Here is a 55,689-nt window from a genome sequence, read left to right as displayed (position 1 = left end):
GCGTCCTTCAGGATCGCGCGGGCAATCGCCAAGCGCTGGCGCTGGCCGCCCGACAGGGTCACGCCGCGCTCGCCGATCATCGTCTGGTAACCTTCCGGCAGGGCCTGGATGAAGCCGTCGGCGGAGGCGAGTTCGGCGGCGTGCAGGACCTCGGCCTCCGTGGCGTCGGGGCGCCCGTAGCGGATGTTGTCGAGGACGGAGGCCGCAAAGATCGTCGGCTCCTGCGGCACGAGGGCCGTGCGGACGCGCAGTGCGGCAGGGTCGGCCTCCTGGACCGCGACCCCGTCGACCCGGATCGTGCCGCTCTGCGGATCGTAGAAGCGCAGCAGCAATTGCAGGATTGTGCTCTTGCCTGCCCCCGAGGGTCCAACGATGGCGACCCGCTCGCCGGATCTGACCGCAAAGCTCAGGCCGTGGATCGCGCGCTGGTCGGCGCGGGTCGGATAAGCGAAGTGCACGTCCTCGAACGCCACCGTCCCGAGCGGCGGCTCCGGCAGGGCCTTGGGATTCTGCGGCCGCTCGACGGCGGGCTTCGCCGCCAGGATTTCGCCGAGGCGCTCCGCCGCGCCGGCCGCCTGGGCAAGCTCGCCGTAGACTTCCGAGAGCTGGCCGAGGGAGCTTGCAGCGAAGACCGCGTAGAGCACGAACTGCGACAGGCGCCCGCCCGTCATCTGCCCGGCCAGCACGTCCTGCGCGCCGTACCAGAGCACGCCGACCACGCTCGCCGACACCAGGAAGATGCCCGCGCCGGTCAGGAAGGCCCGCATGGTGGTGGAGAGCCGGGCCGCATCGAAGGCCTCCTCGGCGGCGGCCGTGAAGCGTGCGGCCGTAAGGCTTTCCATGCCGAAGGCCTGCATGGTCCGCACGGCCCCGATGGCCTCCGCCGCATAGGCCGAGGCATCGGCGAGCCGGTCCTGCGCCGCCCGGGAGCGCCGCCGAACGGCACGGCCGGAGAAGACCAGGGGAAGGACGATGACCGGGATGGCGAGCAGCACGAGCGCCGAGAGCTTCGGGCTCGTGATGATCATGAGGACGGTCGCGCCGAGAAACAGAAAGAGGTTGCGCAGGGCAATCGAGATGCTGACCCCGAAGGCGGCCTTGACCTGGGTGGTGTCGGCCGTGAGCCGGGAGACGATCTCGCCGCTCTTGGTCTGGTCGAAGAAGGCGGGATCGAGGGAGGTCAGGTGCCGGAACACGGCGGAGCGCAGATCCGCCACCACCCGCTCGCCGAGGGTGATGACGCAGTAATAGCGAAGGGCGCTGGCGAGCGCGAGAACGCCCACCACCACGACCAGAAGGGCGAAATAGGCGCTGATATAAGCCCGCCCCTCCTCCGAAAAGCCGAAATCGATGACGCGCCTCACGGCGATCGGCATGACGAGCGTGGCGCCGGAGGCCACGGCGAGCGCCGCCAGCGCGGCCGCGATCCGCCCCTTGTAGGCTAGGCCGTAGGGGACGAGCGGCTTCAGGGCGCTGAGCGCAGCCTTGGGGCGGGTCTGCCCTTGGGAATGATCGGCCATGACACCTTGCGTCTTACGGAATCGCCACAAGGGGCGGTTTAGCACCTTTGCCCCGGCTTGTTTCAAGGTCTTAAGTGAGGTATAGGCGCGCATTCATCAATTCAGGCTCGATCTCAACATTGCGGGCTGACCAGATCTGGCTGGCCGCAAGAAGGACTATGGCAATGGCGCGCAAAGAAACCGATCACCCCGATTACCACTTCATCAAGGTGGTCATGACCAACGGCACCGAGTACACGACCCGCTCGACCTACGGCAAAGAGGGCGACACTCTCAACCTCGACATCGACCCGAACACCCACCCGGCCTGGACCGGCGGTACGCAGCAGCTCCTCGACCGCGGCGGCCGCGTGTCGCGCTTCAACTCGAAGTTCGGCGGCCTGGGCCTCGGCGCCAAGAAGTAATCCGCGTCCTTCGGACCGGAATCAAAAAAGCCCCGCTTCGGCGGGGCTTTTTCTTTGGCGGTTGTGTCCGGATCCCCCTCAGGCAGCCTCCCTGACGGTAGGCTCGTCGGGAGCCTTCAGGGTGCGGATCTCGCGGAGAAGCTCCCGGTTCAGGAGTTCCAGCGAGCGCAGACGCTCTTCCATCTCGTCGATGGTGCGGTTGCCGGTATTCTGCAGCAGGAACACCATCAGGAAGGTGCAGATCGTGGTGCCGGTGTTGATCACGAGCTGCCACGTGTCGGAGAATTGGAAGACGGGACCGGAGATGGCCCAAACGGCCACGAGCAGGCTGGCCGCCATGAACGCATAGGGGCTGCCCAGGTTGTCGGAAATCCATTCGGACAGGATTTCGAAACGATTGGTGATGAACTTTTTCATGGAACTCTCCTCGCGACCAGCCGCCACGGGCCCGATCGCAGGAGAGCCGAGCGATCAGCCTTCTGCGCGAACCTGAGGCGGCATGGTCTTTCGACTGTCGCTTGACATGGGTTGCATATCCTTCGATTGACGGCACAAGAGCGGCCGACAGGTTAGGTTTAGCCCTTCAGACAGGGGTTTCAACCCTTCGCGGGGGAGTTACGGCCGGGTGCGGCATCATGGCCGCTGCCCTGGTTATTCCATCGTGCCGAAGGCCCTCTGTAGCATCCCGAGCTGGGTCGCAACCGGGTTGGGGACTGGGGCCCGAGGAGCCTCCTCGGCCTCCGTGATGAGGCGTTCGAGATGCAGGATCCGGGCGTGAAGCCGGGTCGCGAGGCCCATCAGTTCCCGCAGGCGCGCGGGGAGCCCCTCGTATTCCGCGATGGTGGTCGCGGTGTCCTGCGAGTTCAGGCGCACGCGGTTCTTTTCCAGCTGCGCCTGATCGGCCGTGATCTCCCCTTCCGCCACGGCCCGCTGCAGCAGCAGCCATGAGGCGACCTGCATCAGGCGGGTGGTGAGGCGCATGCTCTCGCTGGCATAGACGAGGCTCGCCTGACGCGGCAGGTGGCGGGATTCCTCCCGGCCCGGGCCGTCGAGATACGCGGCCGTTTCCTCGATGAGCTCCATGCCCTCCTGGAAGAGCGCCTTGAAGGCCTCGGAACCCACGAAGCTCTGCCCGAACCGGACAGGATCGACGTCGAGCTGGATCACGTCGGGTTCGTTCACGCACATCTCCCAAAAATCTGCCCTCCGCGCCTCGCGGGCGGCGGGTACGAACTGTTGAGATGAGTATAGGACGGAAGGATCGGGCTTGCCTCGGTAACCTCTTCTTAAGGTTAAGGCAGCACCCCGGCAGGACAAGGGGACCCGGTTTCCCGCGCAGGGCACCGGAAGCCGAGGCCGGGCCCATAAAAATCGAGCCGCGCGAGGCGGCTCTTGAAGTCTAACAGGGAAGCGTCAAACAGAGTGGGCTTCGAAGCCACTCGGCATCCAGGGAGAAGCCCGGATGTCTTCCGGTCTATCCGGGAATGGTTAATGCACCGTTAAGAACGTTTCTTTGTGACAGAAACGTCAGCCCTGGCCGAGCTTGAAGAAGGCGCTCGCGGCCGCGCGGGAGTTTTCCTTTCGAGCCCTCGCCTCCTTGATGCGGGCGATCTCCTGCTCCAGCATCTCGACGCGCTCGTCGAGTTCGTCGATGGAGAGCATCGAGAGGTCCTGGCCGATCTCGTGCCCGCTCATGATCGGGCGCGGCTCGTCGGCGAAGGGATCGAGGGCCATGGCATTCTCCTCTTCAACGGTTGGTCATTCAGTCAATCTGGCATGTATTCCTTGGCAGCGAAGCCTATATCCCGGGAGAGTGTTGACCAAAGGAGGGAAAAATGGGGCAGATCCCTGAGATGATGCGGGCCGTGATCGCCGAGGGAAGCGGCGGACCGGAGGTTCTCAAGGTGGTCCAGCGCCCCGTTCCCAGGCCCAAGGAGGGCGAGATCCTGGTGCGGGTGAGGGCCGCGGGCGTGAACCGCCCCGACGTGATCCAGCGGCAGGGTGGCTATCCGCCTCCTCCCGGCGCTCCCGATATCCTCGGGCTCGAGATCGCCGGCGAGGTGGCGGCCACGGGTCCGAACGCCGCGCGCTTTTCAATCGGCGAACCCGTCATGGCTCTGGTGCCGGGCGGCGGCTATGCGGACTACGCGGTCGTCCACGAGAGCAATGCGCTGCCCATTCCCGCCGGCCTCTCCTTCGCGGAAGCGGGCGCCGTTCCGGAAACCTATTTCACCGTCTGGACCAACGTGTTCGACCGAGGCCGCCTGCAATCGGGCGAGACGCTCCTCGTCCATGGGGGAACCTCCGGTATCGGCACCACGGCGATCCAGCTCGCCAAGGCCTTCGGCGCCACCGTCATCGCCACGGCCGGCAGCCAGGACAAATGCGACGCCTGCCTGCGGCTCGGCGCCGACGTGGCGATCAACTACCGGAGCCAGGACTTCGTCGCAGTCGCCAAGGAGGCCACGGGCGGGCGGGGCGTGGACGTGATCCTCGACATGGTCGGCGGCGATTACATCTCCCGCAACTACGAGGCCGCCGCCCAGGATGGCCGGATCGTGCAGATCGCCTTCCTGCAGGGACCCAAGGCCGAGGTCGATTTCCGCCGCCTGATGGTCAAGCGGCTGACCCATACGGGTTCGACCCTGCGCCCGCGCTCACCGGCCGAGAAGGCCGACATCGCCGAGGCCCTGGAGGAGAAGGTCTGGCCGCTTCTGGCGCAGGGGCGGTGCAGGCCGGTGATGGATTCGACCTTCGGCTTCGAGGACGTGGCAAAGGCCCATGCGCGGATGGACGGGGGCGAGCATATCGGGAAGATCGTTCTCACCCTTTAAAATTTGCAACATACCGGCACGATCCCTATAATCATCTCGTTTCCCTCACATCGTGAGACGAGATGCTCCGGTCCGGACCGGTTCGGAGCGCGAGAGAGTTTTGCCGTGCGGCGCCGATGATCCGGCGCCCGGCCTGAAGGAGGTTCACGTAGATGTCCCAGGGACCGTTGATGCCGAAGGCGACAGCCGTCTGGCTCGTCGAGAATACATCGCTGTCGTTCGACCAGATCGCCGATTTCTGCAAGCTGCACCCGCTCGAGGTGAAGGGCATCGCGGACGGCGAGGTCGCGGCCGGCATCAAGGGCCTCGACCCGGTGACCACGGGGCAGCTGACCCGTGAGGAGATCGAGAAGGCCCAGAAGGACCCGACCCATCACCTCCGCCTCGCCGAGTCGCGCGTGAAGCTGCCGGAGCAGAAGCGGGTCAAGAAGGGTCCGCGCTACACTCCCGTGTCCCGCCGACACGACCGCCCGAACGCGATCCTCTGGCTGGTGCGCAACCATCCCGAGCTGAAGGACGCGCAGATCATGCGTCTGGTGGGCACCACCAAGACGACGATCCAGCAGGTCCGTGAGCGTACCCACTGGAACTCTGCCAGCCTCTCGCCCATGGACCCGGTCACCCTCGGCCTGTGCTCGCAGATCGACCTCGACTTCGAGGTACAGCGCGCCGCCAAGGACCGTCCGCATGTGGAGGCTCAGGACCATGGCGGCACCCTGATGCCGGCCGAGGTCTCCACGGCCCCCGAGCGGGTCGACCCCTTCGCCGACATGAGCCGCCCGAAGCCGGCCCAGGAAGAGAACATCGACGTCAACTCGGTCTTCGCCAAGCTCAAGCAGCTCAAGCGCGACGACGAGGACGAAGACGAGGAATAAGCGTCCTCACGCACAAAGGCCCGGATCGCTCCGGGCCTTTTTCGTTTTCAGCCTCTTATCCTTGACGTTTCGGCCGCCTTCGCGGTGGCTTTGCCGGCCGGTCGCGGTTGCGTTCGAAGCTTGTCTTCGCCCCCACGGCATCCGCTCGCGCAGTTTGGCGGAAATCCTTGGCCGCTCGATGAGCCAGCGCCTTTTCATCATCCCCAAGGACTTGCGCCAGCAAAGCTTCGAAACGGCCCTGCGCGTCCTCTTCCTCGTCCGGCATCCGTAGAGCCTCCCTACCCGGCAAGCCCCCTCGCCCTCAGCGCATCGCCGATCTCAGACAGGATCATGGGATCGTCGATGGTGGCGGGCGTCGACCAGGTGTCGCCGTCGGCGATCTTCTTCATCGTGCCGCGCAGAATTTTGCCGGAGCGGGTCTTGGGCAGGCGCGCCACGGTGATCGCGAGCTTGAAGGCGGCCACGGGGCCGATCTTGTCGCGCACCAGAGCCACGAGTTCGGCCTCGATGGCTTCGGGCGGCCGGTCGATGCCGGATTTGAGCACCACGAAGCCGCACGGCACCTCGCCCTTGAGCGAATCCTTCACGCCGATCACGGCACATTCCGCGACCGCCGGGTGGGAGGCCAGCACTTCCTCCATGCCGCCCGTGGACAGGCGATGGCCCGCGACGTTGATGATGTCGTCGGTGCGGCCCATGACCCAGATATAGCCGTCCTGGTCGAGATAGCCCGCGTCCGAGGTGTTGTAGTAGCCGGGATAGACCGAGAGGTAGGCTTCTCGGAACCGCTCGTCCGCCTGCCACAGGGTCGGCAGGGCGCCGGGCGGCAGGGGCAGCCTGATGACGATGGCTCCCATCGTGTTGGGGCCGACCGGCCTGCCGCCTTCGTCGAGCACTTCGAGAATGTATCCCGGCATCGGCACCGTGGGCGAGCCATGCTTCACGGGCAGCGCACCCAGGCCCAGCGGATTGCCGGCGACCGGCCAGCCGGTCTCCGTCTGCCACCAATGATCGATGACCGGCACCCGCAGGATGTCCTCGGCCCATTGGACCGTGTCGGGATCGGCCCGCTCGCCCGCCAGGAACAGGGCACGGAACGAGGAGAGGTCGTATTGTTTCAGGAGTTCCGCCTTCGGATCCTCCTTCTTGATGGCGCGGAAGGCCGTGGGCGCCGTGAAGAGGGTCACGACCCCATGGTCGGAGATCACGCGCCAATAGGCGCCCGCGTCGGGCGTTCCCACCGGCTTGCCCTCGTAGAGGATGGCCGTGCAGCCGTGGAGCAGCGGCCCGTAGACGATGTAGGAATGGCCGACCACCCAGCCCACGTCGGACGCGGCCCAGAACACCTCGCCGGGCTTCACGCCGAAGAAATGCTCCATGGACCATTTGAGAGCGACCATGTGGCCGCCGTTGTCACGCACCACGCCCTTGGGGATGCCGGTGGTTCCGGAAGTGTAGAGCACGTAGAGCGGGTCGGTCGCCGCCACGGGCACGCATTCGGCTTGGCGGCCCTTCGCCTTCGCATCAGCGACGGCGCCCGCCCAATCCCGGTCGCGACCCTCGATCAGGTCGCAGGCGAGCTGCGGCCGCTGGAAGACGAGGCAGGCCTGCGGCTTGGACGAGGACAGCGCGATCGCCTCGTCCAGCAGCGGCTTGTAGGGAATGACGCGACTGCCCTCGATCCCGCAGGACGCGGAGAGGATGACCTTTGGCTTCGCATCGTCGATACGGGTCGCCAGCTCCTTGGCGGCGAAACCGCCGAAGACCACAGAATGGATCGCCCCGATGCGGGCGCAGGCCAGCATGGCGAAACTCGTCTCCGGGATCATCGGCATGTAGATGACGACGCGGTCGCCCTTCGCGACGCCCATGTCCTGCAGCACGGCCGCAAGCGTCGCGACCTCGTCCCGCAGCTCGGCATAGGTGATGCTGCGCTTCGTGCCTGTGACAGGGCTGTCGTAGATGATCGCCGCTTGGCCGCCCCGGGTCGCCGCATGGCGGTCGACGGCGTTGTAGCAGGTGTTGCACTCGGCCCCGAGGAACCAGCGGCCATAGACGCCGGCTTCGCGGTCGAACACCGTCTCGGCCGGTTTGATCCAGTCGATCTCCCGCGCCGCCTGCTCCCAGAAGCCGACCGGATCGGCTTTCCAGTCGGCATAGACCTCATGATAGCGGCTCTGGGCGGATGGCATGGCGTTCCCCCTTGCGTTCTCTGCATGAGACTTCAAGCGCCTGCTGTGGTAGCAGGCCATCAAGCCGTGGTCAGGGGCGACTTTCGGTGAGTCGACTTTCGGCGAGTGCTGTCGTGATTACCGATCCCCTCTTCTATGCCGCCGCCATTCCCGCGGTGATCCTGCTCGGACTGGCCAAGGGCGGCTTCTCGGGGCTCGGCGCCCTCTCGCTGCCCCTGATGGCCCTGGTGGTGTCGCCCGTGCAGGCGGCCGCCATTACCCTGCCGATCCTGATCGTGCAGGACGTGGTGTCGGTCTGGGCCTACCGGCGCACCTGGGACCGGCGCAACGTGGTGATCATGCTCCTGGGCGGCATCTCGGGCATCGTGACGGGCTATCTCCTGGCCGCCCAGGTGTCCGACGCCGCCGTCAAGCTGGCCGTCGGGATCATTTCCGTGGCTTTCGCCATCCGCCGCATGGTGGTGGAACGCCGCGCGAGCCCGCCGAAGGCCGCGCCGGCCGACGTGCCGCGCGGCATCTTCTGGGGCTGGGTCACGGGCTTCACCAGCATGGTCGCCCACGCGGGCGGGCCGCCCTTCCAGATCTACGTCATGCCCCAGCGGCTGCCGCGGGACATCTTCGTCGGCACCGGAGCCGTGCTCTTCGCGATGATCAACTGGATCAAGGTGCCGCCTTATCTGGCGCTCGGGCAGTTCACGGCCGAGAACATGGCCACCGCGGGCGCCCTGTTCCCGGTTGCCATTGCGTCGACCTGGGCCGGCGTGCTGCTGGTGCGGCGGGTTTCGGGCCAGGCCTTCTACACGGCCGTCTACGTCCTGCTGATCCTCGTCGGCGCCAAGCTCATCTATGACGGCGCGGTGACCTATCTGTAGGATCTCCACGAAAAAGCCGTCGCTCCTTGAGTAAAGCGACGGCTTCTTCAGTTGGAAAAATGCGAGGGTTCGGGTGGCTAGTGCACCACCGAATCGGACGTTCTCAGTCTCGTAATCTCGTCCTTGAGCTGAAGCTTCTTCCGCTTGAGCTCTGCCAGCCTCATGTCATCTGCCGACGGTCTGTTGAGAGTATCCTGGATTTCGCGCTCGAGGGCGCGATGCTTCCGTTCCAGCTCCGTCAGGTGATTCTGCAGCGGCATGTCAGTTCCTCCTATTCGATCTACTGACGGGGAACATTGTGGCAGATAGAGTGTGGCGAGTCGAAGGCGAAATTCAAAGATTCGAGAGTAGAAGATGCTCCGGCTCTCTTGCTCTCCACAGGGCCCGAGAGCATACTTCCGCCCCATTGTGGCCCGGCCGCTGAAAGCGGTCTGGCATCTCGCGCATCGTGCGGAAAAGAGGGCCCGGTTTCCGCAGCCTGCGATGCGCCGCTTAAGGGATTGAGCATCGGATCGATCCCAAAAGTGGAATCCACTTTTGGGCCTGAGGCTCTAGGTATTTTCAATGACAGAATTGGCTGAACTGGAAGCGGAATTGGCCCGTCTGAAGCAGGAGCACCGTGATCTCGACATGGCCATCGACGCCCTGGAGAGCATGGTCGCCGGGGACCAGCTCCAGGTTCAGCGCCTCAAGAAGCGCAAGCTCGCCCTCAAGGACCAGATCATCCGCCTCGAAGATCAGCTGACCCCCGACATCATCGCCTGAGAATCACTGCCCTTTTCGGGAACGCCCTTGCCTGCCCGAAGCGGCTTCGCTATTCCCGCTGGACAGTTAAGGCCCTGAATCCGGAGCCACACCATGGCGCGTCCCCCTATTGCCATCATCATGGGCAGCCAGTCCGACTGGGCCACCATGCGCCACGCGGCCGAGACGCTCGATGCCCTGGGCGTGGCCTATGATACCCGCATCGTCTCCGCGCACCGCACGCCGGACCGGCTGGTGGCCTTCGCCAAGGGGGCCCGGGCGGACGGCTTTCAGGTCATCATCGCGGGCGCCGGCGGGGCCGCGCACCTGCCCGGCATGACCGCCGCCATGACCCCCCTGCCCGTCTTCGGCGTGCCGGTGGAATCGAAGGCGCTCTCGGGCCAGGACAGCCTGCTCTCCATCGTGCAGATGCCCGCTGGCATTCCGGTCGGCACCCTGGCCATCGGGCGCGCGGGCGCGGTGAATGCGGCCCTGCTCGCGGCCGCCGTGCTGGCCCTGCACGATCCCGCCCTGAGCCAGCGCCTCGACGAATGGCGGCAGCGCCAGAGCGAGAGCGTGGCCGAGCGCCCCTCCAACGAAGGCTAGAGAAACCCATGATCCGTCCCGGCTGCATCCTCGGCATTCTCGGCGGCGGCCAGCTCGGCCGCATGATCGCCATGGCGGCGGCGCAGCTCGGCCTGAGGACGCATATCTACGCGCCGGAGGAGAACAGCCCGGCTTTCGAGGTGGCGACGGAATACACCATCGCTCCTTACGAGGACGAGGCGAACCTGGTGCGCTTCGCCAAGGCCGTGGACGTGGTGACCTACGAGTTCGAGAACGTGCCGAGCGAGACGGCCGCGATCCTGAGCGCCCACGCGCCGCTTGCCCCCAATGCGCAGGCCCTGGCCGTGTCGCAGGACCGGTTTCTCGAGAAGAGCTTCATCGCGGGCCTCGGCATCGCGGTCGCGCCCTTCGCGCCCGTGTCGAACGAGGCCGAACTGGCCGAGGCCGTGGAGCGCATCGGCCGGCCCGCCGTGCTCAAGACCCGCCGCTTCGGCTATGACGGCAAGGGACAGGTGAAGATCACGCCTGAGACCGATCCCGTCGCTGCCTGGGAGGAGATCGGACGCGCAGCCTCCATCCTGGAGGGCTTCGTGCCTTTCGAGCGGGAGGTCTCCGTGGTGGCCGCCCGCACGGCCGCGGGCGCCTTCGCGGCCTATGACCTGTGCGCCAACGAGCATCGCAACCACATCCTGGACACCACCCAGGTCCCGGCCGGCGTCTCCCCTGAGACGGAGGAGCAGGCCTTCCGCATCGCCCGTTCCATCGCGGAGGCGCTGGACTATGTGGGCGTGCTCGCGGTCGAGCTGTTTCTCGTGACCGGAAACGGATCCGAGCACCTCGTGGTGAACGAGATCGCCCCGCGGGTGCACAATTCAGGCCACTGGACGCTCGGCGGTGCCACGACTTCGCAGTTCGAGCAGCATGTGAGGGCGGTCTGCGGCTGGCCCCTGGGCGGCACCGCCCGCCTCGGCCGGGTCGAGATGAAGAACCTGATCGGGCACGATGCGGATGCCTGGGAGGAAATCCTGGCCGAGCCGGGAGCGCAACTGCATCTCTACGGCAAGACGGAAGCCCGGGCGGGCCGCAAGATGGGTCATGTCACCCGCGTTTCTCCGGAACGGAACTGAACCTTTCCCTTACGGAACAGTTGGCCTTCCGGACCGGCGCTTTTCTTGAGAAGCAACCCTGGACAGGCAAGGCTTCTTCTGATATCGACGCCGACCAGATAGAGGTGCGCATGACGCGCCTCATTGCTTTTTTGTCACAATCGAAACGGTTCAAAAACGAGGAATTCGCGTGCAGGTTCTTGTCCGGGATAACAACGTCGATCAGGCGCTCCGCGCTCTCAAGAAGAAGATGCAGCGTGAGGGCATCTTCCGCGAGATGAAGCTTCGCGGCCACTACGAGAAGCCGTCCGAGAAGAAGGCCCGCGAGAAGGCTGAGGCCGTTCGCCGCGCTCGCAAGCTGATCCGCAAGCGCATGCAGCGTGAAGGCCTGCTGCCTTCGAAGCCCCGTCCGACCCGCTAAGCTCTCCGAGCGGGCCTGAAAGGCCTAGCCGATCGGTTGTGAACCAGCGCCCTTCGCGAAAGCGGGGCGCTGTTTGCATGTCTGGACCTTGCTTCACGGGCCGCGACGGAACTAAGTTGCAATTCCTATTGCCTTCGCGCCTTTTTGATGCCTTGTTTCGCGGCTGTTAAGGAATTCCCGCCAGAGTGCCGCTTCCTGGTACCGTGAGTAAAAAAGCTGGAGACGAAGGTGTTCGCCCCATCGATTCGCCGTTTTGCCCCCCTGAGCCTGACCCTCGTCGCCCTCGGCCTTTCAGCCTGCAGCACCGTGGGCGGAGGCCCCACCCAGCGGATCGCCGTAGTGGAAGAAGACACGCAGGGCACGAGCACGGTCAACATCTCCTCCCTGTCGGATGTGATCCAGCGCAACCCGAACGATCCGAGCGCCTACAACACCCGTGGCGCCGCCTATGCCCGCGTGGGCAACTACAGCAGCGCCATGGCGGATTTCACCAAGGCGGTGCAGCTCGATCCGAATTATGCGCCTGCCTATACCAACCGCGCGCTGGCGCTGCGGCAGACGAACCGTAACGATCAGGCGCTTTCCGACTTCACGCGCTCGATCCAGGCGGATCCCAATTACGGCCCGGCCTATATCGGCCGCGCCAATCTGTACCGCGCCCAGAACCAGTATCAGGAGGCCCTGGCCGACCTGAACATGGCCACCCGCCTGCTGCCCGAATCGGCCGAGGCGCTCCACTCCCGCGGCCTGCTTTACCAGCGCCAGGGCATGCACCAGCAGGCGATCCTCGACTTCGACGCCACCATCGACCGCAATCCCTTCGTGGGTGCCCCCTACGCGGCCCGCGGCCAGAGCTTCGTGGCGACGAACCAGTACGACAAGGCCATCGAGGACTTCAACGCGGCCCTGAACGTCGATAGCAAGGACGCCAATTCCTGGGCGTGGCGCGGCGTGGCCCTCGAGCGCAAGGGCGACAAGAGCCAGGCTCTCGAGAGCTATTCGCGCGCACTGGCCCTCGACAACAGCAACAGCGTCGCCCGGCAGGGCAGCTCCCGCCTACAAGGCGGCATGGCAGGCCTGTTCCGCTCGTAAAGCCTCTCGGAGTGCGGCGGCATGAACCCCGCCCCTCCCCTGCGCGGCTTCGCCGATATCGCACACCTCCTCGAAGCGCATGCGGACCTGCATGCGCTTCTTTTACATGTGGAGAGCCTCAGGCTTCCCGATGGCTGGATCGGCGCTGGATTCATCCGCAACACTGTCTGGGACGTCCTGCATGGGCGCACCTTGGACGCTTCCCGTCTTAATGACGTGGACGTGATCTTTTTCGACCCGGGCGACACGGGAAGAGAACGGGAAAGCGACCTGGAGCACCGCCTCCGCGCTCTTGCGCCCGGCACGATCTGGTCCGTGAAGAACCAGGCCCGCATGCATCTTCGCAATGGCGACAGGCCTTATCGCGACACCTTTGATGCCGTCGCGCATTGGTCCGAAACCGCCACCGCCATCGCGGCGCGATCAATCGACGGCAAAGTCGACGTGATGGCGCCCCATGGCGTTCAGGATCTTCTCGACCTGATCGTGAGACCGACGCCGGCTTTCGCACACAAGATGGACGTCTATCGCGAGCGGGTTGCGAGCAAGGACTGGCCCGCCCGCTGGCCCAGGCTGACGGTGCTCACGGCCTGGGACGAAGCCTATCCGGCCCCTTGAGCATCGTGCGGCCCCGAACGATGTTCAAGCCAGGACGAAAAGCATCGGAATTGATCCCAAAACCGGGACCACTTTTGGGTCCGAGGCCGTCAGAGTTCCTTCGACAGGATCGAAACGTAAGGCTCGAAGCCGAAGGCGCGATAGGTGCGCTCGGCCCTCTCATTGGCCGCGAGGACGCCGATGACGAGGCGTTTCAGGCCGGCCTCGCGGGTGAGGCGCTCGGCCTCCGTCAGGAGCGCCTGGCCGATGCCCTGCCCGCGCCGGTCGGCGTGCACGATCAGGTCCGTCACCGTGCCGTGATGACGCACGTCCTCGACCACATAGGCAGCGTCCTGGTCGACCGAGAAGCCCATGGCGCCGACCACCACCCTCTCTGTCACCGCCAGGACGATGCGGCCGTTGCGCCGGGACAGGCGCTGCATCAGCTCGTCGTAATATTCCGCCGCCGACCGATAGTCCCGCCGTCGGTCGCCCACGAGGTCGGCCTCGAACACGTTGAGCTGGTGGATCAGCTCGATGACGGCTTCCCGGTCGGCCGGGAGGGCAGTACGGAGGGTGATCTGGGACATGCTCGTTCTCTGAAAACTACTTTTCTTTCCTATCAGGAAATGGAACCAAGCACATAACGGCGCTGAGAGTCGTCTCTCGAAAAGAGCCTGATCGGATCAGCACTTTGCGGTCATACGGCAACGGGCGAGGTAGTAAGTCTCCGATATGAGAAATGGCACCCACGTCGACAAGCTTTCAAAGCGGCTCGTCGGAGTGGGCGATGGCGCGGCCTCTATCCCAAGGCGCCTCGCTATTGCCATGGCTCGGCGCATGTGCAGTGGATCGCTGACAAGCAGAACATGCTTGACTCCATGCTGGCGCAGAAGCGGCAGAGCGAAAGCCAAATTTTCCTGCGTCGTGTGCGATCGAGTTTCCATAATGATGGCATTGATCGGCACCCCTTGCGCAAGGCTCCAACGCTGAGCGGCCTCTGCCTCTGTCACCTTGTCTCCGGGGCCCAATCCGCCGGTCGCAATCAGCATCCGAACTCGGCCTGCCTTATAGAGCGCAACCGCATGACGAATCCGCTCTTCGAAAACAGGCGACGGCCTGTCCTCCGCAACGGCCGCGCCCAGAATGATTGCAGCATCTGCAGGCCTGTCATCAGAGAACGAGGCATAGACCGCGACCTCGGCTAAAGCGCCCGCCACGAGCACTGGCGGCACCAGAAGAAGACACCATCCGAGAAGAAGGACGGTGCGCCGTTTCCGCAGCATGCTCATCTTCTCCGCTGGCCGACCGCCATGAGGAGCGCAATGCTAATGTTGTCAGAGATTCTTCAGGATCTCATCCACGACCTTCTTGGCGTCGCCGAAGAGCATCATGGTGTTGTCGCGGAAGAACAGCTCGTTCTCGACGCCGGCATAGCCGGAGCCCATGCCGCGCTTGATGAACAGCACGGTCTTGGCGCGCTCCACGTCGAGGATCGGCATGCCGAAGATCGGCGAGGACGGGTCGGTCTTCGCGGCCGGGTTCGTCACGTCGTTGGCGCCGATGACGAAGGCGACGTCGGCCTGCGCGAACTCGCCGTTGATGTCCTCGAGTTCGAAGACCTCGTCGTAGGGCACGTTGGCTTCCGCCAGCAGCACGTTCATGTGGCCGGGCATACGGCCCGCCACCGGATGGATGGCGTACTTCACCTCGACACCCTCGGCCTTCAGCTGGTCAGCCATCTCGCGCAGCGCGTGCTGCGCCTGGGCGACCGCCATGCCGTAGCCCGGCACGATGATGACCTTGGCGGCGTTCTTCATGATGAAGGCGGCATCGTCCGCCGAGCCCTGCTTGACCGGCCGGGTCTCGACCGCACCGCCCGCGGCGACGACTGTCTCGCCACCGAAGCCGCCGAGGATCACCGAGATGAAGGAGCGATTCATGCCCTTGCACATGATGTAGGACAGGATCGCGCCCGAGGAGCCGACCAATGCGCCGGTGATGATGAGCGCGAGGTTGCCCAGCGTGAAGCCGATGCCCGCCGCCGCCCAGCCGGAATAGGAGTTCAGCATCGACACCACCACCGGCATGTCGGCGCCGCCGATGGGAATGATCAGCGTCACGCCGAGCACGAAGGAGACCAGCACGATCAGCCAGAAGGCCGCATGGCTCTCGGTACGGATGAAAACGACGAGCAGCACCAGCAGCAGGACAGCGAGGGCGATGTTGATCAGGTGCCGGCTCGGCAGCAGGATCGGCTTGCCGGACATCCGCCCATCGAGCTTCAGGAACGCGATGACGGAACCGGTGAAGGTGATGGCACCGATGGCGACGCCCAGCGCCATTTCGAACAGCGAGCCGCCATGGATGGTGCCCTCCGAGCCGATGCCGAAGGCCTGCGGCGCGTAGAGGGCGCCCGCCGCCACCAGCACGGCCGCGAGGCCCACCAGGGAGTGGAAGGCGGCGACCAGCTGCGGCATGGCCGTCATCGGCACTCGCCGGGCGACCACGGCGCCGATGCCGCCGCCGATGGCGAGGCCGAGGATCACCAGGGCCCAGCCGCCGAACCCGCTCGGCGGGGAGACGAACAAAGTGGTGAGGATGGCGATCCCCATGCCCACCATGCCGTAGAGGTTGCCCTGCCGGGAGGTAGTAGGATGGGACAGGCCGCGCAGCGCCAGGATGAACAGGACGCCGGAGACGAGATAGAGGATCGAGGCTAGATTGGCCGACATCGCCTCACCCCTTCTTGCGGTACATGGCGAGCATGCGCTGGGTCACCAGGAAGCCGCCGAAGATGTTGATGCTGGCGAGGACGAGGCCGATGAAGCCGAGCGCCCGGGCCCAGATCGGTCCGTCACCGAGGCTAGGGGCCACATTGACGCCCACCGCCAGCAGCGCACCGACCACGATCACCGACGAGATGGCGTTGGTGACCGACATGAGCGGCGTATGCAGCGCCGGGGTCACCGACCAGACCACGTAGTAGCCGACGAAGATCGCCAGCACGAAGATCGCGAGACGAAACACGGTCGGGTCGACGGCCCCGTGGGTCACGACGGCGGCGGCGTTGCCGGCGGCTTCTGCCACCTGGTCGGCGATGGTCTGGGCTGCCTCGGCCGAGCGGCGGGCAGCCTCTGCCGCCGCTCGGGCCTGTTCGACGGCCTGTTCGGGCGTAAGCGTTGCCATGGTGTCCTCCCCTGGACGGTTTAAGCGGTCGGCTGGAAGGCGGTGTGGACGATGGCGCCGTCGCGAGTCAGGCAGGTGGCCTTGACCAGCTCGTCGTCCCACTTCACGGCCAGAGCCTTGGTTTCCTTGTCCACCAGCGTCTCGACGAAGGCGTAGAGGTTCTTCGCGTAGAGGCTGGAGGCGCTGGCGGCGAGGCGTCCGGGCACGTTGAGGTGGCCCACGATCTTCACGCCGTTATGCTCCACCACCTGGCCTGCCTGGGCCAGCTCGCAATTGCCGCCGCGCTCCACCGCCAGATCGACGACGACCGAGCCGGGCTTCATGGATTCGACCATGGCGCGGGAGACGAGCTTCGGCGCCGGGCGGCCGGGAATGAGCGCCGTGGTGATGACGATGTCCTGCTTGGCGATGTGGGAGGCGACCAGCTCGGCCTGCTTGGCCTTGTAGGCGTCCGACATTTCCTTGGCGTAGCCGCCAGCGGTCTCGGCCTGCTTGAACTCGTCGTCCTCGACGGCGATGAACTTGGCGCCCAGGCTTTCAACCTGTTCCTTGGCGGCGGGGCGCACATCGGTGGCGGTCACGACCGCACCGAGACGGCGGGCGGTGGCGATGGCCTGGAGACCGGCGACGCCCGCCCCCATGACGAAGACGCGGGCCGCCGGCACGGTGCCGGCCGCCGTCATCATCATCGGCATGGCGCGGCCGTATTCGGCGGAACCGTCGATGACGGCCCGGTAGCCGGCGAGATTGGCCTGGGAGGACAGAACGTCCATGACCTGCGCGCGGGTGATGCGGGGCATCAGTTCCATGGCGAAGGCGGAAACGTGAGCATCGGCCAGGGCCTTGAGGGCGGCGTCCTGGCCGTAGGGATCCATGATGGCGATGACGAGGGCGCCGGGCTTGACGCCCGTCAGCTCGCCCTCGGCGGGACGGCGGACCTTGAGGACGACATCGGCATCCTTCAGGGCGTCTTGGGCCGACTTGGCGACCGAAGCGCCCGCGGCCTCGAATTCGGCATCGGGAATGCCGGCCTTGGCGCCCGCCCCGGCTTGGACGACCACGTCCGCGCCGAGGCTTTTGTATTTTTTGACCGTTTCAGGGGTGGCGGAAACGCGAGTCTCCGCTCCATCGGTTTCGGAGAGAACGGCGATCCGCATGTAGGCCCCCCTGGATGTGGTCAACGGCTTGAAATCAAGCTCTTATCTCGTGTCTGTTTCTCGAAAGGCTCACGACCGCTCAGTAGAGGATGAGCGCCAGGACGAGGAGGATTCCGACGGCTGCCGGAGCCCGCACTCCCACGGAGGGAGCCATCGCGCCGATGCCGCCCGCGACGAGCGAGAGGATCACACCGAAGATCGCCGTGAGCCAAGCATGCTTGATGCCGCCGACGGCCAGCGCCAGCACGTGGCAGATGATCACTGCGGTGGCGATTTCGGCAAACTGGACAAATCCGTGATAGGTCGCCTCATGAGCGCGGCCGTCCATATCCGGACTGTAGCCCCCGTGCGGCGCATGTTTTGTATCGGCCATGATTCAAAGCCCTGTTCAGCGTCACTAGTTAACTGCTGCGTTTAGCGCATGCCGTAAGGAGCCGCAATCTTTCGAATGGCTCCAAACGAAAACTTTATGAATGTTTTGCCGGGTCATTGGATCCCCAGGAACTCGCGCCAGCGAGGCAGGCTGACCGTCTCGTAATCATACTTCGAAACGGCGATCCGGCGGGCCTCCGCGGCCATGGCGGCGGACTTTTCCTGGTCGGCCAGGGTCTCGCGCACCCGCTCGGCCAGGGCCTTCTCGTCGAAGAAGGGGAAAAGCCGTCCGTTGACCCCGTCCTGGATGATCTCGCGGACCGGTTCCGTGTCCGAGGCCACGATCCGGCATTCCAGCGCCATGGCCTCGATGGAGGACCAGGAGAGCACGAAGGGATAGGTCATGTAGACATGGGCTGAGGAGACCTGCAGGACCCTCACGAATTGGTCGTAGGGCAGGTTTCCGACGAAATGGACCCGGGACCAGTCCACCGGCCGCTCGATTCGGGACTTGAAGACGTCGAACCAGGTCTGCCCCTTCGGCGCCGACCCGGAATAGCTCGTCCCCCGGCCGCCGATGATCACGACCTGAAGCTCGGGATCGATGTCGAGCAGATAAGGCAGGCTCTTGAAGACCACGTGGGCGCCGCGCATGGGCTCGATGTTGCGGGTCACATACGTGACGACGGGCTTGTCGCGGGTGAGATGCGGTCCGTTCTCGCCGAGCTGGATCCTGACCTTCGGGTCCGGCTGAAGCCTCTCGGTGTCAATCCCGTCATGGATGATCGCGAGCCGATCCCGCAGATAGGCCGGGAACGTGTCCCGCTGGTAGCGGGTCGGGGCAACGGCCACGTCGGCGGCATCGAGGGCGCCGAGCTGCATGGAGTTCTTCACGCGCAGGCGCCAGATCACCTCCTCGTTGGTGACCGGGAACTCGGGGTCGAAATCGAGGTCCTGCCCCTTGGCGTGGTAGTAATATTCGAAATAGGCCACGTGGCGGGCCTTGGGCCAGACGTCCTTGAGGAAGAGGTTCTCGCCCCAGCCCGTATTGACCACCACCACGTCCGGCTCGAATCCCTCTTGCGCCAGGGCCCTGGCCCGGTGGGCAACGCCATAGGCCCGGCGCAGCCGCGGGATGACCGGTGAGTAGCGGTTCTGATAGGGCGCATCCTCCGGACCGGGGACTGCGTCGTAGGAGAAGTACTTCACGCCCGGGATGGAGCATTGCTTGACCATTCCCAGACCCACGACCTCATGCCCCTCGGCCACGAAGGTCCTGGCCAGACGCAGGAATTGGCCGGGAAAGTTCTGGTGAACGAAAGCGATTTTCATGGGCTGCCTCTAACGTACCGTCATGCGTAAGGCTTAACGGCAAAAGATGCAACCTCATTACATAGGATTTGGTAAACCGGAAGCGGCCAGAGCCTCTTTCTGTTTCTGCTCGAGGTTCTCCAGCGAAAAGCGCTCGATCTCGTTCTCGAACAGCCGGTGGTAGTTCAGCTCGGCCTTCAGGTGCAGGAAAACCGCGCCCAGGCCCACGGCCGCCCGGTCCATGAACACGAACTCGCGCGGGACGGTGACCGGCCCCTTCTCCTTCAGAGCCTTGTGAACCTCGAAGGCCTGGCGGCGGCCGTATTCACCGGGCTTCACGCCGTCGGCCACGGTGCGGATCCGGTCGTCCAGGAGCGGGGCATAGATGAAGCGCGCCCAGATGTTGAGGATGTCGATCAGCTCGTTCGAGAGGTTCTTGAACCCCCAGGTCTCGTAGGCATGGACCACGCGGGCGCGATCGTCGGTCTGGAGCCCCCGGTAGAGATCGACCACGCCGCCGACGAAGCGGGGATGGAAGATGCGGATGCAGCCGTAATCGAGAAGGTTGATCCCCCTCGCCTCCCCGCCTTCGGAAAAGACCGTGTAATTGCCGAGATGCGGATCGCCGTGGATGACGGCCGCATGGCTGAAGGGGTGCCACCAGGCCTTGAACATGGCGACCGCCAGCCGGTTGCGGATCTCGACCGGCGATTCGGTGAAGCCGAGGATCTTCTCGCCCTCGAGCCATTCGAGGGACAGGAGCCGCCGGGTGGACAGGTCAGGATGGACCCGCGGCACCCGGACCTCCTCCACGTCGGCGAGGGTCCGGGCATAGAGCGCCGCGTGCTTTGCCTCGCGCTCGTAATCGAGCTCCTCGCGCACCCGCTCGCCGATCTCCTTCGAGATCTCGCGGGTATCGATGGCGGGGTCCATGCGGCGGTGAAGGGCGAAGACGAGTTCGAGCTGGCTCAGGTCCGCCTCCACGGCGGATTGCATGTCGGGGTATTGAAGCTTGCAGGCGAGCTTCTCGCCCTCCTTCGTGGTCGCCCGATGGACCTGGCCGAGGGAAGCGGCCGCCGCCGGGTTCAGGTCGAAGGAGCCGAACCGGCCCTGCCATTGCGGACCCAGCTCCGCCTGCATGCGCCGCTTCACGAAAGCCGCCCCCATGGGCGGCGCCTCGCTCTGGAGCTTCTGCAGTTCCGCGGCGTATTCGGGCGGGATGAGGTCCGGAATGGTGGCGAGGAGCTGCGCCACCTTCATGATCGGCCCCTTGAGCCCACCGAGCGCCTGGGCCAGCACCGCCGCGTTGGACGCGTCGCGCGCATCGCCCCCGAACAGCCGCGAACCGGCCATGCGGGCCGCGACCCCGCCCATATTGGCGCCCACCCGGGCGTAACGGGCGGCGCGCGCGGAGAAGCGATTCGCTTCGCGGTCGGAATCGGACATCAGGCTGCCTGCTCCATGGCTTCGAGCTCGCCGATCAGCCGTTCGATCATCGAGAGGCCGATCTGCCAGAAGGCCGGATCGCCGGCGTTGAGGCCGAACGGGGCCAGCAGCTCCGAATAATGCTTGGTGCCGCCGGCCGACAGCAGCGCGAAGTACCGATCCACGAAGCCCTCGCTGGAGCGCTCGTACACGCCGTAGAGCGAGTTCACGAGGCAGTCGCCGAAGGCATAGGCATAGACGTAGAACGGCGAGTGGATGAAGTGGGGGATATAGGTCCAGAAGCTCTCGTAACCCGGACCCAGGCGGATCGCCGGGCCGAGGGATTCGTCCTGCACCGACATCCAGAGATCGCACAGCTGGTCGGCCGTGAGCTCGCCGTTGCGGCGCTCCAGATGGACCTTGCGCTCGAAGGAGTAGAACGCGATCTGGCGCACCACCGTGTTGAGCATGTCCTCGACCTTGGCGGCCAGCATCGCCTTGCGCTGCACCGGGTCGGTCGTCTGGTCGAGCAGGCGACGGAAGGTCAGCATCTCGCCGAACACGGAGGCCGTCTCGGCGAGCGTCAGAGGAGTCGGGGCCATCAGCGCGCCGTTGGGGCCGGCCATGACCTGATGCACCCCGTGGCCCAGCTCGTGGGCGAGCGTCATCACGTCCCGTGGCTTACCCTGGTAGTTCAGCAGAACGTAAGGGTGGGCCGAGGGCACAGTCGGGTGGGCGAAGGCCCCGGGAGCCTTGCCGGGCCGGGTCGGCGCGTCGATCCATTCCTCATCGAAGAAACGCCGGGCTATGTCGGCCATGCGTGGGGAGAAATCGGAATAGGCCGAGAGGACCGTGTCTTTGGCCTCGTTCCAGGAAATGGTGCGTTGCTCGACCTTCGGCAGGGGCGCATTACGGTCCCAATGGTCGAGCTTGTCCTTGCCGAACCACTTGGCCTTCAGGACATAATAGCGGTGGGACAGGCGCGGATACGCCTCGCGCACGGCCGAAACCATCGCCTCCACGACCTCACGCTCGACCCGGTTGGCCAGATGGCGCGAATCCGCCACGTCCTGGAAGCCGCGCCAACGGTCCGAGATTTCCTTGTCCTTGGCGAGCGTGTTGGTGATGAGCGTGAAGGTGCGAAGATTGGCCTTGAAGGTCTTGGCCAGGGCATCGGACGCATCCTTGCGCACGGTCTCGTCCGGATCCTGCAGCTTGTTCAGGGTCGGCTCGATGGGCAGCTCCTCGCCGCGCACCGTGAAGCGCAAGGACGCGATGGTCTCGTCGAACAGCCGGTTCCAGGCCGAGCGGCCGGTCACGGACTTCTCGTGGAAGAGCTGCTCGATCTTGTCGTCGAGCTGATAGGGCTTGTCCTTGCGCAGGTCCTCGATCCAGGGCTTGTAATGGGCGAGCGGCGGCTCGCTCATGGCCCGGTCGAGAATCGCGTCCTCGATGCGGTTGAGCTCGAGCGCGAAGAAGAGCAGCTCCGTCGAGGCGGTCGTCAGGCGTTCCTGCGTATCGCCGTAGAACTTCGCCCGGATCGGGTCCGTGGTGTCGCCGGAATAGACGAGGCCCGCATAGGACATCAGGCGGCCGAGAAGATCTTCGAGCGCCTCGTAGCGCCTCACAACCTCGTTCAACCGCTCGGATGCGTTCTCGCCCCGGACCATCGCATCGAGCTTGCCGCGATAGGCTTCGGCAAAGGCCTTGCACTCCGTTTCCGCCTTGGCGAGATCCCGCTTGAACGCCTCGCTGTCCATGCCGGGATAGAGATGGGACAGGTTCCATTCAGGCAGCGGCCCCAGATCGGCCTGCGCGGCGCCGGCGGAGAATGGATGATGCGAGGGGGAGATTGTCTGAAAGGTCACGGGCGACTGCCTGCTTGCGAGCACTCTGGAAGGGTCTGCACACATATTGGCTGCCGTGCTCCCCGGATCAACCCATGGCGGCAGAAGGCCGGCTTGCGCTCCTGTCCCGTTAAGCGGCGGTTTACGCCTTCTCGTTCAGGATGGCCGCATGTTCCTCCATATCATTTCATCGCCCGATGCCCTTTTGCCTCCGCGCCCTGAGGGGCGAGGCTCTTTACAGAAAATTGAACCAACTTGACCTAGACGATGAAGCCGCTTGGCGTTTCATGCGTTAAGCGTAACAGGACGTGTGCGGGAACACCGACGGTATTCACCCGATGGAGGACTTTTTCACGCCTCCACTTTCAACTGCGATGAGGAGCATGATCATGCGTGACGTGCGCAAGACGGCACTGTGGCTTGGTCTCATTGGATCCGTTTCCGTCTTCCCGTTGTCTGCCCTTGCGGAAGATGCGGACCATGCGCAGGCCGAGGTGGTTCGGACCGTTCCGGCGGAGCCCTCCTTCCACGACGTCGCCGGCGCGGAATCCTCCGCGTCGAAGGATGCGGCCGCTCAGGCGATTCCGCTGCCGGAGCCGGCCCCGGTCACCATCGAGACGACCAATCTCAAGGCCGCTCCTACCATCGACATCCCCCTGCCCGACGCGACTCCGGTGACGGCTCTGATGCAGACGGATCTCGTTCGCATGGCCATGGAAGGATTGCTCGCGGACGATGCCGCCATGCGTGAGATGCGCGTGAGCACTAAGGACCGGGAAGCCCTGCAGGCCTACTACGCGCAGGCCGAGCGCCCGCTGGTCTGGGCGCGGGACGGCGTCTGGTTGCCTGCCGCTCTGGGCGTGATGGAACGCCTGAAGGCCGCCGACGAGGACGGTCTCGACCCGGCCGATTACGCGCTGCCCGACAGGGGCCTGCGCAAGGATGCGAATCCGACGCAATGGGCCCAGGCCGATTTGCGGCTCTCCCTGTCGGTGATCCGCTATGCCCGCGACGCCCGCGGGGCGCGCATCGACCTCGCCCGTCTTTCCCCGATGGTGACCCCGAAGCTCGCCCTGCCGGCCGTCGACGAGGTGCTGGGCAAGGTATCCTCCGCCGGCGATGCGGGTGGGGCGCTCGAGGCCTACAACCCGCCGCATGCCGGCTACAGGGTCCTCAAGGACAGGTTGGCAAAACTGCGCGAGAGCCATCCCTCGCAGCCGAGCGTGCGCCTGCCACGCGGGCCGATCCTTCGCGTGGGCATGAAGGACCCGCGTGTGCCCCTGATCCGGGCGCGGTTCAACCTCACGAAGGACGCGAACAACCAGACGGTCTACGACGAGCGCGTGGCTTCCGCCGTGGCGGCCTTCCAGAAGGAAAAGGGCCTGCCGGACACGGGCGTCCTGAACGCCCAGACGGTGGCGGCCCTCTCCGGCCCCTCGGTGGCGCAACGGCAATCCGACCTGATCGCCAACATGGAGCGCTGGCGCTGGCTGCCGGCCGATCTGGGGCAGCGGCACATCATGGTGAACGTGCCCGAATTCCGCCTGCAGATGGTCGAGGGCCGCAACACGGTCTACCAGACGCGGGTCATCGTCGGCAAAGAGCAGTCGCAGACGCCGATCTTCTCCGAGAACATGAAGTATCTCGTGGTCAATCCGTCCTGGACGATCCCGCCGTCGATCATGAAGAAGGAGATCCTGCCAGGACTGGCCAACGATCCCGACTACGCGGCGAAGAGAGGCTACAAGGTCATCCGCCGCGGCGATCGGATCATGGTTCAGCAGCCGCCGGGCGAGCGCAATGCGCTGGGCTTCCTGAAATTCATGTTCCCCAACCAGCACGCGGTCTATCTTCACGACACGCCCAACCGCAATCTCTTCTCAGCGAGCAAGCGCGCCTTCAGCCATGGCTGCGTGCGCGTGGACAAGCCGTTCCAGCTCGCGGAAGAGATCATGGGCAAGGAGGGCAAGTGGACTGAAGAGAAGCTGCGCGGGCTCATCGGCAAGGGCGAGCGGACCGTGCACCTGTCCAACCCGCTGCCCGTGCACCTGGCCTACTTCACCCTCGCGGTCGACGAGAAGGGGGAGCTGAAGCGCTTCGAGGATCTCTATGGCCTCGACCGCAAGGTCAAGGCCGCCCTGAGCCTGTCCGAGTAGCCGCGTCTTTCATCCCGGTTTCGACCAATTTCCTGCTCTCACTTAACGGGACTGTAACCGTCTTCGGCAAAGATCCTTTCACCATAAGGATTGCTGCATCCCCGGATGCGGACCAGTAAAGACGAGTACCACAGTGAGAGTATTGCGTACGGACCGCCTCGCGCATCGCGCGAGCCTTGGTCTTGTGGCCTTTCTGGCCGTCATGGTGGGCGGGGTGCGCGGCACGCAGGATGCCGTGGCCAACGGCGATACCCGCACGCTGAGCCTTTACAACAACAACACCAAGGAAAGCCTCACCGTTACGTTCAGGCGCAACGGCCAGTACGATTCGGGCGCTCTTCAGCAGCTCAACTGGTTCCTGCGCGACTGGCGTCGCGACGAGCCGACCCGCATGGATCCGCGCCTGTTCGATACGGTGTGGGAGGTCTATCGCGAGGTCGGGTCCAGCGCGCCCGTGCATGTGAACTCGGGCTTCCGCTCGCCTCAGACCAACTCGATGCTCCGGCGGCGCTCGAGCGTGGTGGCCAAGAACAGCCAGCACATGCAGGGCAAGGCCATGGACTTCTACCTGCCGGACGTGTCCGCCGCGCGCCTGCGCGCCATCGGCATGCGGCTGCAGAACGGCGGTGTCGGCTACTACCCCAATGCCTACACGCCTTTCGTCCATCTCGACGTGGGCAGCGTGCGCGCCTGGCCGCGCATGACCCGCTCGCAGCTCGCCAGCATCTTCCCCGACGGCAAGACCGTGCATATCCCGTCGGACGGCAAGCCCCTGCCGGGCTATGACGAGGCCCGCGCCGAGGTGCTCGCGAAGGGTGGCACCGTCGCCGGCTACACCGCCTACGCGGATGCCGAGGAAGCCGTCGCCAACCAGCCACGCCGCAAGAGCTTCTGGGCGACGCTGTTCGGTCTCGACGAGGACGAGAACGAGGACGCGGAGGAAATCAGGGTCGCGTCGCGACCGGGACGAGCCATCGTGGCCTCCCGATCGCCCCAACCGGCCCAGAACTATTACGCCAGCGATTCCAACACCTCGGTCTATGCGGCGCTCCAGCCCAGCCAGGCTCCCGAGCCCGCCCGCCGGGCGCCCGTGGCGATCCAGCCGCGACCCGAGCCGCCCGCTCCCGCGGTCATGGCCGCCATGGCTCCAGCCTTGCGTGAGGACCTGTCGCCGCCGGCCTCCGCGCCGCTGCCGCCGACCCGGATCAACGGGGCGCCCGGCACGGTCCAGACCGCATCGGGACCCGTCCTGGCATGGCAGCAGGGTCCGGAATCGCAATCCGAGATGTCGATCCCCAAGGGCATGGCCTTCGCGCCGATGCCGCCCCGCCGGCCGGACGCGGACGACACGGGCATAGAACCGGTCGCCGGGACCGTCGCCCTCGCCTACGCGCCGCTTCCGCCCGCCCGGCCCGGGTCGCTTGCGGCCACGAACCCGATCCCCGGCCTGCCGGAGCCGCGCGGCGCGACCGAAATGGCGGCGCTCCAGCACCCGCTGCCGCCCCGCCGGCCGGACCTGCGCCCCATCGTTGTCGCCTCCGCAAGCCCGGTCGACATTCCGGTAACGGGCTCCACGCCCAAGGCGCCGCCGAAGGCCGAGAAGGCGAAACCCGAGAAGGCGATCCCCGTGGCGGCTCCCCAGGCCAAGGCGCCTGCGTCGGCGAAGAAGCCCCAGACGGCCCTGAGCACCCTCATGTCGGCGGAGCCCAGCCTGCATATGGGCTTCTCGAGCAAGCCCGTCGGCGATCTGGCGACAAACAAGTTCACGGGCCCGGCGGTCAAGCCGCTGCCGGTGGTGCGATAAGGAAAAGGGCCCCACGAGGGGCCCTTTTCGTTTGAGCTGCAGGATTTCTCACTCCCCGTGCTGGCGCCCATAGGCGTTGGGCGCCGGAGAGGTCCAGCCCTGCGGCGGCGCCTTGGGACGATAGACTTCCACCAGGAGCGGATGGCAGGCCGCCGTATCGCTCGAATGCTCCGCGCTGCAATCCCCACCGGGACAGGCGGAGAGCGCGCCCAGCAGGTCGATCTCGGCGAAGAACTCCAGGTAATCGCCCGGCCGCACGGGGCTCGCCTTCATGAAGTACTGCCCGGTGTCGCGCGTGAAGCCGGTGCACATGAAGACGTTGAGCACGTCGTGCACCGCCGGCTCGACCTCGTCCTTGGGCCGCTCCAACCGATGGGCGAGCGCCCGGGTCAGGTTGGAATGGCAGCAATGGTGATAATCCTGTCCCGAGAGCAGGCGATGGGTGTAGGGATCGCAGCGCGTGCCGATCACGTCGTGCACCGAGCCGCCGAACTCGTCGAAGCCGTACCAGTCGAGGGTGTCGTGGGTGATCGTCGCCATCGGGCGCAGATACGGCAGGGACGACCAGAGCTGGTCGCCGGTCGACACATGCGTGCCGTTGAGGGCCCTGGTCTTGCCGGAGAAGAAGCGCTCGTTCAGATCGTGTGCCGACCAGAGATTGAGATCGCCCACCTGGGGCCCCTCGATGCTGACGATCCGGAAGAAGCAGCCGGCCGGCACGGTGAAGCAGCGCGCGTCCCGGGGCGGCACCACGACCTCGTCGATCTTCTCCCAGCCTTCGCGAGCGGCCTGGTAGGCGGCGAGATCGGGCCGCGGCAGGGTCTCGACCGGATAGCAGATGACGGGAGCGATGTTCCGGCGCGCCTGCGCGTCGAGAGGTTCCGACACTTGGTCCCGGGCGAGCTTCATGCGTTTCTCCAGCTTTCGTGGTTAGTTCCTTATAGGCAACCAGAGCCCGGCGCGCGAGCGGGAAGGATGCATGGCTGATCGGCCGGGGGAACGTTCCCTGTACCCTCATCCTCGAAGTCCGCTATGAGCAGGCGCTGAACTGAGCCCTCATCCTGAGGAGCAGCGCAGCTGCGCTGCTCCTCAGGATGAGGTGAGAGGGTGATGAGCCAGCTCCTTGAAACAAGAAAAGCCCCGTGGATCGATCCACGGGGCTTTTGAAAAGACGGAACGGCGGGACGGCCTTAGACCATCCCCAGGGCCTGCATGTAGAGTTCGAGGATCGCCTCCTCCTCCTGGCGCTCGGCGTAGTCCTTCTTCCGAATTGAAACGATCTTGCGCAGGACCTTGGTGTCGAAGCCGTTGCCCTTGGCCTCGGCATAGACGTCCTTGATGTCGCCGGCGATGCCGGCCTTTTCCTCTTCGAGGCGCTCGATGCGCTCGATGAAGGCCTTCAGCTGGTCGGCTGCGACGGATTCGGTGTTGAAAGCTGCGTCATCCATGAGGGAAGCCCCTTAATTGTGGTGTTGGTGCCAGTGTTATGGCCATTTGGTTGAAGCGGTTTTAATGCCCGGGCTTCGTTTTCTCAAAATCGGTAATCTGGGCGGAAGAGGCCTCGCGCTGGTGGCGCTCCTTCCACTCCTCGTAGGGCATGCCGTAGACATGGGTTCGGCTCTCCTCCTTGGAGAGGGCGAGGCCTCTCTCGTCGGCAGCCTCCTTCAGCCAATTGGACAGGCAGTTCCGGCAGAACCCCGCCAGATTCATGAGATCGATGTTCTGGACGTCGGTCCGCTCCCGCAGGTGCTCGACGAGCCTGCGGAAGGCCGCGGCCTCTAGTTCCATCTGGGTTTTCGCGTCGATATCCTTCATGGCCTTACCCTCCGTGCTGGCGCAGACGGTCGCGCGTGCGGGTCCCGAAGATTTTTGGCGCCCGCAGTTCCGGCCGGCCGGCGAGCGGCTTGAGCAGCCGGGCGAAGCGCCCGGCCCATTCCTCGGCGCCCTCGTCCGACGCGATCAGGTCCTGCCGGATCTCGATGAGCGCGTTGGCGAGGCCCCGGATCGTGGCGTGCCGGTCGACCGTGTCGCCCGCCAGCGCTCCATCATAAGGCTCGTTGTCGCCGACGACGAGTCCGTCCTCGGCCGTGAGTCCCTCGAGGAGCGGCCTGGCGAAGCGATCGTCCGCGTCCCACAGGATGCCCACGTGCCAGGGACGGGCCCAGCCGCGCCAGATCGGCGTGAAGCTGTGGACCGTCACCACCACCGGCGGATGGCCCGCCGCCATGGCCCTGTGGATCGCATCCGCGATGGCATGATCATAGGGATCGTAGAAACGGGCGATGCGCCGCTGGACCTCGGCCTCGTCGACCCGGGCGTTGCCCGGCACCACCGCGCCGTCCGACAGGCGCATGACCAGGGTCGGATCGTCCCGGCCCCGGTTGGGGTCGATGATGAGGCGCGAGAACTGCGTCAGGATCGCCGGAGCGCCCAAATGCCCGGCCAGGGAGCGGGTCACGGCGGCAGCCCCGATGTCGTAGGCGATGTGGCGCTCGAACTCGGATTCCGGCAGCCCCAGATCGCCCAGATCCGGCGGGACTGTATTAGAGGCGTGGTCACACAGGATCAGGATTCCCGATTCGATGGAGCCGGGGACGATCTCCACGGGATGGGGTTCACGGGACGGATCGTCGAGCGCGAGAGCGGCGGAAGCGGACATGGCGGAGGATGGATTTCGACAGGATGGATTGAACGGCAGACGAAAAGCCTTAACGTGCGCCCCCGACCCTGACAACGCGGCGATCCGCGCAACACACTTTCACGACGCTTATGCCCTCTACATCCACAACGGCCCGGCTCGAGCCGGGCTTGACCTCCGCCTTTGCCGCGCTGTGTCTCGGCGCCGTCGCCATGGGGATTTCCCCGATCTTCGTGCGTTTCGCCTCCGCCAGCATGGACGGGGCGCCGGCGGATGTGGGGCCCTTCGCCAGTGCCTTCTGGCGCGTCTCGCTCTGCCTGCCCCTGCTCTATGCCTGGATGCGAATCGAGGAGAAGCGCGCGCCCGCCGGGACGCCGATAATCCGGTTTTCCAAGGCGAGCATCCTCGGGGGCATCGTCTTCGCCGGTGACCTCTTCTTCTGGCACTTGGCGATCCTCAAGACGACGGTGGCGAACGCCACCTTCTTCGCCACCATGGCGCCGCTCTTCGTCGTGCTGACCGTCTGGCTCGTGTTCAGGCAGCGAGTCTCTCGGGGGACCTTCATGGGCCTTGGCCTTTGTCTTCTTGGCGGCGCGGCCTTGATCGGGCAGAGCCTCAAGGCAGATCCCGCCCGGATCGAAGGCGATCTTTACGGCCTCGCCACGGCCTTCTTCTTCGGCATGTATTTTCTGGCCGCCAGCCGGGCGCGCAAGACGGCCGGTGCCGCGCGGGTGACGTTCGAGGCTGGGCTCATCACCTCGGCGATCCTTCTGGTCATCGCGCTTCTCTTCGACACGCGGGTGATCCCGCAGACCGCTCAAGGCATCGCGGCGCTTCTCGCCATGTCCTATGTCAGCCATGCGGGCGGACAAGGGCTTCTCGCCATCGCGCTCGGGCGGCTGCCGGCGGTGTTCTCTTCGCTGGTGATTTTCCTGGAAGCGATTGCCGCAGCGCTATTCGGCTGGGCGATTCTCGGCGAGGAGCTGACGCTGGTGCAGAGCGTCGGCGGCGCCTTGATCCTGTTCGGCATCTGGATCGCGCGGCCCAAGGCCGATGCACCGGCCGGTTAGCCCTATCCCTATGGAGGGGAAATGGAGAGCAATGCCCATTCCAAAGTGGCCCCGGAGTGTTGTAAAGGCGATGCGGTCTGCAAAAACTGCAACGCGCCTGCTGTAAAGTCTTGCTCCGGCTACACTTCTGGCAGACAACGATTCGACATAGTTCTCACCGCATTGTGCGATTTCATTCCTTTCGATTCGATCATACCGCATCCATGAAGGCCGCTCTCCTCACATCGTCTCCTCGCTGGCGGCGAAGCCTTGCACTCGCAGCGTTCCTCGCCAGCGGGTGCCTTCTGGCCGCATCGCCCGCGAAGGCGGACCTTCGCCTGTGCAACATGACGTCGAGCCGGGTCGGGATCGCGCTCGGGTACCGGGACGCGCAAGGGTGGGTGACTGAAGGCTGGTGGAATCTCACCTCGCGCGCCTGCGAGACACTGCTCAAGGGGCAGCTCGGCGGACGCTTCTATTATATCTATGCCATCGATTACGACCGGGGCGGCGAATGGAGCGGACGCTCCTTCATGTGCACCCGGGAGCGCGAGTTCACGATTCGCGGAACGGAGGATTGCCTCGCCAGAGGCTTTGATCGCAGCGGCTTCTTCGAAGTCGACACAGGTGAACAGAAGAGCTGGACGATCCAGCTCACCGAAACGAACCGGCCAGGGGGGCCATGACGATGAGACGCGACAGGCGCACGAAGATCCTAGCAACCTTGGGCCCGGCTTCCGAGAATCCGGAGATGATCGCCAAGCTGTTCGAGGCCGGCGCCGACGTCTTCCGCCTCAACATGAGCCACCTGCCCCGCGAGAAGCTTAAGGAGCGGGTCGAGATGATCCGCTCCGTCGAGGCCCGGTTCAAGCGTCCTATCGCCATCCTCGCCGACCTGCAGGGTCCGAAGCTGCGCGTGGGGGCCTTCGAGGGCGACAGCGCCATGCTGGTGCAGGGCCAGAGCTTCACGCTCGATGCCGACAAGACGCCGGGCACCAAGAGCCGCGTGCATCTGCCCCATCCGGAGATCCTGTCATCCCTCGAGCCCGGCCACACGGTGCTGATCGACGACGGCAAGCTGCGGCTGCGCGTGAAGAGCGTGAAGCAGGGCTCGGCCACAACGACGGTGGAAGTCGCCGGTAAGATCTCGAACCGCAAGGGCGTCAGCCTGCCCGACACGACGATTCCCGTCGCGGCCATGACCGAGAAGGACCGCTCGGATCTCGAAGCGGCCCTCGATGCCGGCGTGGACTGGATCGCCCTGTCCTTCGTGCAGCGTCCCGAGGACGTGGCCGAGGTGAAAAAGGTCGCCCGCGGCCGCGCGCTCGTGATGTCGAAGCTCGAGAAGCCCCAGGCCATCACCCGCCTCGACGAGATCATGGAGATCTCCGACGCGGTCATGGTCGCGCGCGGCGATCTCGGCGTGGAGATGCCGCTGGAGAAGGTGCCGGGCATCCAGAAGCGCATCGTCCGCACGGCCCGCAAGCTGGGCAAGCCCGTGGTGGTGGCGACCCAGATGCTGGAATCCATGATCACCTCGCCGGTCCCGACCCGCGCGGAAGTCTCCGACGTGGCGACCGCCGTCTATGACGGCGCGGACGCGGTGATGCTCTCGGCTGAGAGCGCCTCGGGCCAGTACCCGGTCGACGCGGTGGCCACCATGAGCCGGATCGCCGAAGAGGTGGAGCAGGACCAGAACTACTGGTCGATCATGCGCACCCTGAACGCGGAGCCGGAAGCCACCGGATCGGACGCCATCGCGGCGGCCTCGCACCAGATCGCCGATACGCTCAACATCAAGACGGTGGCGGCCTGGACCTTCTCGGGCTCGACGGCGTTCCGCATCGCCCGCGAGCGGCCGAACTCAACGGTCGTCGCGCTGACGCCGAGCGTGAACACCGCCCGGCGCCTCGCGCTGGTCTGGGGCGTGCACTCGATCCGCACCAAGGACGCCAGCGACATCGACGACATGGCGTTCCGCGCCTGCAAGTTCGCCGTGCGCGAAGGCTACTCGGCCATCGGCGAGCGTATCATCATCGTGGCCGGCATGCCCTTCGGCACCCCCGGCGCCACCAACATGGTACGCATCGCTTTCGTCAATCAGGAGCACGCCGCTCAGGCCTGACGTGCGCGTCCGGCTTTCCGCACCACCAGTGTCATTCCCGGCCGGAGCGTAGCGGAGGGGAAGGGAATCCATAGCGCCGAGCGTGATCGTGGATCTACTTCCCTCGCCTTAGGCTCGCCGGGGACGACAATGACGCGCCTGGCTCAAGGCCAGCCGTCACGGGAAGGTCTCACCCGGTCACGCCGCTCCTCCCCTCGATGGGCACGGAATCAGCTGACGAACCCCCCCGTTCGGCCAGAGCCTCGATGGCCGCGAGGACCGTCGCCTGGTCCGCATATTGCGGCATGTGGCCGATGCCGGGCATGAGGATCAGCTCCGCACCCGGCACCGCCCGGGCGAAGGAGAGGCTGTGGAGATCGCTCCAGACGATCTCGTCCCGGTCGCCGGCCACGACCGTCACGGGCATCAGGATCTCCCCATAGCGCGCGCTCTGCCGCAGGACAGCATCGTACATGACGGCGAAATCCTGCATGTTGGCCTCATAGGCATGGGGCCGGAAAGCCAAGGGGATGAAGCCCTCCCTGACGATGCCGGGCGGGGCCGGCTGCGGCCGGAAGGTCTTGCTCTTCATCCAAGGCCGCAGGACGAGCAGAACCGGCACGGCCAGGGTGCGCATCATCAGCCACCCGGCTCGGGAATCGATCAGGCGCCGGTACCAGCCGATATAGCCCCCGGGCCAGGGAGACGTGATCCCGGACAGGACGAAGATCGCGCCGGTGACGTCCGTATGGTCGAGGGCGAAATGGGGCACGATCGTCCCCGACCAGGAATGGCCCACCACCACCGCGTCCCGGACGCCCATCTGCCGCAGCGCGCCAGCGATCAGCGCCGCCTGACGGGCGGGCTCGGCCTCACCCAGGCCCGGTCCTCGCGTGCTCCAGCCATGGCCGGGACGGTCGAAGGCGAGGACCCGGTAGCGCCGCGACAGCGCCCGGCCCAGGCCCAGCATGGATTCGACCAGGTTGGACGATGCCCCGTGCAGGAGCACGATCGTCCCGCGGGCCGCCCCGTCGCGAGGCCCCTCCTCCCGGTAATGCAGCCTCGAACCCTCGACCGTGACGAACCGGCCGGTCGGCGGAAAGCGCCGCTCGATGGACCACGCATAGATATAGGTGAACGCCGCTCCCAGGGTCAGGAGCGAGAGCGGAACGGCGAGAACGAGGAGCAGGGACATCCCTGCAACGTGGATTTAGAGATCCTGCCCGTCAACCTCCGGGCCGAGGCGGTTCACGATGGTCTTCACGTCGGACATCTGCGGGTTGATCGCGAGCACCCGGCGATAGGCCTGGAGCGCGTGCACCTTGTCGTCGGAGGCCATGAGGATGTGGCCAAGCCCGGTCCAGGCATTGAAGTGACGGGGCTCGATCCTGATCGCCCGGTTGAGGTCGGCCATGGCGCCCACCGGATCGTCGAGCTGGTAGAACACCGTCGCCCGCTTGTACCAGGCTTCCGCCCAGTTGGGCTGGAGCACAAGGACCCGGTCGATCAGCTCGATGGCGAGGGGAAAGTCCTTCTTTCCGTAAGCCTCGCCCGCGCGCCTGAGGAGAAGGTCGGCCGTATCGGAGCCGGAGCGGGAGAAGCGCCGCTCGATCAGGGACGAGATGCCCTCCGCCTCGCGCTCGGACTGTGCTTTGCCCAGGCGCTCGAACAGCTCGTCCAGGGTGGACGCGCGGGGGCGCGGCCGGGGCGGCTGGGCCTGTTCCTTGGAATCCTTGGGACGCACGGGCTCCTGCGCGCTCGAGGGGAGCGCGGCGGAGACGAGCACGAGGGTCAGCAGGCACGCGAAAAAACGCATGCCGGGATTTTAGGGTCCCGGCATGCGTGGTCAATTCAGATTATCGTGTGCGGCGATGCCGCACGCGCCGACTTAGCCCTGACGAGCCTTGTAGCGCTTCTGGGTCTTGTTGATGATGTAGACGCGACCCTTGCGACGAACCAGCTGGTTGTCGCGGTGACGGCCGCGGATCGACTTCAACGAGTTACGGATCTTCATATCCGGTCTCCTGCGGCCCTTCGGGAAGGCCGGAAAAAGAAAATGGTGGGCGCGGCTGGGATCGAACCAGCGACCCCTACGATGTCAACGTAGTGCTCTCCCGCTGAGCTACGCGCCCGGGAAACGGTGATTTTTAGGTCCCGCTTCGGCTGTGGGGGCGATATACCCACAAGCGGGCTCTGGCGCAAGCCTGAAGACCAGCCTTTTTTAGGCCGCCATCATTTTATCGACTTCGCTCACCAGATCGCGCAGGTGGAACGGCTTCGACAGGACCTTCGCGTCGCGCGGGGCCTGGGAATCCGGGTTGAGGGCGACGGCCGCGAAGCCGGTGATGAACATCACCTTGATCTCCGGGTCGAGCTCGGTGGCCTTGCGGGCCAGCTCGATGCCGTCCATCTCCGGCATGACGATGTCCGTCAGGAGGAGCTCGAAGGGCTCTTCCCGCAGGCGGTTATAGGCCGAGAGGCCGTTGTCGAACGAGGCGACGTCGTAGCCTGCGTTCTCCAGCGCCTTCACGAGGAAGCGGCGCATGTCGTTATCGTCTTCGGCAAGAAGAATCTTCATCGGTTGCCAGTCCCGAATCGTGGCGGATTTACTCGCTCCTTCATGACGGACGGATGGTAAACAAGCCGTGAAAGTACGACGCAGCGTCAATACGATATTGTCATGGACAGGCGGCGGGGCTGCCTTACACTAGCGCAAACACCTGCTCCTTTTCCAATAAAGCCAAGATTTCTGATGCGGCCCACCATCGTTGATGAGTTCGATCCCCCCTTCACGATCACCGAACCTTCGGCGCAGACGATTCCGTTCGTCTACAACGTGCCGCATGCGGGTGCCGTCTACCCGGCGTCCTTCCTGGCCGCGTCCCGGCTTGATGCCGTCGCCCTGAGGCGCTCCGAGGACGCCTTCGTGGACGAGCTCTTCAGCGCGATGCCGGATCTCGGCGCGCCCCTCATGACCGCGCGCTTCCCCCGGGCCTTCCTCGACCTGAACCGGGAGCCCTACGAACTCGATTCCCGCATGTTCGACGGCCGCCTGCCGCCGTTCACCAATACCCGCTCCATGCGGGTGGCTGGGGGCCTCGGCACCATCCCGCGCATCGTGGCCGACGGACAGGAAATCTATCGCGGGCGTCTCCATGTGGATGAGGCCCTCCACCGGATCGAATGGCTCTACAAGCCCTACCACCGGACCCTGCGCCATCTCGTGCGCCGCACCGCCCAGCATTTCGGGCACGCCATCCTGATCGATTGCCACTCCATGCCCTCCTCCAGCGTCAGTCGCGAGGACGGAGCCAAGGCCGACATCGTGCTCGGTGACCGCTATGGCACGAGCTGCGCCACCCTGCTGATCGACCTTGTGGAAGCGGCCTTGAGAGGACGCGGCTATACGGTGATCCGCAACAAGCCCTATGCGGGCGGCTTCATCACCGAGCATTACGGCGAGCCCGCCCTGGGGCGGCACGCGCTCCAGATCGAGATCAACCGGGCGCTCTACATGGACGAGCGCACCATGCAGAAGAAGCCGGGCTTCGCCGTGCTGACGGACGACCTGACCCAGGCCTTCAGCCAGGTGATCGCGGATATCGAGGGCGAGCTGACGATCCGGTCGATCGCGGCGGAGTAAACCTCGACGCCGCAGACCCTTCGGACAAGAAAAAAGGCCACTGTTGCCAGCGGCCCGAAGTTTAGGGAGGAAACGCCCAAGAAGGGCTACGATACGGCGACGCCATCGCCATATCGCACTGCAATAATTACGCCGCATTGCACAAATTGCAACTAAAATTTCGCTATTGGTTATGCCTTCATTGCATATCTGCTCGGATGCGGATCGATGGCTTTAACATAGAAGGCCAGGCTGAGGAGCAGCCAGCCGGCGAGAGCCGCGAAGACGAGACGATAACCTTCCGGCCGGTAGAGACCCTGGTCGGAGCGGCCCATGAGGTCGATCAGCACCCCCGTCACGCTCTGGGACAGGAAGGCCCCGCCCATCGTCCCGATATTCATGAGCGTGATGCCTCGCCCCGTCAGGCCTGACGGAAACAGCGATTTTCCGTGGCTGGTGAGGATGGGCGTATAGGCGACGCAGAGGCCGAAGAACGGGAACCAGATCGCCACCGACGTGCGGTCGAGAGGCACGAAAACGAGCACGAGAAGCAGGAGAATCGTCGCCGTGCTGCCGATGAGAACGGGCTTCTTGTAGCTGCCCCAGAACCGGTCCATGGCGCCCCAGAGCAGCATGCCGCAGATCTGCGCCGTCGCGCCAAAGAGCAGGATGTTGCCCCTCATGGCGAGATCGGCCCCGTGCACATCCGACAGCCAGGGTCCGCCCCAGAGGCCGATCACCGAGGCGAAGCATCCATAGGTGGTCAGGTGCATGAAGAAGACCGGCCAGAAGGACGGCACCTTCAGGGCCGCGGCCACACCCCGGAAAGCCTCGCTCCAGGTTTCCTTCGGCCGGTCCGAATGAGCATCCCGGGGGACGATCCACAGGATGGCGAGCCAGATGACGACGGTCAGGGCGGCCACCGCGAGGAAGGAGGCGCGCCAGCCGAAGGCGGCGGCGGACGCCGCCAGCGGGGCTGTCGCCGTGAGGGTGCCAATATTGGCGAGCCCCATCTGCAGACTCGTCAGCCCGGCGAAGCGCTGCGGCGGGAAGCGCCGGGCATAGATCACCAGGGGGGCCATGAAGAAGGTGGAGCAGCCGAGCCCCATGAGCGCCCGCGCGGCGATGAGCAGGGGCGCCGAGGGCGCAAGGGCGAAGAGCACAGTGCCCGCGACCGTCAGCACGGCCGTCGCCAGCATGACCCGCTTGGGGCCGTAACGGTCGATGAGGATGCCGATCGGGATCTGGACCGCCGCGAAGGCGAAGAAGAAGGCGCTGGAGAGAAGGCCCGTCTGGGTGGCCGTGAGATGCAGCTCGCGAGCGAGATCGTTGGCGATGACGCCGATGGAGTTGCGCAGGAACTGGCTGACCGCATAGAGCGCGGCGAGCACCCCGATCAGGACGATGGCCGATTCGAAGCGGGTCGTGCCGGTTTTGGGCGCGAACGTCTTGGGCGCAACATTCATGGCAGGCGAAATCCTTCGACGCGAGAGCATCGGATCCGATGCTTGTTTCTTCGGTGAGCCATCGTGAGGGAAACCGGGTCCACTTTTCCGCACGATGCTCCTTCTCTTGGCTGCTGCATCGTTCGGAGCAGAAAACCGGGTCCACTTTTCCGCACGATGCGCTACCGTTCTCTTGCCGCGCGCCGAGTGCTTGATAAAAGCTGATCGCAGGCGGGCCAAGGCCGCCCGCATTGTTCTTTAAGGGGATACGCCAAGTCATGGGGCTCATCGACTTCACGCATTTCGTCAACGAGCTCGCAACCCAATCGGGCCAGGCGATCCTGCCCTTCTTCCGCACCGCCATCGCCACCGAGGACAAGTCCCGCGGCGGGGCTTTCGATCCGGTGACGGAGGCCGACCGGGCGAGCGAGTCGATCATGCGCCACCTCATCAAGCGCAGCTTCCCCACCCACGGCATCGTCGGCGAGGAATTCGGCGCCGAGCGTGAGGATGCGGATTACGTGTGGGTGCTCGATCCCATCGACGGAACAAGGGCCTTCATCGCCGGCCTTCCCACCTGGGGCACCCTGATCGGCCTGACCTACAAGCGCCGGCCGGTCTTCGGCATGATGCACCAGCCCTTCACGGGCGAGCGCTTCTTCGGCGACGGCGGCAGCGCGACCTATCGGGGGCCGGGCGGCGACCGCAAACTGATGGCGCGTCGCTGCGCCTCCCTGAAGGATGCGGTCATCTCCACCACGAGCCCGCGCCTTTTCGCCGGCGAGGAGCTGCGCGCCTATGACCGGGTGGAGAGCGTGGCGCGCCTCGCCCGCTACGGCTGCGATTGTTACGCGTATTGCATGCTGGCCGCCGGGCATATCGACCTCGTGGTCGAATCCGGCCTGAAGCCCTACGACATCGCCGCCCTGGTGCCGATCATCGAGGGCGCAGGTGGCGTCGTGACCACCTGGGATGGCGGCTCAGCCGCCGAGGGCGGGCGCATCGTCGCTGCGGGCGACCGCCGGGTCCACGCCGCCGCCGTCGAGCTGCTCAGCCGATAGGCTCGCCGATCCGACATCCTGCCTTGCTCCGACCTGAGGGTCCGGCGTGCCCGGGATGAAGGCGTCGAAGGCGGCCCAGAACTGCTCGCGGATCGAGTCCCGCTCCATCAGGATCTCGTGCCGGGCGCCCGGGATCACGATGGCGGAGCCGGCCTTGAGCCGGGCAGCGAAGCGCTCGATAGCCGGCGTGGCGCAGACCGGGTCCGCGCCGGCCGCCACGATCAGGGTCGGCACCCGGATCTTCACCGCATAGGCCGGATCGGCGAAGCGCTTCATGAAGCGGAAGGCGCTGTCGAGCCAGGCCACGGTCGGCGCCCCGATGGCCCCCGCTCCGATGGCATGGGCCGCGTTGGCGTTGCGGGCATAGCGGGCGGGGTCGCTCGTCAGGCGGTTGCCGTTGAACGGCAGGGTCGAGATCGACGTCTCGCCGCCGCCGGGCACGAAGGTCGCGCCCATTCCGACGAGCCGCAGGAACCGCGCCAGGAGCGCGGCGGATGCAGTGCGCTTGATGATGCACAGGGCGATCATCGGCGTCGTGGTCACGAGACGGCGGAAGGGCAGCCAGCTCTCGTAGGCCGCGTCGAGCGCGATGGCGCCGCCCATGGAATGGGCCAAGCCGAAATGCGGCTCCGGCATGTGCGGCACCAGGACCTGGTCGCGGATCGCCTCCAGGTCGCGCCGGTAATCGGAAAAGCGCCGGACATGGCCTTTGCGGGGATTGCCGACCTGCCGGCCCGACAATCCCTGCCCGCGCCAGTCGAAGGCGACGACCGCGAAGCCCCTGTCGAGCAGCTCGCCCACCACCTCGAAGTACTTCTCGATGAACTCCGCCCGGCCCTGCAGGATGCAGACCGTCCCCTGTGGCGCCTCGGTTTCAGGCATCCAGGTCGCCGCCCGCAGCGGAATGCCATCGCGGGTCGTGACGCTGACCAGCTTGGGTTCGCCGGGCATGGGATTGTCGGGGGTAGCGATGAATTCCACGGGAGGTTCCAACTCGAAGGCCCAGGCATTTATAGGGCGGATCGAGCTTAGGGAACGCCCCTCTTGAAAGCAAACCGGGCGGCTCCCACATCGAAATCGTGCCGGCCATGACGGCGGTACATCACCCGGATCCAGCCTCTTCTGGTGGATCCCTTCCTGCATGTCGCTTCAAGCGGAGGATATGCCATGCGACAGTACGATCTTGCTCCCCTCTACCGCAACACGGTCGGCTTCGACCGTCTCTTCTCGATGCTCGACCAGCTCGTCAGCGTCGATGCGGCCCCGAGCTACCCGCCCTACAACATCGAGCGCACCGGCGAGAATGCCTATCGCATCTCGATCGCGGTGGCCGGCTTCACCGACCGTGACCTGACCATCGAGGTCAAGGAAAACACCCTCTCCGTGCGCGGCGAGCGCAAGCCCAACGAAGAGCGCAAGGTCGACGTGCTCCATCAGGGCATTGCGGCGCGCAGCTTCGACCGGCGCTTCCAGCTGGCCGACGGCGTCCAGGTGACGGGCGCGGCCCTCGAGAACGGTCTGCTCCATCTCGACCTCGTGCGCGAAACCCCCGAGGCCAAGAAGCCGAAGCTCATCCCGATTTCCTCGAACGGCAGCCAGACCCTCGAAGCCAAGCAGGCTGCCTGACACTTTTCGAGCCCCAAACGAAGAGCGCCCCGGTTCGGCCGGGGCGCTTTTTGTTTTGTCGGATCCTGGTCCTTGGTATCCCGCTGGGGCTGGAGGGGGCCCCGTCGGTCAAGGGTCTCTGGTGAGAACCAATCGCGGGGGAATGCGGCAGGGTTAGGGCAATCACTCGGCCGCCCGACTCCCTACTCCCGAAGAGGCAATCTCCAGCAGCCGGCGCACATCCTCCTCGCGGGTGGCCCAGGAGGCGACGAGGCGGATCAGTGCCTCATGCTCGGCGACGCACTCCGCCTGGAGCAGGCTTAGCTCCGTCCAGGCATGGTAGAGGATGCCGGCATCCTTGAGTGCCCGATCCAGGGCTTTGGGGATGATCGGGAAGACCTCGTTAGCCTGGGTCGGCCAGGCGAGGCGCACGCCGGGTACCTGCAGGAGCCCCTCCGCGAGCAGCGCTGCCATGCGGTTGGCGTGGCGGGCATTGGCGAGCCAGTGGTCGTCGGCGAAATAGCCCTCGAACTGCGCCGCCGCGAGACGGCCCTTCGAGATGACCTGGCCGGCACGCTTGGACCGGTAGTCGAGCGCCTCCGCGAGTTCGGGCTTGAACACCACGATGGCCTCGGCCATGAGGCCGCCGTTCTTGGTGGCGCCGAAAGAGAGGATGTCGACGCCCTGCTTCCAGGTCATCTCGGCCGGGGTGCAGCCGAGGGATACCAGCGCGTTGGCGAAGCGGGCACCGTCCATGTGGAAGGACAGACCATGGGCCCGGCAGACGGCCCCGAGCGCCGCGAGCTCGTCGAGGCCATAGACCATGCCGCCCTCGCTCACCTGCGAGATCGACAGGGCCTTGGGCGGCATCTGCTTGACGGCCTTAGGCAGGCTTTCGAGATAGGCGGCAACGTCCTCGGCCCTCAGCTTGGCGCCCACGCCCGGCAGCCCGGCGAGCTTCGCCCCATGCATGAAGAATTCCGGCGCCCCGCATTCATCGTCGATGATGTGCGCCTCCCGGTGGCAGACGCAGAGGCCGTAGGGCGGCACGGCGGAGGACAGGGCGAGCGCATTGGCGGCGGTTCCCGTCGTGACGAAGAAGACCGAGACCTCGCGCTCGAAGAGGGCGCTGAACCGCTCCCTGACGCGCCGGGAGATCTCGTCGTTGCCATAGGCCGCCATGGCGCCGGCATTGGCTTGGACGACGGCCTGGAGAACGGGAGCGCTGGCTCCCACGATGTTGTCGCTGGCGAAATTCATGTGGCGTTCCGTAGAGCATTGTCCGGAAAAGGGGAATGCCTGCCCGGAGCAACGGACCTATGCTTTCCGCTTGGGGAGCTATGCCCTCCCCAACATGTCAAGGTCATTGACCCATCGGCGGAGACTTTCGTTCCCGAGGGTCGAAAAGTTGCTTTTGTTACACTCGGCAACGTCGGCTTGTAACTTTTGTCTAAAATATTTCCAAACCCTCTTGTGCGCTGCGACGAACTCTGGCACCTTGCCCTCATTAGGACAGTATCGCTGTCCCTTTTGAGGTGCCTGCGCGCCTCACCTTCGCCCTGGGGTTTTCTTGATGCTTCGCCTGACGCGAACGAAACGAGATACCACGAAAGCCGCCCGCAAAACGTGGGCGGGACGGGCGACTCTGGGCTGACGAAGCCCAAAGGATGCCCGCGAGGAGCGGGCTCCCCTGCCGGACCCAACCCTCGAAAACCCGAAGAAGCGGCGGGCATTCCGGACGATCCAATCATCCGGCAGGCCCGAAAGCCGCCTTGAGACAACCTGAAGACCTGTTCGGATGTGAGGATCTGCCATGAGCGACGAGCCGACCAAGAGCCTGGAAGCCCGAGTGCCAAGCCGTACGGCCACGATGGCGGATACGGTCAAAGTGGTGCGCGATCCGGGCCTGCCGGCCGCCCAGGGCCTGTACAACCCCTCCAACGAGCAGGATTCGTGCGGCGTCGGCTTCATCGCCGACATGAAGAACCGCAAATCCCACGCCATCGTCGAGCAGGGCCTGTCCATCCTGCACAACCTCGATCATCGCGGCGCGGTGGGCGCGGACCCGAAGATGGGTGACGGCTGCGGCATCCTCGTCCAGATCCCGCACAAGTTCTTCGCGGCCGAATGCGCCAAGGTCGGCATCTGGCTGCCCGAGGAAGGCCAATACGGCGTCGGTCACCTGTTCATGCCCCGCGACCCGGAGGGCTTCAAGCTCGTCGAGGAGATCGTCACCAAGGCGATCACCGACGAGGGCCTGCAGGTCCTCGGCTGGCGCGACGTGCCGGTCGACTCGAGCGATCTCGGCGAGAGCGTGAAGGTCACCGAGCCCCTGCACCGCCAGATCTTCGTCGGCAAGGGCAAGGGCATGGACGAGCCCGAGACCTTCGAGCGCCGCCTGTTCATCGCCCGCAAGGTCATCTCCAACGCCGTCTACGACATGAAGGACGAGCGCACCGCGGGCTATTACCCGGTCAGCCTGTCCTCGCGCACCATTGTGTACAAGGGCATGGTGCTCGTCACGCAGCTGCGTGACTACTATCCCGACCTGCAGGACGAGCGTTTCGAGAGCGCCATCGCGCTCGTGCACCAGCGCTTCGCCACCAACACCTTCCCGACCTGGCAGCTCGCCCACCCTTACCGCATGGTCGCCCATAACGGCGAGATCAACACCCTGCGCGGCAACGTGAACTGGATGGCGGCGCGCCAGGCCTCGGTCGATTCCGAGCTCTTCGGCAACGACATCTCGAAGCTCTGGCCGATCTCCTATGAGGGCCAGTCGGACACGGCCTGCTTCGACAACGCCCTCGAATTCCTCGTGCGGGGCGGCTATTCGCTGTCGCACGCCATGATGATGCTGATCCCTGAGGCCTGGGCCGGCAATCCGCTCATGAACGACGATCGGCGCGCGTTCTACGAATATCACGCGGCCCTCATGGAGCCGTGGGACGGCCCCGCCGCCGTGTGCTTCACGGACGGCAAGCAGATCGGCGCGACGCTGGACCGCAACGGCCTGCGTCCGGCGCGCTACCTCGTGACCGATGACGGTCTCGTGGTGCTCGCCTCCGAAATGGGCGTTCTGCCGATCCCGGAAGAGAAGATCGTCGAGAAGTGGCGCCTCCAGCCGGGCAAGATGCTCCTCATCGACCTGGAGGAAGGCCGCATCGTCTCGGACGACGAGATCAAGCAGCAGCTCGCACAGGCGAACCCCTACAAGGAATGGCTCAAGCGCACGCAGATCGTGCTGGAAGACCTGAAGCCCGTGCAGGCGCGCGAGTCGCGCACCGACGTGTCGCTCCTCGACCGTCAGCAGGCCTTCGGCTACACGGCGGAGGACCTCAAGCTCCTCATGCAGCCCATGGCCGTTACCGGCCAGGAAGCCGTCGGCTCCATGGGGTCGGACACGCCGATCTCCGCGCTCTCCGACAAGGCGAAGCTGCTCTACACCTATTTCAAGCAGAACTTCGCCCAGGTGACGAACCCGCCGATCGACCCGATCCGCGAGGAGCTCGTCATGAGCCTCGTGTCGTTCATCGGCCCGCGTCCGAACATCCTGGATCTCGAAGGCACCTCGCGCCGCAAGCGCCTTGAGGTGCGCCAGCCGATCCTCACCAACGAGGACCTGGAGAAGATCCGCTGCATCGGCCATTTCGAGGACCGGTTCGATACCAAGACCCTCGACATCACCTATGACGCCGAACTCGGCGCGGCCGCCCTCGACGGCGCCCTCGACCGGCTCTGCGACCGCGCGGAAGCGGCCGTGCACGGCGGCTATAACATCATCATCCTGTCCGACCGCATGGTCGGCCCGGACCGCATCCCGATCCCGGCGCTGCTGGCCACGGCGGCCGTGCACAATTATCTGATCCGGAAAGGTCTTCGCACCTCGGTCGGCCTGGTGGTCGAATCCGGCGAGCCGCGCGAGATCCATCACTTCGCGTGCCTGGCTGGCTACGGCGCGGAAGCGATCAATCCCTACCTCGCCTTCGAGACCATCGCGGCCATGCTTGAGGCCGGCGAGCTGCCGGAAGAGGTGGACGCCGACGAGGCGATCAAGCGCTACATCAAGTCCATCGGCAAGGGCCTGCTCAAGGTCATGTCCAAGATGGGCATCTCCACCTACCAATCCTATTGCGGCGCGCAGATCTTCGATGCGGTCGGCCTCCGTTCCGACTTCGTGTCCCGCGACTTCTTCGGCACGGCGACCACCATCGAAGGCATCGGCATGGACGAGGTGGCGGAGGAGAACGTGCGCCGTCACCGCGACGCCTTCGGCGACGCGCCGATCTACCGCAACGACCTCGATGTGGGCGGCGAATACGCCTATCGTCAGCGTGGCGAGGTCCATGCCTGGAACCCCGACACGGTCGCGACGCTGCAGCACGCGGTGCGCCTCAACGCGCAGGATCGCTACCGCGAATACGCGCGCCTCGTGAACGAGCAGGACAACGAGTTGAAGACCATTCGCGGTCTCTTCCGCATCAGGAAAGCGGACGAGACGGGACGCGCGCCGGTTGACGTGAGCGAAGTGGAGCCGGCCCAGGAGATCGTGAAGCGCTTCTCCACGGGTGCCATGTCCTTCGGGTCGATCTCGAAGGAAGCGCACGAGACGCTGGCGCTCGCCATGAACGCCATCGGCGGCAAGTCCAACACCGGCGAAGGCGGCGAGGAGCCGGAGCGGTTCCGTCCGCTCTCCGACGGGCGCTCCAAGCGCTCCGCTATCAAGCAGGTGGCCTCCGGCCGCTTCGGTGTGACGACGGAATACCTCGTCAATGCCGACATGATGCAGATCAAGGTGGCTCAAGGAGCGAAGCCCGGCGAAGGCGGGCAGCTTCCCGGCCACAAAGTGGACGTGAAGATCGCCCGCGTGCGCCACTCGACTCCGGGCGTCGGCCTGATCTCGCCGCCGCCGCATCACGACATCTACTCCATCGAGGATCTGGCGCAGCTGATCTTCGATCTGAAGAACGTGAACCCCTCGGCAGATGTCTCCGTGAAGCTCGTCGCCGAAGTGGGCGTCGGCACGGTGGCGGCGGGCGTCGCAAAGGCGCGGGCCGACCACATCACGATCTCAGGCTTCGAGGGCGGCACGGGCGCGTCTCCCCTCACCTCGCTCAAGCATGCGGGCTCGCCCTGGGAAATCGGCCTCGCCGAGACCCAGCAGACTCTCGTGCTCAACCGCCTGCGCGGCCGCGTAGCGCTTCAGGCGGATGGCGGCCTCCGCACCGGTCGTGACGTGGTGATCGCGGCGCTTCTCGGCGCCGACGAATTCGGCTTCTCGACCGCGCCGCTGATCGCGGCGGGCTGCATCATGATGCGCAAGTGCCATCTCAACACCTGCCCGGTCGGCGTCGCCACGCAGGACCCGGTGCTGCGCAAGCGCTTCAAGGGCCTGCCTGAGCACGTCATCAACTACTTCTTCTTCGTCGCCGAGGAAGTGCGCGAGCTGATGGCTGAGATGGGCTTCCGTTCGATCGACGAGATGATCGGCCAGTCCGACCTGCTCGACAAGAACGTCGCCATCGACCACTGGAAGGCGAAGGGCCTCGACTTCACGAAGCTCTTCCACAAGCCTGACGTGCCCGCGAGCGTGGCGATCCGTCACCAGGAGCGTCAGGTTCACCCGATCGCCACCGTGCTCGACCGCGAGTTCATCGCGCAGGCCGGTCCCGCGCTGGAGAACGGCGAAGCGGTCACCATCGAATCGCGGGTGCGCAGCTCCGACCGGACGGTGGGCGCGATGCTCTCCGGCGAGGTGGCGAAACGCTACGGCCATGAAGGCCTGCCCGACGACACGATCACCGTGAAGCTGAAGGGCACGGCGGGCCAGAGCTTCGGCGCCTGGCTGGCCGCGGGCGTGACGCTCAACCTCGAAGGCGAAGCCAACGATTATGTCGGCAAGGGCCTGTCGGGCGGCAAGATCATCATCAGCCCATCCACGGCCTCGAAGGCGCGGCCTGAGAACTCCATCGTGGTCGGCAATACGGTGATGTACGGGGCGATTGCCGGCGAAGCGTATTTCCGCGGCGTCGCGGGCGAGCGTTTCGCCGTGCGCAATTCCGGCGCCATCGCGGTGGTGGAAGGAACCGGCGATCACGGCTGCGAATACATGACCGGCGGCCTCGTGGTCGTGCTCGGCCAGACCGGCCGCAACTTCGCGGCTGGCATGTCGGGCGGCATCGCCTATGTGCTCGACGAGGACGGCACGTTCGGCAAGCGCTGCAACCTGTCCATGGTCGATCTCGAACCCGTCGAGGAGGAGGAGGACCTCATGCGCCGCCTCCACCATCACGGCGGCGATCTGGAGACCAAGGGCCGCATCGACATCATGGCCAACATGTCCGGCCCCGATGAAGAGCGCCTGATGCAGCTCATCACCAATCACCACACCTATACGGGCTCGACGCGCGCCAAGGAGATCCTCGACAACTGGACGACCTACCGCACCAAGTTCGTGAAGGTCATGCCGGTCGAGTACCGCCGCGCGCTCCAGGAGATGGATCGTCTTCGGAACCTGCAGGCGGCGGAGTGAGCGATGAACTCCTTTCGCATTCTTGTAGCCGCTGTTGCTGTAATCGTCGCCAGCGATAGTGCTTTGGCCTGTAAGTGCCCCGCCAACTCTCTCGCTAAGGCAAGCGAACTAATAACTGCCAATGACGATGCTCTGAAGGATATCCCACCTGCAAATGCTATCATTATTGGTAGGATAGCTTCGCAAGCACAGAACACAGACAACCGTGCACCTGCCTGGAACATTCAGGTTCTTCAGAATCTGAAAGGCAAGACTGAGCCAACCGTGACCCTAAGGGATAGCAAGGGCGGCGATTGCGGAATCGATCTTCCGGTTTCAAGTATCGCCGTAATCGTTATGAGCCGGGCTCAAAACAATGAATGGAGCACGAACTTATGTGACCTTCCAGAGCAAGACATCAGCTCTGAGCGGCTCATTAAGTTTGTTCAGGAAAAGCAGAGATAATCATGGGCAAGGTCACAGGCTTTCTCGAATACGACCGGCAGGAGCAGAAGTATCAGCTCGCCGGAGAACGCGTGCGCCACTTCCGCGAATTCACGCTGCCGCTCGACGACAACGACCTGAAGAAGCAGGCGGGACGCTGCATGGATTGCGGCATCCCGTTCTGCCACGGGCCGACCGGCTGTCCGGTGCACAACCAGATTCCCGACTGGAACGATCTCGTCTGGCAGAACGACTGGGAGGCGGCGGCGCGCAACCTCCACACCACCAACAACTTCCCTGAATTCACGGGCCGCATCTGTCCTGCGCCCTGCGAGGAGGCGTGCACGCTCAACCTCGAGAACCAGCCGGTCACCATCAAGACCATCGAGCAGGCCATTGCCGACAAGGCCTGGGAGATGGGATTCGTGAAGCCGGAGCCCGCGGGCTTCTCCACGGGCAAGCGCGTCGCCGTGATCGGCTCAGGGCCGGCAGGCATGGCGGCGGCCCAGCAGCTCGCCCGCGCCGGCCACGAGGTGCATGTGTTCGAGCGCCAGGCGAAGCCCGGCGGCCTGCTGCGCTACGGTATCCCTGACTTCAAGATGGAGAAGTACCACATCGACCGTCGCGTGAAGCAGATGGAAGCGGAAGGCGTCGTCTTCCATTGCGGCGTGAACATCGGTGTCGACAAGAGCTTCGCGTCGCTTCACAACGAGTTCGATGCGGTGCTGTTCGCCGGCGGCGCGGAGGATCCGCGCAACCCGAACCTGCCCGGCCAGGAGCTGAAGGGCGTCCATTACGCGATGCCCTATCTCACCCAGTCGAACCAGCGCGTGGGCGGTGAGGCGGTGACGATGGAGCCGATCCTCGCGGCGGGCAAGCACGTGGTCGTCATCGGCGGCGGCGACACGGCCTCCGACTGCGTCGGCACCGCGTTCCGCCAGGGCGCTCTTTCCGTCACCCAGCTCGACATCCGCCCCAAGCCGCCGGAGCGCGAGGACAAGCTGACCGTGTGGCCCTATTGGCCGACCAAGATGCGCACTTCGTCGTCCCAGGCCGAAGGCGCGGAGCGCGAGTTCCAGGCCGCGACCCTCGGCATCGTCGGCAAGAAGGGCCAGGCCACCGGCGTGCAATGCGCCCGCGTGGACGACAAGCGCCAGCCGATCCCCGGCACCGAGTTCATCCTCAAGGCCGACCTCGTCTTCATCGCCATCGGGTTCGCCGGTTCGGTGAAGGAAGGCCTTCTGGAGGAATCGGGTGTCGCCATGGACCGGCGCGGCAACGTGGTGGCGGACGACAGGAGCTACCGGACGTCGGGCGAAAAGGTCTTCGTGGCCGGCGACATGCGCCGGGGCCAGTCGCTCGTGGTCTGGGCCATCCGCGAAGGCCGCCAAGCCGCCCGCTCCATCGACACCTTCCTGATGGGCGAGAGCAACCTGCCGGCCTGATCCATCCACTTCGTAAAACGGAAGCGGCCGCTTTTTTGTGACTGGTTGCCTTCAGTTATTCGGCCACCGGAAATCATCCGCCCGCCCAGGCCGTGAACCCGGGGCGATTCCCACCCGCAGGGCGCGCTGCACCATATAGGCATTGTCCCCGGTGAGCTTCGGCGGGGCCGAGACCAGGGTCCCACCCGGCGTCACGTCCGGACGGGTCAGGGGCAGGACCGGACCGACCAGGGGCTTCGACGGCAGGGTAACCGGTGCGGCTGCATCCGGCGGGGCGGGGATCGCCGCCTCGATCGAGGGCGCGGGCGCTCCATCGGCAGGCGTGATGTCAGCCGGATTGGCAGGAGCTGCCACGGCCGTACCGCCCTTGCCCAGGATCCGCTTGATCTCCGTATCGGCGAAGAAAGCGACCTTGCGGGCGCCCGCGCGGGTGAAGAACACGCCCTCGTTGGTGCGCAGCTTGGCCGGCTCGCCGTCCACGTCGGGTCCCTCGGCTGTGTAACGGTTCTCGTCGTCCACGAAGCCCGGCCAGATGTCCACATAGGTGCCGCCGCCGCGCTGGACGCTGTCCTTGTAGATCTCGTTGATGACGACGAGATCCTCGGACGCCTTGCTGTTCTTCATGGGCGGCAGGCCGATCCATACCAGGGGAATCCCACGCTCCTTGAACGTGTTCACGATTCCGTCGACCCGCTGGCGGTAGAGTTCCTTCCACCGGTCGGACAGGGGCTCGACGGAATTATCGCCGTCCTTGATCGCCTGCCGGTCGCCGGTCCCCAGCATCACCACGGCCACACTCGTTTTCTGGCCCTCGTCGAGGGTCGACTTGATGAAGTTGGGCCAATCAGCCGGGTCGGCGCGCACCAGGCCCGCATCCCGGACCTTCGGCACCACCGCCACGTCCTGGTTGTCGGCGAGATGCGCCTCAAGCCCCTGGCGGGCATAGCCGGCTAGGGCATCGCCGAACACCACCACGAAGGTGCTCGGATCGACCTTCGGCTTCTCCTGCTTGGCCACGGCCGCCGCGGGCGGAGCGGCCTTGCGGGGGCGCGCCACGGGTGTGCGGGCCGGCGGCGGCGGCTCGTCCGGCACTCCGAAGAAGCGCCGGAGGCTGAAGCCTTGCTGCTGTTGCGGCTGGGCGGGCTGGACGAGCTTTCCGGGATAGTAGCCGGGCGGATAAGCCCTGAGATCGCGCTGGGCCTGCGGCTGGTAATAGCCGGACTGGGCCAGGGCCGCACTGCTCGCGCCGACGGCAAGCAGCAGGGTCAGGGTCAGAGGGCGAAGAATCGGCGCTATCGACATCGGCGGCTCCACTTCTGTCCGGACCAGCCTTGAGTATAGAGCCTTGCGGGAGCTCCGTCAGCGGGTCGTGCGCAGTTCGCGCAGGACCGCATAATCGGCATATCCATCCGGGATCAAGCCACGGCGCAGCTGGAAGTTCCGCACGGCTTCCCGGGTCTTGGATCCGAGCTTGCCGTCCATATCGCCTTCATAGAGTCCGAGGCGGGCGAGACGCTCCTGCAGTTCCTGGCTGTGATCCTTGCTCAGCATGGGCTGGTCCTTGGGCCAGGCACCCTGGATCGGCAGGCCGCCCAGGAGACGGTCGCCGAGATGGGCGACGCCCATGGCGTAGGCATCGGAGGAGTTGTAGGCCTTGATCACATCGTAGTTGCGGGTCACCAGGAAGGCCGGCCCATTGGCTCCGCCCGGCAGGAACAGGGTGGCCTCGCCGGCGCGGGGCATCGCCTTTCCGTCCGCACGCCGCACACCTACCGTCTGCCAGCCGGCGAAGTCCTGCCTGAGATGCCGGTAGTCGAAGCCGCGCGGCAGCGCCACCTCGAAGCCCCAGGGCAGGCCCGGGTCCCAGCCGTGCTGGCGCAGGTAATTGGCGGTGGACGCCAGGGCGTCGGGGACGGAGGACCAGATGTCCCGGATCCCGTCCCGGTTGCCGTCGACGGCGTATTTCATGAAGCTCGAGGGCATGAACTGGGTCTGGCCCATGGCCCCGGCCCAGGATCCCAGCATCTTCGAGCGGTCGATATGCTCGCCCTCCAGGATCTCGAGCGCGGTGAGCAGCTCCTCGCGGAAGAACTCGCCCCGATACCCCGTATAGGCCAGGGTCGCCAGCGCCCGGACCGTGTAGATCGATCCGGTGAAGCTGCCGAAATTGGTCTCCATGCCCCAGACGCCCAGCACCACGGAGCGCGGGACCCCATAGGTCCGCTCGACGGCGGCGAGTGTCTTCGACCATTCGGCGGCCATCTCCTGGCCGCGCTTCAGGCGCTGAGCCGAGATGGCTCCGTTGATGTAGTCCCAGATCGGGCGGACGAATTCGGACTGCTTTTTCGTAAGCGCGATGATCTTGGCGTCGGGCTCGACACCCCGGAACGCCTCCTCGAAGGTCGCGCGCGACACCCCCCGCGCCTTGGCGGCGGGCCACAGGCTCTGCACGAAGCGTTGGAACCCGGCTGGAGATGTCTCCTGCGCCTGCACGGGCGAAACGCCGCCGCCTGCGCCTGCGGCGAGGCTCAGACCGAGAAGGAATGCGCCGGACAGGCGGCGCACGGCGGAAAGCGGCTGGCGCATGGGAGTCGCTCACGGAAACGGGACAGATCTGCCCCGCCATGCGACACTAAGCAGGTTAACAGCCGGTTGATAGCTCCCCGAGCCGGGAGTGCGTCCTTATGTACCCTCGCCCTGATCGTCCGGCCGATCCACCTCCGCAAAACCGTCATGATTGGCAGCTTAACCATAAGGCTTCAGCTCCAATTCAGGTCGGGAGCCGCAATGAGGTCCATAAGGATGGAACATAGGAGCCGCTACCGCGTTAAGAGGCGCCGAAGCTTAACAGTTATCGGTTCCCTTTTCCCTGTCCTGACTTAGATTACCCTTCCCTCTTGATGCTCAATCATGGCTCATTCAATGAAGCGAATTCGCAAAGCAGTTCTTCCCGTCGCCGGTCTCGGCACCCGGTTCCTGCCTGCCACCAAGGCCGTGCCCAAGGAAATGCTCTGCGTCGTCGACCGCCCGGTCGTTCAGCATGTGGTGGATGAGGCGCGCGCCGCCGGCATCGAGCATTTCATCTTCGTCACCGGCCGTAACAAGGCCGTGATCGAGGACCATTTCGACATCGCCTACGAGCTGAACCGCACCCTTGAGGGCCGCAACAAGACCAAGGAGCTGGAAATCCTCGCCAAGGACCAGCCCCAGGCCGGCCAGACGAGCTTCACCCGCCAGCAGGAGCCGCTCGGGCTCGGCCACGCGGTCTGGTGCGCCCGCGAGCTCGTGGGCGACGAGCCCTTCGCCGTGATCCTGCCCGACATGCTCAGCCGCGGCTCGATGGAGCAGATGATCGCCGCCTACGACAAGCACGGCGGCAACATCATCGCCGTCGAGGAGGTGCCGGAGGACCAGACCCATCAATACGGCATCGTGTCGGTCGGCCAGGAATTCGGCCAGACCTTCGAAATCACCGGCATGGTGGAGAAGCCCCCGAAGGGCACGGCGCCCTCGAACTACATCATCTCCGGCCGCTATATCCTGCAGCCCGAGATCTTCGACCTGCTCTCCACCCAGGAGCGCGGCGCCGGCAATGAGATCCAGCTCACCGATTCCATGATCCGCCTGATGAAGCAGCAGCAATTCTTCGGCATGAAGTACGAGGGCAAGACCTACGATACGGGCTCCAAGATCGGCTTCCTCATGGCCAATGTGGCCTATGCGCTCGAGCGCGAGGAGCTTTCCGCCGATTTCCGCCGGGAACTCGAAGCCCTGCTGCGGCAGAAGTAACCGGGCGCGAGGGCTCCGCGAAGGGTTCCGCATGGCCGCTCCTCTGTGCTAGAGGGCGGCCATGACGCTTGCAAAGCCAGCTTCCCTCTCGCCCGATCCCGCCATCGCGTCGGCCCTGCGCACGCTCGAAACCGAGCGGGACGGCCTGACGATCCTGATGGACGCCATCGGCAACGGCCTTGGCCCGCATTTCACGGCTGCGGTCGAAACCCTGGCCGCGGCCAAGGGCCGGGTCATCGTCACCGGCATGGGCAAGTCCGGCCATGTGGGCCGCAAAATCACCGCCACCTTCGCGTCGACCGGCACCCCGGCCCATTACGTCCATCCGGCGGAGGCGAGCCACGGTGATCTGGGCATGATCCAGACGGACGACGTGATCATCGCCCTGTCCTGGTCGGGCGAGACCGCGGAACTCGCCGACATCATCGGCTATTCCCGGCGCTTCCGGGTGCCGCTGATCGCCCTGACGTCGAATGCGGAATCGACCCTCGGCCGCGCCGCCGACATCTGCCTGACCCTGCCGAAAGCCAAGGAAGCCTGCCCCAACGGGCTGGCGCCGACCACCTCGACCACGATCCAGCTCGCCCTGGGCGACGCCTTGGCGGTCGCCCTCCTGGAAAGGCGCGGCTTCACGGCGGAGCATTTCAAGGTCTTCCATCCGGGCGGCAAGCTCGGCGCGCGCCTCAAGCTCGTGCGCGACATCATGCACAAGGACGAGCGTCTGCCCGTGGTCGGTGTCGAGGCCCGCATGGACGAAGCCATCGCCGAGATCGGCCGCAAGGGTTTTGGGGCCGTGATCGTGGTGAACGGCGACGGCACGCTCGCGGGCATCGTCACCGACGGAGACCTGCGCCGTAATCTCAAACCCGATCTCATGACCCTGCCGGTCACGGCCATCATGACCCGGACGCCCCGAACCATCGCGCCCGACGCCCTCCTGGCGACGGCGCTGGAGATGGAGGAGGCCTCCCGGATCACCGCCCTGATCGTGATCGAGAACAGCCGCCCCATCGGACTTGTGCATTACCTCGACCTGCTGCGGGCCGGAGCGGCTTAGAGCCGTTTTCGTGTGCCGGGATCGGTTCTCTTCGCCGCTGCGCCGCGTCTTGAACAGCGAACGGGATTCACGTCGCCGTATCCGGCTCCAGGCCCGAACATTATGGGAAGGGTCAGGAGCCAGCCCTTTCCCGGCATGTGTCAGACGATCACGAAATCGCTGAGAACAAGTTTCGCCTTGTTGCTCAACGTGGCGATCAGGATCTGCGCCTCGGGACCCGTACCATCGGGATCGTAGTACAGATTCCCGGTCGCCTTATGATAGATGATGCGATCTTCCGCATCTGCGGCCTGCGTCCCGAAGTGAAGAGCATCGCTGGCCAGCTTTCCCTTGCCGCCAATACCGGTGAAGAACATCTGCTTGAACTTGAGCGTGTCGTCCTTCGAGTTGAAGTCCCGAATGATATTCCTGTTTTCTGCAACAGGCGCGGCTGCGAAGACGAAGCTGTCCTTGCCATCCCCTCCAGTCAGGGTGTTGACGCCGGCACCACCGATCAAGGTATCGTTGCCCGCCCCGCCCCAGAGAGTGTCGTTTCCATCACCGCCATCGATGTATTCGGGCCGTTTGCCCCCGCGAACGGTGTCGTTCCCCCCGAGCATATGGATTTTGCCGGAGATGTAGCCCTTCCTTGTATCGAGGTAGTTGTCACCGTCGCCCATGGTCAATCCACCAGAGATCGTACCTTGGTTAGTGAAGCGCGGACTATTTATGATAAGGCTCATAGTTCTTTATCCCATTGAGGTCGTGGATGTTTTTCCTCTGCGTCACAAACCAGCGACGACCACATCTCATTAAATGTTATATAGTTTACCAATGTACCCGCAAGCTTTTCTTCCTACGCTAGCCGGGCTCAAGGATCATCGACCACGAGCGTCGATCCCTCGATCCGGACCACGCGCACCTTGGCACCCGCGAAGCGGTCGGCGCCGGTCACCCGCCAGGAACTGTCGTCGACCCGGATGCGCCCCTCCCCGTCCTTGATCGGCGTTTCGAGGGTGAAGACCCGTCCGACCAGGGCTTGACCACGCTGGTTGAGCGGCGCCGCCTCCGCTTCGGGCTGCTTCTTCGAGCGGGTGACGTAGCGACCCAGGATCACCGTCCCGACCGACAGGAGCGCGAAGAGGAGCCCTGCGGCCTGCCAGGACAGGCCGAGGAGAGCATCGAGCATTCCGGTCGCGATGGCCGCGAGGCCGAGCCAGAGGAAGAACGAACCCGGCGCGAGAAGCTCGATGCCGATCAGGACGACGCCGAGGATGATCCAGGCCCATGCGCCCAGCCCGATGAACGCGTCGGCGATCATGGGCGTTCGGCTCCGCCAGAAACCGTGGGAACGCTGCGGGCGGGCCTGGCGCTCGCCCCACCCTCGCCGAACACGGATCGGGTCAGTTCCGCGATGCCGCCCAGGGTCCCGGCCAGTCCGGCCGCCTCGATGGGGACGATCACCACCTTCTGGTTCGGCGCCGAGGCGAGCGCCCGGATCGCATCGATGTATTTCTCCGCCACGATGAAGTTGGCGGCCGCGAGGTCACCCCGCGCGATGGCATCGCTGACCATGCCGGTCGCCTTGGCTTCGGCTTCCGCCTGCCGTTCGCGGCCCTCCGCGTCCCGGAACGCCGCTTCCTTGCGGCCTTCGGCTGCAAGGATCTGCGACTGTTTCTGGCCTTCGGCACGCAGGATCTCGGACTGGCGCATTCCTTCCGCTTCGAGAATGGCGGCGCGCTTCTCGCGCTCGGCCTTCATCTGCCGCGCCATGGCGCCGGCGAGATCCTGCGGCGGGACGATGTCCTTGATCTCGACGCGGGTGACCTTGGCGCCCCAAGGCGAGGCCGCCGCATCGACGACGCGCAGGAGCTTCTCGTTGATCTCATCGCGATGGGAGAGGAGCTGGTCGAGATCCATGGAGCCCACGACCGTGCGGATATTGGTCATGGTCAGGACCAGCAGGGCCTGATGCAGGTTGGATACCTCATAGGAGGCGCGGGACGCATCGAGCACCTGGAAGAAGGCCACCGCATCGATGGTGACCCCCGCATTGTCCCGGGTGAAGGCTTCCTGGCTCGGAACGTCGAGCACCTGCTCCATGACGTTCACCTTTTTCCCGATCTGATCGATATAGGGCACGATCAGGCCGAGACCCGGCGTGAGCGTGCGGGAATAGCGCCCGAACCGCTCGACCGTATAGGCATAACCCTGCGGAACCGTCCGGATGCCCATGGCGATCGTCACCACGACGACGAGCACCAGAACGACGACGAAGATATCGAAACCACTCAGCGGCATGAGCCCCCCGGCAATCCTGTTGCAGAGGGCTCACGCTAGCGCAAAGAGGGTTCGAGTCCTAGTACGGCCGTGTAGCCGATCGCCAACACCTAAGTCCTCATCCTTGTAACTTGAGTGGCGCCTTGTCTGGTAAAGATGAGGTTGCGGTGGCGGG

General features: G+C 65.3%; 55 protein-coding genes and 1 tRNA gene (1 of these 56 only partly in view). 23 read left to right on the top strand and 33 right to left on the bottom strand.

Annotation, left to right across the window (positions count from 1 at the left end; translation table 11 throughout):
• Positions 1–1,520, bottom strand: the 5' portion of a protein-coding gene (locus OC446_RS08880; protein WP_262028671.1) for an ABC transporter transmembrane domain-containing protein. It extends 280 nt beyond the left edge of the window; 1,520 of the gene's 1,800 nt are visible here — the first part of the coding sequence; its start codon is at positions 1,518–1,520; the stop codon falls past the left edge of the window.
• 164 nt (positions 1,521–1,684) lie between these two features.
• Here OC446_RS08880 and rpmE point away from each other — a divergent pair, with 164 nt between their 5' ends.
• Complete coding sequence (gene rpmE, locus OC446_RS08875; protein ID WP_009763414.1) at positions 1,685–1,924, top strand: 50S ribosomal protein L31; 240 nt, start codon at positions 1,685–1,687, stop codon at positions 1,922–1,924.
• 78 nt (positions 1,925–2,002) lie between these two features.
• On the opposite strand, the gene OC446_RS08870 is transcribed toward rpmE, so the two are convergent.
• The 3 genes from OC446_RS08870 to OC446_RS08860 all read right to left on the bottom strand — a co-directional run bounded on the left by OC446_RS08870 (position 2,003) and on the right by OC446_RS08860 (position 3,658).
• Entirely contained in the window at positions 2,003–2,341 is a 339-nt protein-coding gene (locus OC446_RS08870; protein WP_262028670.1) for a low affinity iron permease family protein, read from the bottom strand.
• Between the two features lie 234 nt (positions 2,342–2,575).
• A complete protein-coding gene (locus OC446_RS08865; protein ID WP_410055040.1) occupies positions 2,576–3,112 on the bottom strand; it encodes a DUF1465 family protein in 537 nt (178 codons plus the stop codon).
• Positions 3,113–3,451: 339 nt separating this feature from the next.
• Positions 3,452–3,658, bottom strand: coding sequence for a DUF1192 domain-containing protein (locus OC446_RS08860; protein ID WP_262028668.1), 207 nt, complete (start codon positions 3,656–3,658; stop codon positions 3,452–3,454).
• A gap of 101 nt (positions 3,659–3,759) precedes the next feature.
• Between OC446_RS08860 and OC446_RS08855 the strand changes: the two genes are divergently transcribed.
• Together OC446_RS08855 and OC446_RS08850 are read left to right on the top strand one after the other, a co-directional pair.
• Positions 3,760–4,758 (top strand): NAD(P)H-quinone oxidoreductase, encoded by a 999-nt coding sequence (locus OC446_RS08855; protein ID WP_262028667.1) that lies wholly within the window; start codon positions 3,760–3,762, stop codon positions 4,756–4,758.
• A gap of 152 nt (positions 4,759–4,910) precedes the next feature.
• Entirely contained in the window at positions 4,911–5,633 is a 723-nt protein-coding gene (locus tag OC446_RS08850) for a DUF1013 domain-containing protein (RefSeq protein WP_262028666.1), read from the top strand.
• 55 nt (positions 5,634–5,688) lie between these two features.
• Here OC446_RS08850 and OC446_RS08845 read toward each other — a convergent pair whose 3' ends face one another.
• Entirely contained in the window at positions 5,689–5,898 is a 210-nt protein-coding gene (locus tag OC446_RS08845) for a hypothetical protein (RefSeq protein WP_262028665.1), read from the bottom strand.
• A gap of 13 nt (positions 5,899–5,911) precedes the next feature.
• Positions 5,912–7,825, bottom strand: coding sequence for a propionyl-CoA synthetase (locus tag OC446_RS08840; protein ID WP_262028664.1), 1,914 nt, complete (start codon positions 7,823–7,825; stop codon positions 5,912–5,914).
• A gap of 113 nt (positions 7,826–7,938) precedes the next feature.
• Here OC446_RS08840 and OC446_RS08835 point away from each other — a divergent pair, with 113 nt between their 5' ends.
• Positions 7,939–8,697 (top strand): sulfite exporter TauE/SafE family protein, encoded by a 759-nt coding sequence (locus OC446_RS08835; RefSeq protein ID WP_262028663.1) that lies wholly within the window; start codon positions 7,939–7,941, stop codon positions 8,695–8,697.
• 77 nt (positions 8,698–8,774) lie between these two features.
• Here OC446_RS08835 and OC446_RS08830 read toward each other — a convergent pair whose 3' ends face one another.
• A complete protein-coding gene (locus OC446_RS08830; protein ID WP_262028662.1) occupies positions 8,775–8,957 on the bottom strand; it encodes a YdcH family protein in 183 nt (60 codons plus the stop codon).
• A gap of 304 nt (positions 8,958–9,261) precedes the next feature.
• Between OC446_RS08830 and OC446_RS08825 the strand changes: the two genes are divergently transcribed.
• The 6 genes from OC446_RS08825 (at position 9,262) to OC446_RS08800 (ending at position 13,245) form a co-directional block, all read left to right on the top strand.
• Positions 9,262–9,462, top strand: coding sequence for a YdcH family protein (locus OC446_RS08825; RefSeq protein WP_036361827.1), 201 nt, complete (start codon positions 9,262–9,264; stop codon positions 9,460–9,462).
• 93 nt (positions 9,463–9,555) lie between these two features.
• Positions 9,556–10,047: a 5-(carboxyamino)imidazole ribonucleotide mutase gene (purE, locus tag OC446_RS08820; RefSeq protein WP_262028661.1), complete on the top strand. Its 492-nt coding sequence runs from the start codon at positions 9,556–9,558 to the stop codon at positions 10,045–10,047.
• An 8-nt stretch (positions 10,048–10,055) separates the two neighbouring features.
• A complete protein-coding gene (locus tag OC446_RS08815) occupies positions 10,056–11,135 on the top strand; it encodes a 5-(carboxyamino)imidazole ribonucleotide synthase (RefSeq protein WP_262028660.1) in 1,080 nt (359 codons plus the stop codon).
• A gap of 169 nt (positions 11,136–11,304) precedes the next feature.
• Positions 11,305–11,535: a 30S ribosomal protein S21 gene (gene rpsU, locus OC446_RS08810; protein ID WP_009763401.1), complete on the top strand. Its 231-nt coding sequence runs from the start codon at positions 11,305–11,307 to the stop codon at positions 11,533–11,535.
• Positions 11,536–11,763: 228 nt separating this feature from the next.
• Positions 11,764–12,627: a tetratricopeptide repeat protein gene (locus OC446_RS08805; protein WP_262028659.1), complete on the top strand. Its 864-nt coding sequence runs from the start codon at positions 11,764–11,766 to the stop codon at positions 12,625–12,627.
• A gap of 21 nt (positions 12,628–12,648) precedes the next feature.
• Positions 12,649–13,245 (top strand): nucleotidyltransferase family protein, encoded by a 597-nt coding sequence (locus OC446_RS08800; RefSeq protein ID WP_262028658.1) that lies wholly within the window; start codon positions 12,649–12,651, stop codon positions 13,243–13,245.
• Between the two features lie 89 nt (positions 13,246–13,334).
• Here OC446_RS08800 and OC446_RS08795 read toward each other — a convergent pair whose 3' ends face one another.
• The 9 genes from OC446_RS08795 to OC446_RS08755 form a co-directional block, all read right to left on the bottom strand.
• Positions 13,335–13,814 (bottom strand): GNAT family N-acetyltransferase, encoded by a 480-nt coding sequence (locus OC446_RS08795; RefSeq protein ID WP_262028657.1) that lies wholly within the window; start codon positions 13,812–13,814, stop codon positions 13,335–13,337.
• Positions 13,815–13,910: 96 nt separating this feature from the next.
• Positions 13,911–14,510 carry a YdcF family protein gene (locus tag OC446_RS08790; RefSeq protein ID WP_262028656.1) on the bottom strand — a complete coding sequence of 200 codons (600 nt, stop codon included), beginning with the start codon at positions 14,508–14,510 and terminating at the stop codon, positions 13,911–13,913.
• 51 nt (positions 14,511–14,561) lie between these two features.
• On the bottom strand, positions 14,562–15,959 hold the full coding sequence (locus OC446_RS08785) for an NAD(P)(+) transhydrogenase (Re/Si-specific) subunit beta (RefSeq protein WP_262028655.1): 1,398 nt from the start codon (positions 15,957–15,959) through the stop codon (positions 14,562–14,564).
• A gap of 4 nt (positions 15,960–15,963) precedes the next feature.
• A complete protein-coding gene (locus OC446_RS08780) occupies positions 15,964–16,413 on the bottom strand; it encodes a proton-translocating transhydrogenase family protein (RefSeq protein WP_009763396.1) in 450 nt (149 codons plus the stop codon).
• A 20-nt stretch (positions 16,414–16,433) separates the two neighbouring features.
• Positions 16,434–17,570, bottom strand: coding sequence for a Re/Si-specific NAD(P)(+) transhydrogenase subunit alpha (locus OC446_RS08775; protein WP_262028654.1), 1,137 nt, complete (start codon positions 17,568–17,570; stop codon positions 16,434–16,436).
• A gap of 79 nt (positions 17,571–17,649) precedes the next feature.
• On the bottom strand, positions 17,650–17,943 hold the full coding sequence (locus tag OC446_RS08770; protein ID WP_009763394.1) for an aa3-type cytochrome c oxidase subunit IV: 294 nt from the start codon (positions 17,941–17,943) through the stop codon (positions 17,650–17,652).
• A 113-nt stretch (positions 17,944–18,056) separates the two neighbouring features.
• On the bottom strand, positions 18,057–19,274 hold the full coding sequence (locus OC446_RS08765; RefSeq protein ID WP_262028653.1) for a glycosyltransferase: 1,218 nt from the start codon (positions 19,272–19,274) through the stop codon (positions 18,057–18,059).
• A 57-nt stretch (positions 19,275–19,331) separates the two neighbouring features.
• Positions 19,332–20,699, bottom strand: a complete 1,368-nt coding sequence (locus OC446_RS08760) for an ABC1 kinase family protein (RefSeq protein ID WP_262028652.1) — start codon at positions 20,697–20,699, stop codon at positions 19,332–19,334.
• Entirely contained in the window at positions 20,699–22,591 is a 1,893-nt protein-coding gene (locus tag OC446_RS08755) for a M3 family oligoendopeptidase (protein ID WP_410055039.1), read from the bottom strand. Before OC446_RS08755 ends, OC446_RS08760 begins: the two co-directional genes overlap by 1 nt.
• A gap of 323 nt (positions 22,592–22,914) precedes the next feature.
• On the opposite strand from OC446_RS08755, the gene OC446_RS08750 reads away from it, so the two are divergent.
• Both OC446_RS08750 and OC446_RS08745 read left to right on the top strand, forming a co-directional pair.
• A complete protein-coding gene (locus OC446_RS08750) occupies positions 22,915–24,681 on the top strand; it encodes a murein L,D-transpeptidase (RefSeq protein WP_262028650.1) in 1,767 nt (588 codons plus the stop codon).
• A 133-nt stretch (positions 24,682–24,814) separates the two neighbouring features.
• Complete coding sequence (locus tag OC446_RS08745) at positions 24,815–26,485, top strand: DUF882 domain-containing protein (RefSeq protein ID WP_410055038.1); 1,671 nt, start codon at positions 24,815–24,817, stop codon at positions 26,483–26,485.
• Between the two features lie 48 nt (positions 26,486–26,533).
• Here the strand turns inward: OC446_RS08745 and OC446_RS08740 are convergent, their stop codons facing one another.
• The 4 genes from OC446_RS08740 to OC446_RS08725 all read right to left on the bottom strand — a co-directional run bounded on the left by OC446_RS08740 (position 26,534) and on the right by OC446_RS08725 (position 29,144).
• Entirely contained in the window at positions 26,534–27,394 is an 861-nt protein-coding gene (locus OC446_RS08740) for an urea carboxylase-associated family protein (RefSeq protein WP_262028649.1), read from the bottom strand.
• Between the two features lie 281 nt (positions 27,395–27,675).
• Entirely contained in the window at positions 27,676–27,933 is a 258-nt protein-coding gene (locus OC446_RS08735; RefSeq protein WP_009763387.1) for a DUF2312 domain-containing protein, read from the bottom strand.
• A gap of 61 nt (positions 27,934–27,994) precedes the next feature.
• Positions 27,995–28,300: a DUF1244 domain-containing protein gene (locus tag OC446_RS08730; protein WP_262028648.1), complete on the bottom strand. Its 306-nt coding sequence runs from the start codon at positions 28,298–28,300 to the stop codon at positions 27,995–27,997.
• 4 nt (positions 28,301–28,304) lie between these two features.
• Positions 28,305–29,144, bottom strand: a complete 840-nt coding sequence (locus tag OC446_RS08725; RefSeq protein WP_262028647.1) for an N-formylglutamate amidohydrolase — start codon at positions 29,142–29,144, stop codon at positions 28,305–28,307.
• 149 nt (positions 29,145–29,293) lie between these two features.
• Here OC446_RS08725 and OC446_RS08720 point away from each other — a divergent pair, with 149 nt between their 5' ends.
• The 3 genes from OC446_RS08720 to pyk all read left to right on the top strand — a co-directional run bounded on the left by OC446_RS08720 (position 29,294) and on the right by pyk (position 32,297).
• On the top strand, positions 29,294–30,193 hold the full coding sequence (locus OC446_RS08720; RefSeq protein WP_410055037.1) for a DMT family transporter: 900 nt from the start codon (positions 29,294–29,296) through the stop codon (positions 30,191–30,193).
• Positions 30,194–30,396: 203 nt separating this feature from the next.
• Entirely contained in the window at positions 30,397–30,858 is a 462-nt protein-coding gene (locus OC446_RS08715) for a DUF1036 domain-containing protein (RefSeq protein ID WP_262028645.1), read from the top strand.
• A gap of 2 nt (positions 30,859–30,860) precedes the next feature.
• The gene (pyk, locus tag OC446_RS08710; protein WP_262028644.1) at positions 30,861–32,297 is read left to right on the top strand and encodes a pyruvate kinase; all 1,437 of its coding nucleotides are present in this window, start codon (positions 30,861–30,863) and stop codon (positions 32,295–32,297) included.
• A gap of 169 nt (positions 32,298–32,466) precedes the next feature.
• On the opposite strand, the gene OC446_RS08705 is transcribed toward pyk, so the two are convergent.
• From OC446_RS08705 to cpdR, 5 genes are all read right to left on the bottom strand, one after another.
• Entirely contained in the window at positions 32,467–33,471 is a 1,005-nt protein-coding gene (locus OC446_RS08705; protein WP_262028643.1) for an alpha/beta fold hydrolase, read from the bottom strand.
• 15 nt (positions 33,472–33,486) lie between these two features.
• Positions 33,487–34,092: a tetratricopeptide repeat protein gene (locus tag OC446_RS08700; protein WP_262028642.1), complete on the bottom strand. Its 606-nt coding sequence runs from the start codon at positions 34,090–34,092 to the stop codon at positions 33,487–33,489.
• 72 nt (positions 34,093–34,164) lie between these two features.
• Entirely contained in the window at positions 34,165–34,290 is a 126-nt protein-coding gene (ykgO, locus tag OC446_RS08695; protein WP_009763379.1) for a type B 50S ribosomal protein L36, read from the bottom strand.
• Positions 34,291–34,333: 43 nt separating this feature from the next.
• Positions 34,334–34,408 (bottom strand) — tRNA-Val (locus OC446_RS08690).
• 89 nt (positions 34,409–34,497) lie between these two features.
• On the bottom strand, positions 34,498–34,854 hold the full coding sequence (cpdR, locus tag OC446_RS08685) for a cell cycle two-component system response regulator CpdR (protein ID WP_036361886.1): 357 nt from the start codon (positions 34,852–34,854) through the stop codon (positions 34,498–34,500).
• Between the two features lie 174 nt (positions 34,855–35,028).
• Here cpdR and OC446_RS08680 point away from each other — a divergent pair, with 174 nt between their 5' ends.
• Complete coding sequence (locus OC446_RS08680) at positions 35,029–35,919, top strand: N-formylglutamate amidohydrolase (RefSeq protein ID WP_262028641.1); 891 nt, start codon at positions 35,029–35,031, stop codon at positions 35,917–35,919.
• 170 nt (positions 35,920–36,089) lie between these two features.
• Here OC446_RS08680 and OC446_RS08675 read toward each other — a convergent pair whose 3' ends face one another.
• Complete coding sequence (locus OC446_RS08675; RefSeq protein WP_262028640.1) at positions 36,090–37,364, bottom strand: MFS transporter; 1,275 nt, start codon at positions 37,362–37,364, stop codon at positions 36,090–36,092.
• A 257-nt stretch (positions 37,365–37,621) separates the two neighbouring features.
• Here OC446_RS08675 and hisN point away from each other — a divergent pair, with 257 nt between their 5' ends.
• On the top strand, positions 37,622–38,404 hold the full coding sequence (gene hisN / locus OC446_RS08670; RefSeq protein ID WP_262028639.1) for a histidinol-phosphatase: 783 nt from the start codon (positions 37,622–37,624) through the stop codon (positions 38,402–38,404).
• Here the strand turns inward: hisN and OC446_RS08665 are convergent.
• Positions 38,324–39,355, bottom strand: a complete 1,032-nt coding sequence (locus tag OC446_RS08665) for an alpha/beta fold hydrolase (protein ID WP_262028709.1) — start codon at positions 39,353–39,355, stop codon at positions 38,324–38,326. The genes hisN and OC446_RS08665 overlap by 81 nt on opposite strands.
• 216 nt (positions 39,356–39,571) lie before the next feature.
• Here OC446_RS08665 and OC446_RS08660 point away from each other — a divergent pair, with 216 nt between their 5' ends.
• Positions 39,572–40,030, top strand: coding sequence for an Hsp20 family protein (locus tag OC446_RS08660; RefSeq protein WP_262028638.1), 459 nt, complete (start codon positions 39,572–39,574; stop codon positions 40,028–40,030).
• Between the two features lie 162 nt (positions 40,031–40,192).
• Here OC446_RS08660 and OC446_RS08655 read toward each other — a convergent pair whose 3' ends face one another.
• On the bottom strand, positions 40,193–41,269 hold the full coding sequence (locus OC446_RS08655; RefSeq protein WP_262028637.1) for a threonine aldolase family protein: 1,077 nt from the start codon (positions 41,267–41,269) through the stop codon (positions 40,193–40,195).
• A 553-nt stretch (positions 41,270–41,822) separates the two neighbouring features.
• Here OC446_RS08655 and gltB point away from each other — a divergent pair.
• Genes gltB through OC446_RS08640 form a run of 3 tightly spaced genes read left to right on the top strand, consistent with a single transcriptional unit; the run spans position 41,823 to position 48,409 of the window.
• Complete coding sequence (gene gltB, locus OC446_RS08650) at positions 41,823–46,541, top strand: glutamate synthase large subunit (RefSeq protein WP_410055036.1); 4,719 nt, start codon at positions 41,823–41,825, stop codon at positions 46,539–46,541.
• Between the two features lie 3 nt (positions 46,542–46,544).
• Positions 46,545–46,985, top strand: coding sequence for a hypothetical protein (locus tag OC446_RS08645; RefSeq protein ID WP_262028636.1), 441 nt, complete (start codon positions 46,545–46,547; stop codon positions 46,983–46,985).
• A 2-nt stretch (positions 46,986–46,987) separates the two neighbouring features.
• Complete coding sequence (locus tag OC446_RS08640) at positions 46,988–48,409, top strand: glutamate synthase subunit beta (RefSeq protein ID WP_262028635.1); 1,422 nt, start codon at positions 46,988–46,990, stop codon at positions 48,407–48,409.
• 51 nt (positions 48,410–48,460) lie between these two features.
• On the opposite strand, the gene OC446_RS08635 is transcribed toward OC446_RS08640, so the two are convergent.
• Both OC446_RS08635 and OC446_RS08630 read right to left on the bottom strand, forming a co-directional pair.
• A complete protein-coding gene (locus tag OC446_RS08635) occupies positions 48,461–49,711 on the bottom strand; it encodes a DUF459 domain-containing protein (RefSeq protein ID WP_262028634.1) in 1,251 nt (416 codons plus the stop codon).
• A gap of 57 nt (positions 49,712–49,768) precedes the next feature.
• The gene (locus OC446_RS08630) at positions 49,769–50,995 is read right to left on the bottom strand and encodes a lytic murein transglycosylase (protein WP_262028633.1); all 1,227 of its coding nucleotides are present in this window, start codon (positions 50,993–50,995) and stop codon (positions 49,769–49,771) included.
• A gap of 336 nt (positions 50,996–51,331) precedes the next feature.
• Between OC446_RS08630 and galU the strand changes: the two genes are divergently transcribed.
• Together galU and OC446_RS08620 are read left to right on the top strand one after the other, a co-directional pair.
• Entirely contained in the window at positions 51,332–52,198 is an 867-nt protein-coding gene (gene galU / locus OC446_RS08625; protein WP_262028632.1) for a UTP--glucose-1-phosphate uridylyltransferase GalU, read from the top strand.
• 61 nt (positions 52,199–52,259) lie between these two features.
• A complete protein-coding gene (locus OC446_RS08620) occupies positions 52,260–53,255 on the top strand; it encodes an SIS domain-containing protein (RefSeq protein ID WP_262028631.1) in 996 nt (331 codons plus the stop codon).
• Positions 53,256–53,395: 140 nt separating this feature from the next.
• On the opposite strand, the gene OC446_RS08615 is transcribed toward OC446_RS08620, so the two are convergent.
• From OC446_RS08615 to OC446_RS08605, 3 genes are all read right to left on the bottom strand, one after another.
• Entirely contained in the window at positions 53,396–53,914 is a 519-nt protein-coding gene (locus OC446_RS08615) for a calcium-binding protein (RefSeq protein ID WP_262028630.1), read from the bottom strand.
• 191 nt (positions 53,915–54,105) lie between these two features.
• Positions 54,106–54,555 (bottom strand): NfeD family protein, encoded by a 450-nt coding sequence (locus OC446_RS08610; RefSeq protein WP_262028629.1) that lies wholly within the window; start codon positions 54,553–54,555, stop codon positions 54,106–54,108.
• Entirely contained in the window at positions 54,552–55,535 is a 984-nt protein-coding gene (locus OC446_RS08605) for an SPFH domain-containing protein (protein WP_262028628.1), read from the bottom strand. Before OC446_RS08605 ends, OC446_RS08610 begins: the two co-directional genes overlap by 4 nt.
• Between the last annotated feature and the right edge of the window lie 154 nt (positions 55,536–55,689).

It is taken from the genome of Microvirga sp. Mcv34 (assembly GCF_024519725.1).
In the GTDB taxonomy this organism is placed as follows: Bacteria; Pseudomonadota; Alphaproteobacteria; order Rhizobiales; family Beijerinckiaceae; genus Microvirga.
The sequence above is the reverse complement of the archived record's forward strand: the minus strand, read 5'-3'. Positions and strand labels throughout refer to the sequence as shown.

Excerpts from the sequence above, each read along its gene's own strand:
- OC446_RS08725 (WP_262028647.1), bottom strand. The coding sequence starts at position 29,144 with ATGTCCGCTTCCGCCGCTCTCGCGCTCGACGATCCGTCCCGTGAACCC.
- OC446_RS08830 (WP_262028662.1), bottom strand. The coding sequence starts at position 8,957 with ATGCCGCTGCAGAATCACCTGACGGAGCTGGAACGGAAGCATCGCGCC.
- rpmE (WP_009763414.1), top strand. The coding sequence starts at position 1,685 with ATGGCGCGCAAAGAAACCGATCACCCCGATTACCACTTCATCAAGGTG.
- OC446_RS08645 (WP_262028636.1), top strand. The coding sequence starts at position 46,545 with ATGAACTCCTTTCGCATTCTTGTAGCCGCTGTTGCTGTAATCGTCGCC.
- gltB (WP_410055036.1), top strand. The coding sequence starts at position 41,823 with ATGAGCGACGAGCCGACCAAGAGCCTGGAAGCCCGAGTGCCAAGCCGT.
- OC446_RS08840 (WP_262028664.1), bottom strand. The coding sequence starts at position 7,825 with ATGCCATCCGCCCAGAGCCGCTATCATGAGGTCTATGCCGACTGGAAA.
- cpdR (WP_036361886.1), bottom strand. The coding sequence starts at position 34,854 with ATGAAGATTCTTCTTGCCGAAGACGATAACGACATGCGCCGCTTCCTC.
- OC446_RS08655 (WP_262028637.1), bottom strand. The coding sequence starts at position 41,269 with ATGAATTTCGCCAGCGACAACATCGTGGGAGCCAGCGCTCCCGTTCTC.
- OC446_RS08760 (WP_262028652.1), bottom strand. The coding sequence starts at position 20,699 with ATGTCCGATTCCGACCGCGAAGCGAATCGCTTCTCCGCGCGCGCCGCC.
- OC446_RS08785 (WP_262028655.1), bottom strand. The coding sequence starts at position 15,959 with ATGTCGGCCAATCTAGCCTCGATCCTCTATCTCGTCTCCGGCGTCCTG.
- OC446_RS08730 (WP_262028648.1), bottom strand. The coding sequence starts at position 28,300 with ATGAAGGATATCGACGCGAAAACCCAGATGGAACTAGAGGCCGCGGCC.
- OC446_RS08870 (WP_262028670.1), bottom strand. The coding sequence starts at position 2,341 with ATGAAAAAGTTCATCACCAATCGTTTCGAAATCCTGTCCGAATGGATT.
- OC446_RS08680 (WP_262028641.1), top strand. The coding sequence starts at position 35,029 with ATGCGGCCCACCATCGTTGATGAGTTCGATCCCCCCTTCACGATCACC.
- OC446_RS08860 (WP_262028668.1), bottom strand. The coding sequence starts at position 3,658 with ATGGCCCTCGATCCCTTCGCCGACGAGCCGCGCCCGATCATGAGCGGG.
- OC446_RS08635 (WP_262028634.1), bottom strand. The coding sequence starts at position 49,711 with ATGTCGATAGCGCCGATTCTTCGCCCTCTGACCCTGACCCTGCTGCTT.
- OC446_RS08800 (WP_262028658.1), top strand. The coding sequence starts at position 12,649 with ATGAACCCCGCCCCTCCCCTGCGCGGCTTCGCCGATATCGCACACCTC.
- OC446_RS08845 (WP_262028665.1), bottom strand. The coding sequence starts at position 5,898 with ATGCCGGACGAGGAAGAGGACGCGCAGGGCCGTTTCGAAGCTTTGCTG.
- OC446_RS08675 (WP_262028640.1), bottom strand. The coding sequence starts at position 37,364 with ATGAATGTTGCGCCCAAGACGTTCGCGCCCAAAACCGGCACGACCCGC.
- OC446_RS08750 (WP_262028650.1), top strand. The coding sequence starts at position 22,915 with ATGCGTGACGTGCGCAAGACGGCACTGTGGCTTGGTCTCATTGGATCC.
- OC446_RS08770 (WP_009763394.1), bottom strand. The coding sequence starts at position 17,943 with ATGGCCGATACAAAACATGCGCCGCACGGGGGCTACAGTCCGGATATG.
- OC446_RS08780 (WP_009763396.1), bottom strand. The coding sequence starts at position 16,413 with ATGGCAACGCTTACGCCCGAACAGGCCGTCGAACAGGCCCGAGCGGCG.
- OC446_RS08795 (WP_262028657.1), bottom strand. The coding sequence starts at position 13,814 with ATGTCCCAGATCACCCTCCGTACTGCCCTCCCGGCCGACCGGGAAGCC.
- OC446_RS08700 (WP_262028642.1), bottom strand. The coding sequence starts at position 34,092 with ATGCGTTTTTTCGCGTGCCTGCTGACCCTCGTGCTCGTCTCCGCCGCG.
- pyk (WP_262028644.1), top strand. The coding sequence starts at position 30,861 with ATGAGACGCGACAGGCGCACGAAGATCCTAGCAACCTTGGGCCCGGCT.
- OC446_RS08610 (WP_262028629.1), bottom strand. The coding sequence starts at position 54,555 with ATGATCGCCGACGCGTTCATCGGGCTGGGCGCATGGGCCTGGATCATC.
- OC446_RS08615 (WP_262028630.1), bottom strand. The coding sequence starts at position 53,914 with ATGGGCGACGGTGACAACTACCTCGATACAAGGAAGGGCTACATCTCC.
- OC446_RS08775 (WP_262028654.1), bottom strand. The coding sequence starts at position 17,570 with ATGCGGATCGCCGTTCTCTCCGAAACCGATGGAGCGGAGACTCGCGTT.
- purE (WP_262028661.1), top strand. The coding sequence starts at position 9,556 with ATGGCGCGTCCCCCTATTGCCATCATCATGGGCAGCCAGTCCGACTGG.
- OC446_RS08850 (WP_262028666.1), top strand. The coding sequence starts at position 4,911 with ATGTCCCAGGGACCGTTGATGCCGAAGGCGACAGCCGTCTGGCTCGTC.
- OC446_RS08640 (WP_262028635.1), top strand. The coding sequence starts at position 46,988 with ATGGGCAAGGTCACAGGCTTTCTCGAATACGACCGGCAGGAGCAGAAG.
- OC446_RS08825 (WP_036361827.1), top strand. The coding sequence starts at position 9,262 with ATGACAGAATTGGCTGAACTGGAAGCGGAATTGGCCCGTCTGAAGCAG.
- OC446_RS08715 (WP_262028645.1), top strand. The coding sequence starts at position 30,397 with ATGAAGGCCGCTCTCCTCACATCGTCTCCTCGCTGGCGGCGAAGCCTT.
- OC446_RS08815 (WP_262028660.1), top strand. The coding sequence starts at position 10,056 with ATGATCCGTCCCGGCTGCATCCTCGGCATTCTCGGCGGCGGCCAGCTC.
- OC446_RS08865 (WP_410055040.1), bottom strand. The coding sequence starts at position 3,112 with ATGTGCGTGAACGAACCCGACGTGATCCAGCTCGACGTCGATCCTGTC.
- OC446_RS08620 (WP_262028631.1), top strand. The coding sequence starts at position 52,260 with ATGACGCTTGCAAAGCCAGCTTCCCTCTCGCCCGATCCCGCCATCGCG.
- OC446_RS08740 (WP_262028649.1), bottom strand. The coding sequence starts at position 27,394 with ATGAAGCTCGCCCGGGACCAAGTGTCGGAACCTCTCGACGCGCAGGCG.
- ykgO (WP_009763379.1), bottom strand. The coding sequence starts at position 34,290 with ATGAAGATCCGTAACTCGTTGAAGTCGATCCGCGGCCGTCACCGCGAC.
- hisN (WP_262028639.1), top strand. The coding sequence starts at position 37,622 with ATGGGGCTCATCGACTTCACGCATTTCGTCAACGAGCTCGCAACCCAA.
- OC446_RS08790 (WP_262028656.1), bottom strand. The coding sequence starts at position 14,510 with ATGCTGCGGAAACGGCGCACCGTCCTTCTTCTCGGATGGTGTCTTCTT.
- OC446_RS08735 (WP_009763387.1), bottom strand. The coding sequence starts at position 27,933 with ATGGATGACGCAGCTTTCAACACCGAATCCGTCGCAGCCGACCAGCTG.
- OC446_RS08665 (WP_262028709.1), bottom strand. The coding sequence starts at position 39,355 with ATGCCCGGCGAACCCAAGCTGGTCAGCGTCACGACCCGCGATGGCATT.
- galU (WP_262028632.1), top strand. The coding sequence starts at position 51,332 with ATGAAGCGAATTCGCAAAGCAGTTCTTCCCGTCGCCGGTCTCGGCACC.
- OC446_RS08630 (WP_262028633.1), bottom strand. The coding sequence starts at position 50,995 with ATGCGCCAGCCGCTTTCCGCCGTGCGCCGCCTGTCCGGCGCATTCCTT.
- OC446_RS08605 (WP_262028628.1), bottom strand. The coding sequence starts at position 55,535 with ATGCCGCTGAGTGGTTTCGATATCTTCGTCGTCGTTCTGGTGCTCGTC.
- OC446_RS08705 (WP_262028643.1), bottom strand. The coding sequence starts at position 33,471 with ATGTCCCTGCTCCTCGTTCTCGCCGTTCCGCTCTCGCTCCTGACCCTG.
- OC446_RS08765 (WP_262028653.1), bottom strand. The coding sequence starts at position 19,274 with ATGAAAATCGCTTTCGTTCACCAGAACTTTCCCGGCCAATTCCTGCGT.
- OC446_RS08855 (WP_262028667.1), top strand. The coding sequence starts at position 3,760 with ATGGGGCAGATCCCTGAGATGATGCGGGCCGTGATCGCCGAGGGAAGC.
- OC446_RS08660 (WP_262028638.1), top strand. The coding sequence starts at position 39,572 with ATGCGACAGTACGATCTTGCTCCCCTCTACCGCAACACGGTCGGCTTC.
- OC446_RS08755 (WP_410055039.1), bottom strand. The coding sequence starts at position 22,591 with ATGTGTGCAGACCCTTCCAGAGTGCTCGCAAGCAGGCAGTCGCCCGTG.